Source organism: Pseudomonas sp. YL2 (genome assembly GCF_023063025.1).
GTDB lineage: Bacteria > Pseudomonadota > Gammaproteobacteria > Pseudomonadales > Pseudomonadaceae > Aquipseudomonas > Aquipseudomonas putida_A.
Genome location: NZ_JAJSLU010000002.1, coordinates 167667 through 224993, shown reverse-complemented (window position 1 = coordinate 224993; position 57327 = coordinate 167667). Strand labels below are relative to the sequence as shown.

Genomic DNA, 57327 nt, shown 5'->3' with positions numbered 1-57327 from the left:
TTTGAGCGCGTCGTCGTTTGCTGTAGCCATCACTTAACAGATCAGCCACGGCCACGCGCATGTGCAGCGGATCAGTGATGTAGTGCAGACCATCGCTGTAGGCGAGCTTCATCGCCTCCAGTTGCCGGTGCCAGGTCTGCTGGCTGTCACGGTGATCGAAGTCGAAGCCTTCAAGAATCTTCAGCGCCATCAACGCGACCAGCCCCTGCCCGCTCGGCGGGATTTCCCAGACATCCACGCCACGGTAATTGACGTGAATCGGCTCGACCCATTGCGCGCGGTAATGCTCAAGATCCGTGGCGCGCAGATAGCCGCCCGTTGCCCGCGAATGCGCATCCAGGCGTTGTGCCAGTGCGCCGCGATACAAACTCTCGCAACGAGTGCTGGCCAACTCCTCAAGGGTTCGCGCCTGCGCCGGGTTCCGGAACAGCTCCCCGGCCTGGGGCGCGCGACCGTCAATCAGGAACGTATCGAACCAGGCCTGCAGCACTTCATTGCGATGGGGACTGAACTCATCCAGTGTGATCTGCCATTGATGGGCAACCACCGGCGACAGCGGAAAACCGTCTCTGGCCAGACCGATCGCCGGTTGCAGTAAATCGGCGAACGGCAACACGCCAAAGCGTTGCGACAGCTCGGCCCAGGCCGATGGGCAACCGGGCACCGTCACTGGCGTCCAGCCATACAGCGGCATCTGTTCATGGCCGGTCGCCTTGACCGCTTCGATACTTAGCGACGCCGGGGCATGGCCGTTGGCATTGAGGCCATGCAGCTGATCCTTGAACCAAACCAGCGCAAACGCATCACCGCCCAGGCCGCAGCCCGTAGGCTCGACCACGGTCAGTGCCGCCGCCGTGGCGATGGCCGCGTCGATGGCGTTGCCGCCCTTCTGCAGCATCTCGATGCCGGCCTGCGCGGCGAGTGGCTGAGACGCAGCGACCATGCCACGACGGGCGAAGACGCTTTGGCGTTGCGATGGATAGGGATATTCGTGAGCAGAGAATTTCAACATGGCAAAGGCTCTTCAAATCAGCAATTCATTGGCCGGACTTGATCCTGTTCCATTCGCGGGTGATCAGGCGCTGGATGTTTTCCGGGGATCTTCTCGAAGTTCTTCAACGTGTCGGGGCTGCGGCGCCGCGAACAAGCTCGATAAACGCATCGTCAATATCCTTGTGAAATTCACAGCACGCGGCTGAGAAAGGCCTGGGTACGGGGATGGGTGGGCCGGCTGAAAATCTGTTCCGGCGGGCCTTGTTCGATCAGTTCGCCCTGATCGAGCACCACCACCCGATCGGCCACCTCGCGGGCAAAGCCCATTTCATGGGTGACCACGACCATGGTCATGCCCTCCTCGGCCAGCTCCTTCATGACCTGCAGAACCTCGCCGACAGTTTCCGGGTCGAGGGCGCTGGTGGGTTCGTCGAACAGCATCGCCTGGGGTTTCATCGCCAGTGCTCGGGCGATCGCCACCCGTTGCTGCTGGCCGCCGGAAAGCATCGACGGGTAATGAGCGGCCTTGTCCGCCAGCCCGACTCGCTTGAGCAAGGCTCGCGCCTGCTCCAGCGCAGCCTGGCGTGGCACACCCAACACCTGAATCGGTGCTTCGATGATGTTTTCCAGCGCAGTCATGTGCGGGAACAGGTTGAAGCGCTGGAACACCATGCCAATGTCCCGGCGTTGGCGAGCGATGTTGCGTTCCGAGTCGCGCACCAGACTGCCGTCCGCCCGGGTGCGATAACCCATGGGCCGGCCGTTGACCCGGATCTCTCCGCCCTGAATGTCTTCGAGCAGATTGATGCAGCGGATAAACGTGGTTTTGCCCGAACCCGAGGCGCCAATCAGCACCACCACTTCGCCGCGTCGCACTTGCAGGGAAATGCCCTTGAGAATCTGCAGATCGCCGAAGGACTTGTGAATGTTCAGCGCCTCGATGATCAGCTCGTCACTTTGCTGCACCATGATCAACGTCCCCTCAGCAGTTTCAAAGTGCTGCGACCGAACATCCGACTGGACGCCGGCGGTGGTGCAGAAGGTCGGTCGGACTGGCCGAAACGGTTTTCCAGCCAGCGCTGAAAGAAGCCCCACAGCGTGGTGAGCAACAGGAAATAGATCGCCACCACCAAGTACAACTCGAACACCCGAAAGGTCGCCGAGGTGACCATCTGCGTGCTGAGCAACAACTCCTGCACGCCGATCACGCTGACCAGCGTGGTGTTTTTCAGCATCACGTTGAACTCGTTGCCCAGCGGCGGCACGATCACCCGGAACGCTTGCGGCAGCACGATGCGACGCATCAGTTTGGCGAAGGTCATGCCCAGTGAACGGCCGGCCTCGTACTGGCCCTTGTCCACGGCGCCGATCCCGGCGCGAATGATCTCGGCCATGTACGCGCCTTCGTTGAGGCCCAGAGCAATGATCGCCGCCTGAATGTTGCCGGGCACCACCAGTCCGAACAGCTCGATGTCTTCGAAGCGAAAAATCCCGCCCGCCGCCAACGCGGTGTACAGAAAAACGATCTGCACCAACAGCGGTGTGCCGCGCATCAGCCACACATAAAAACGCACCGGCAGATGCAGTAAAGGGTTCTTCGACAAGCGCAACAATGCGGCGGCCAGCCCCAGCACACAGCCCAGCAACATCGCCAGCACGCTGATCAGGCACGTCAGCCACAGGCCGGTGAGGTACACGCCGCTGGGTTGCAGCAGGTATTGCCAGAACACATCCCAATTGAAGTTCATCAACGCTTACCTCAATCGAGTGTGTCGCTGGAGACGTGCCACTTGTTCAAGAGCCGGTTGTAGCTGCCATCGCTGCGCATGTCGGTGATGATTTGCTGCACGGCGGCGCTCAGTTGTGGATCGTCCTTGCGAATGCCCAGCCCGGTGAGTATCCGGCTGAAGGCCGGCACGCCTTCTTCGAACAGATCCGGCGCCATCGCCGCGTAATAACCGGCGGTTTCCACCGTGGTGCCGTAAGCGTCGACCTGATTGATGCGCAGGGCCTGGAACGCATCGGTATCGGTGTTGTAGATCACCAGTTTCATCGGCGGCTTGCCGGCCTTGCTCAGGCTTTCATTTTCCGCATCGAGCAAGGTCTTGATGGTCGAGCCATTAAGCACCGCGATCTTGTGCCCGCTCAGATCCGCCAGGGTTTTCAGCGCCTTCGGATTGCCCTTGGGCACCACCACCGCCTGGCTGGAATACATGTAGTTGACGATGTCGATCACCTCACGGCGCTCGGGCTTGTCGAACAACTGGTCGACGATCATGTCGCACTGTTTGGCGAGCAAGGCCGGGAGCAATCCGGAGAATGGAATCACCCGCCAATCGACCTTCTTGTCGCCTAGGCGTTTGGCGATTTCCAGGCCGAGGTCGACGGTCAGCCCTTTGGGCTTTTGCGCTTCATCAAAAGACACCAGCGGCGGTGAATCCATGCCCGAGCAATAGGTGAGTTTGTCGACCTTGACCAGACGCTCCGGCACCGTGGGTGCGGCAAGCGCCCACTGAGTACAGAGCCCGAGGGATATTGCAGCCAGTAACAGGCGAGACGTATGCATGACCAGACACTCCAGTTCGGTTAGTAACGGGGCAGTACTCAAAGTCAAAACATCGGCGGACTCGTGTTCCGCTCTGTGGTTATTTTTCCGATTGCAAAAATTTGATCAGTTCGGGGACGGTGCCTTCGATGTGCTCGCGCACCACGGCTTCGGCCCTGCTGGCGTCGCCGGCGCGAATCGCATCGAGGATCATCTGGTGTTCCTGGCGCGCACTCAGGGGCTTTTCGATGTGCTGCAGCCAAAGGCGCATGGGGGCTTCGATCAATGAGTAGAGGGCGCCGATCTGCTTGAGCAGCCGTGGGCGATCGCTGAGGCTGCACAGGTATTCATGGAACTTGCGATGTCGGCTGACCCATGCCGCACTCTCCTCGCGGTAGTCGTCCATTTCATCGAGCAGCCGCTCCAGCGCGGTCAACTGACGCTCGCTGATCTTGGGTACGGCGATGCGAATCGCCAGCCCTTCCAGGGCGCTGCGCATCTCGAACACTTCATGCATTTGCTCGACATCCAGACCGCTGACTACCGCGCCGCGGTTAGGCCGCAGCGTCACCAGGCCCTGCGCATCGAGGCGGCGAAAAGCTTCGCGCACCGGCATGCGGCTCATGCCGATTTCACTGGCGATGTCTTCGGCGATCAACCGGTCGCCCTTGCGATAACGACCACCGCAGATGCCTTCCAACAGAAAGTTGTAGGCCTCTTCCTCGGCGGTCATCGGTTGACGCTGGTCGTAGGCGGGAGCGAATTGCATGGCAGCACCTTTTGTCTTTTTGTATCCAATTATCCACGGATACAAAAAAAGCACGATGCATGCCAGATTTCACATGTGCAGCCCAAGCTTTTGATTTGCATGATTTAAGCGGCAAAACGGCGATAAGACCCTGCCGTGCAAGACTCGAGCGGTGCTACCCGATCGCCCAGGGCGAGCACCGCAAAGGTGCAGATTGGTAGCTGAGTAACACTCAACTGAATGGCAGCGCCGCTCCAGGAGCGACGCTTTTTTGTGGGCTGAAGGACAACTTCCTTTGCGGGCCTGCCTATAGAAATAGGCAATCCTCCCAGACAAACCGGCATACCCTTGCCACGCCGCGCTGCCTACCATGTGGTTTCACCTATCTGTCGGAGATTGCCATGCACAGCAGCAAAACCTTATTCATCACCGGTGTCAGCAGCGGCTTTGGCAGCGCGCTCGCGCAAGAAGCGATCAACGCCGGTCACCGGGTGATCGGTACCGTGCGCAAAGAGGCCGATCTGAAGTCGTTCGAGGCCTTGTCAGCGGATCGGGCACACGGGGTGTTGCTCGACGTCACCGATTTCGAACGCATCGACGAGGTGATCGCCGACGTCGAAGCCACACTGGGTCCGGTCGATGTGCTGGTGAACAACGCCGGTTACGGACATGAGGGCATTTTCGAGGAGTCACCGCTGGCGCAGATGCGGCGTCAGTTCGACGTTAACGTGTTCGGCGCGGCGGCGATCATCAAGGCGTTCGTGCCGTACTTCCGGCAACGGCGCGCCGGGCACATTCTGAATATCACCTCGATGGGCGGCACTATCACCATGCCCGGGATTGCCTATTACTGTTCGAGCAAGTTTGCCCTCGAAGGGCTCTCCGGTACGCTGAGCAAGGAATTGCAGCCGTTCAACATTTTTGTCACGGCGGTAGCCCCCGGTTCGTTTCGCACCGATTGGGCCGGGCGTTCGATGCAGCGCACGGCGCGCAGCATTGCCGACTATGACGCCAGCTTCGACCCCGTGCGCAAGGCCCGCGAAGAGAAAAGCGGCAAGCAGTTGGGCGATCCGCGCAAGGCTGCACAGGCCATGCTGCAACTGATCGCCAGCGCCGCACCGCCCGCACACTTGCTATTGGGCAGCGATGCGCTGAATCTGGTGCGCGATAAACTGCAACGCAGTCTCAGCGACATCGAGCAATGGGAAACCCTGACCCGCTCCACCGATGGCTGAGTCCCGGCACAGAGATCAATGCCCATGAGTCCATCCGATCCGTATACCGCGCGCATGGTGCAGTTGCTTGAACAGCTCGCGCCGCTGGAGGGTTACAACCTCAGTGCGCTGGAGGACGTGCGTTTTCTGCGCTCGAATCGGCCGCTGAGCAACACCCCGGTGCTGTATGAGCCGGGCATCGTGATTATCTGTCAGGGGCGCAAGCGCGGCTTTCTGGGCGATGACGTCTACGTCTATGACGCACAGCATTATCTGGTGGTGTCGGTGCCGGTGCCGTTCACCATGGAAACCGAGGCCAGTGCGGCTGAGCCGATGCTGGCGGTGTATATGCGCCTCGACCTGCAATTGGCCAGCGAGTTGATGCTGCAGGTCGACGAGGTGTTCGGCCCCAGCGACGCTTCGCCAAAGGGCATGTACGCCTCGCCGATGGATGATCCATTGCGCGCCTCGACCCTGCGTTTGCTCGAAGCGATGAGCGATCCGGGCGATGCGCAGATCCTCGGGCCGGCGCTGGTCCGGGAGATCTACTACCGGATTCTGACCGGTGCCCAGGGCGGTTCGATGCGTGCGGCGCTCCAGCAGCAAGGGCATTTCGGCAAGGTCAGCCGGGCGATCCGGCGGATTCACAGCAGCTATGAGCAGCGTCTGGACGTCGAGTCCCTCGCCGAGGAAGCCGGGATGAGCGTACCGAGCTTCCATGTGCATTTTCGCAACGTCACCGATTCATCGCCGATGCAATACCTCAAGGCCACGCGCCTGCATCAGGCGCGTTTGCTGATGCTGCGTGGCGCCATACCGGCCGCGACGGCGGCGTTCAACGTCGGTTATGAAAGCGCCTCGCAGTTCAGCCGCGAGTTCAAGCGTTTCTTCGGGCGCACGCCGCTGGCCGAGATCGCGTGGATGAAGGCCACGTATGCCCTGCCCCAGTCCGCCACGCCCTCCCCGTATGTTTCTTCGCACTGAGCACCGTTCCCGGCCATCGCATGCCCGTCTCAAGGCAAAATCCCCGCGTATTCACTACGCTTGAGAAATCCGCCTCGGTGCAAGCCCGACAAACACATTGAACATTGCACGCGGGCCGCTGTTCCAGATGATTCAGACAGAGAATCAAGGACGAACATATGGATGTCTTCGCTCCCGCTGCGCCGGTTCCGCCTCAGCAAAGCGCAATCACCCGCCGCCTGGCGTTTGCGGTCGGTACGCTGTTTATCGTCGGGGTGATTGCCGCTATCGGCACCCTGCTCGGCATTGCCGCTCGCCTGGATCGCGAGGATGTCGAGCAAAACCGTTTCTACACGGCCCGCGCCCTGGAAAACCGCATCAGCACCTCAAAAAGCTACATCACCAGTTACGCCGACTGGACCACCGCCTATGAGCACCTGCACACCCAAGTCGATACCGACTGGGCGTACACCCAACAGAACATCGGCAAGACCCTGTTCACCACTGACGGTTATGACGGCGTGTTCGTGCTGGACCGGCAGCGCACCAAATACGCCGTGGTGCAGGGACAGCAGGAAGACGCGGACATCGCGCACTGGCTCGCGGTGCCTGCCGCGTCGTTGATTGATCAGGTGCAAAACCAGTCCGAGCTGACTGTGCCTGTCAGCACCTACTCGCTGTTCGACGGCTGGCCGGCGCTGGTCACGGCGGCGGCCATTCTGCCCAACGATGAGCGTCCGGTGGGCGATCCGCAACAGACCTCGGTGCTGGTATTCGTCGACAAGCTGACACCGGCCAAACTGCAAGCGCTTGGCGTGGCCTATGGCCTGAACAACTTGACGCTGATTCCGGATGAACAGCTCAGCGGGGAGCAACCACGCGTGCCGCTGGACAGTACCGGTTTCAGCTTGACGGCAGATCTGAAGCGCCCCGGGCAGCAATTGTTGTGGTCATTGCTGCCAACGCTTGGCGGCGTGCTGGCCGTGCTGATGCTGTTGACCGCCTATTTCCTGCGTCACGCCGTGCGATCGTCGACCTACGTCGATCAGAGTTTCAGCACGTTGAAGAGCTCGAATCAGGCGCTGGAGGCGGCCAACCACGCGCTGGAAGCCAGTGAAGAACGCTTTCGCGCGGTGGCCGAAGCCGCATCGGACTGGATCTGGGAAGTCGACAATCAGCTGCGCCTGACCTATCTCTCGGCGCGCTTCAGCGAGGTGACCGGTTACCCGCAAACCGAGTGGCTGGGGCAAGGCATCGGGCAACTGGTGTCCTGCGATACTACGCCGCTGGAGCTGTGGCTGAAAAAACTCACCGAAGACAGCAATGCCAGCGACCTGCGCTGCACCTATCGCGATCACGCCGGGCAGCAACGCCACTGTCGGCTATCAGCGCGGCCGATCATCGAGAAACAAAGCGTGGTCGGCTATCGCGGCACCGCCAGTGACATCACCGACGAAGTCGCTGCCCATGCGCAGATCCAGCACCTGTCCATGCACGATGCCCTCACCGGCCTGCCCAATCGCAACCAGTTGTCGCGTTATCTGGATGACGCGCTGCTGCTCAAGGAGCATGCCCCGCCACTGTCGCTACTGGTGATCGATCTGGACAACTTCAAGCCGATCAACGATTCCCTCGGCCATCCGGCCGGTGATGCGGTGCTGCAGGAAGTCGCCAGTCGCCTGCGCGAATGCACCCGTGAGCACGACATCGTCGCGCGCCTGGGCGGTGACGAATTCGTCGTGGTGCTCAATGGCATGGACACTCGGCAGGAGGTCGACCGCTTTTGTAACCGGCTGGTCGAGAGCCTGCATCAACCGATGGTCTTCGAGCATCACCCGCTGCACGTCGGCGCCAGCATCGGCATCGCCCTGAGCCGCCGTCAGGGCTTCGTACCCAGCGAGTTGATCCGTTGCGCCGACATCGCGCTGTATCAGGCCAAGTCCGAAGGCAAAAACACCTGGTGCTATTTCGAAGCGCACATGAACGACCAGATCCAGACCCGCCGGCAAATGGAAAGCGATCTGCGTGGCGCGCTGAAAAACGACGAATTCATCCTGCATTACCAACCGCGCTACACCGTCGACGGCAAGCACATCGTCTCGGTCGAGGCATTGGTGCGCTGGCAGCATCCGACCAAGGGCCTGCTGGGGCCGGACGTGTTCATCGGCCTGGCGGAACAGACCGACCTGATCGTGGCGCTGGGGCGCTGGGTACTGCGCGAAGCCTGTGAAACCGCACTGAGCTGGCCGTCAGACATTCTGCTCTCGGTCAATCTGTCGCCGGCGCAGTTTGCCCTCAGCGATGTCGTCGAAGACGTGCGCGAAGCGCTGATCCAGACCCGTTTCCCGGCCAGTCGCCTGGAACTGGAAATCACCGAAAACGTGATGCTCGTCGACACCGACGGCGCGCTGGCCACGATGAATGCGCTGAAGCAACTCGGGGTGCGGCTGAACATGGACGACTTCGGCACCGGCTATTCGTCCCTCGGCTACCTGCGCGCCTACCCGTTTGACGGGATCAAGATCGACAAGCGCTTCATCGCCTCGATCAGCAACGGCGCCAACGATCGCGCCGTGGTTCAGGCGATCATCGGCCTGGGCAAAGCCATGGGCCTGACCGTCACCGCCGAAGGCGTGGAAACCGAAGAGCAACTGGAGATTCTCGGCAAGGATCAATGCAACGAGGTGCAGGGTTATTTCATGAGTCGACCGATCGACAAGAGCGCGTTTGCGCAGTTGTTGAAAAGCGCCAGGGCTGAACCGGCCGAGCATCCGTCGCCGAAGAAAGGGCGCGTCATTTAGCCGGCCTTGTATCACTGCCATTCAATCATTGAAATGCACAAAGCCCGTTTCGACACGCGTTGTTAATACGTTTTCCTGTTGACTTCAATTGGTTTTGTTCAGGGTGTGTTTAGGGCCGTCATGCTTGAATATTCCTCACCGCGGATCAGGCTCAACGTCAATCTCGCGCTACACACAAGTTCAATGCAGGCATCACCGGACTGTCAGGACTGCGGTCAAAAGAACAACGTCACCAAAGGGTTAACGATGGATCGATATGATGCCCCGCTTGTTGTAGGGCGCACTTCGCGGGCTGGAATGTTGACGGGGTTGATTACGAGAAATCCATGCCTGAGCATTTTTTTCATGACACTGGCCGTGTTCATGGCATTGCAGTACAAACCCGCTGTCCTGAACTACACAACACGTTTTGTCGACTTTGCCGAGTACATGTTGCTGCACGGCATCACACTGTTCCCGATTGCCGACGACCTCAAGCCTTATCCCGACTACACGGTCCTTAATACCTTGTTGGTCTATCTGGTTTCCCTGCCATTCGGCCGGATTTCCATTCTTTCCATGGGTATTCCGTCCTGCGTGGCCGCGTCGCTGATGCTGGTATTCATTTATCGGCTGGGCGCGCTGCACAGCAAAAAATGGGGCGCGTATGGCGTTCTTTTCAGCCTGCTCACCTGGGCTTTTCTTGACGGCGTCAACTCGCTGGCACTGGATGTCTATCCGGCGTTGATAACGGTGATGTGCTTCTACTTTGCCTATGCGGCCGATATAAAAAAGGACCCGCGTCGCCTTGCATTGCTGTACCTCGGGTTGGCACTGGGTTTCGCCTTTCGGGGGCCTATTGGCTTGATCGGGCCGGCGAGTGTCATTGGCGCTTATTACTTGCTGAGCCGGCAGTGGCGCATGTTGCTGCTGTTTTCATTGCTCTCGGGCGTAATTCTGACTGTTGGTGTTGCGCTGCTGGCATGGGCCGCCTACTTGCAAGGGGGGCAAGCGTTCCTTGAGGAAGTGCTGAACATGCAGGGCATCGGACGCTTCGGTTCCGACCACGCGCCACGCTATTACTTCTACTTCTCCGCAGGCTTGTTGACCTACGGCATCACGGTGTTTTACGCCATTAATGTAATTCTCAAGAAGTACAAACTGTTCTTCCGCTCGACCCGCGATAAAGACATCGACCTGCTGCTGTATCTGACCGGGTGGCTGTTGGTGCTGCTGGTGCTGTTCACTGTTCCCAGCTCGAAGAAAGCGCGCTACATCCTGGCAATCACCCCGGCCATTTCGCTGCTGGCCGCCTACCTTTTCGTCAGCAAGGAAGCCGCCTTGATCCGCGCCAAAGACGGCCTGCTGAACTTCTGCCTGAAGTTGCCCATGCTGGGGGTGGTGATGCTGGTGGCGGTGCTGGTCTACAACAACTTCGCCGATGTTCCGTTACAGCCCAACTACCTGGGCGTAGCCTTGGGATTGTCTGCGCTGCTGAGCTTCTACCATGGCAAACACCAGTACTTCGCCGAGCATCCCTATCGGGAGTTCATGACGCTGTCGATTGGCGTAGCGGCATTTCTGATACTGGATATGTTTTTCTTCAACCCGATCACCTACCACCTGGAACTCATGATCGAACCCACGCCGAAGTTTTTGCCGTATTGGTTTTGGTGAAGCTTCTTCCTGATTCATGAGTAAGCGACACGACTGTCCAGCATCCACATGTTGGTATCTGACAGGGTCATGACGCATTCAGGGTACTGAATCGGCGGCAGGGCCTGCACAAAAGCAGTCGTTTGCAGCAGGAAAAAAATAAAGGTGGCGCCCGCTTTCGCGAGCGACACCTTCATCCACTGCCCGCTAATCAAGCCTGCTTGTTCGCCTCTTCCAGCGCTTTTTCAGCGTTGAACCCGTCGAAGTTCTCGAATACGCCCAGAAAGCCCGGCACGGTCACTTCCCGCGCCCAGTCGCGCTGTAGTTCGCAGTACATTTGCACCCGACTGATGAGCTTCGCGCCCGCCTGTTCCATTCTGCGCAACGCCGCCTCGTGCGCGGCGAGCGATGTGCCGCCGACCGCATCGACAGGCACATAAACGTCATAACCTTCCTGGATCGCGTCGAGCACCGGGAATGTCAGGCACGCTTCGGTCCAGAGTGCAGTCATGATCAGCTTCTTGCGCCCGAGCGCCTTGACTGCCTGCTTGAATTGCGTGTCCTCCCAACTGTTTATCGATGTGCGGTCATAGGTCGGCAGATGGCCGAGCACCTTTTGCAGCTCCTGAATCGGCGGCTTGTTGCGGCCGGTCGCGACATTGACTGTCGAGTGGATGATCGGAAGGTTGTAGTTGACCGCCGCCTTCGCGACGCTGGTTATGTTGAAGACGAGTTCATCACGCGGCATCGAGCGGATCGAAGAAACCTGAACAGGTTGATAATCGATGATGATCAACGCCGAGTTTTCCGGGGTCAGTAGCTGATCGGTATGGGGGTTGCGGAGAGTCTCGCTTGCCATTGGTAAATCCTTTTCATGGGTGACGCACGTTTGTGAATCAGGCCGGAGCCTGTGCGGGTGATGGGTTCCGAGACACGTGCGAATGACGCCATGCCCGGAAAATCCATTGTGCTGTTCCCATGTTTGACGCAGTAGTAGCATTACGCGACGTGCTGTGTCGCGAAAAGAGGAACGCAAGCGTGGATATCGAAGAACTGCAGACCTTCGTGGAAGTGGCTGATGCCGGGGGCATTTCGCAGGCAGCCCTGCGGCTTGGCGTGTCGAAATCGATCGTCAGCCGCCGCCTGGCTCGGCTTGAAACCGAATTGGGTGTGCAACTGCTGGCACGCTCCACGCGCGGGGCGGCGCTTACCGAGGCCGGTGCGACGTTCCGGGACTACGCCGCCAGGGTTTGCACCGAGATCGACATCGCCAAGGAAACGATCCTGCCCGCCGGCGCGCTCCGCGGCCGCTTGCGTGTGGCCGTGCCGCTGTCATTCGGCCCGAGTCACTTCGCCCCGATGCTGGCGGAAATGGCGCGTAGGCATCCGCAGCTGCACATCCAGACCTGTTACAGCGATCGCTTCGTTGACCTGATTGCCGAGGGGTACGATTGCGCCATCCGGGTGGGCTATATGCAGGACTCCAATCTGATCGCCAGACGGATTGGTCCGGTCTACGGCAAGCTCGTCGCGAGCCCCGCCTACATCAACGCGCATGGAGAACCCCAGACGCCGGATGAACTGATTGCCCATCAGGCGCTCATGCAGGGCACCGAAGCCTGGCAATTCATGGATGGCGACAAAGTCATCACGGTTCGTCCGCAAGGCCGCTTCAAGGCCGACAGTGGCATCGCGCTGGTCGCCGCCGCGACCGCAGGCCTGGGTGTCGCCTACCTGCCCGACTGCCTCACCCATGAACACGTGGCATCCGGCGCACTGGTGCCGATCATGACAAACCATCCTCCCCCTCCGGCCGGTGCCTACATCATCCGCCCGCCGGGTCCGCACCCTGCACGCAAAATTCGTGTGCTCACTGAACTGCTGATCGAGTTCTTCGGCGAAACGCCACACCTGGCGGTGCAGCCGCTGTCACATCAGGATGATGCGCTGGTGTGAGGTTGGGCTAAACGAAAGAGACAGACATTCATCTTTATCCGCCGTTCGCGTCGGGCAGCGTCCGGTCAACGCGACTCGATAATTCCCAACCGAGCGTGCATCATCGCCACGATCCCGTCGTGGTATCGAAGCCATCAGTGCAGAACCTGCCCGTCCGCAAAACGAGCCATTTGAAACGGAAGTCATCTCATGTTCGAACGTAACAAACTGTTCCGGAGTTAATGGTCACCAACCTGGATAGCAGCCTGGCATTCTGGGTTTTCGTCTGGGGTTCAAAGTCGCTTATCAACGCCCGGAAGATGGATTTGCATATCTTGATTTGAATGGTGCTCAAGTAATGCTTGAGCAGATTGATTCCGACGCGGGTCAATGGCTCACTGCGCCGTTGGCCAAGCCGTTTGGAAGAGGCATCAACTTACAGATTGACGTTGAGGCTGTCGCACCCATCATCCAGAAACTTGATGAGTCTGGATGTCCACTCTATCGAGAATGCAAAGACACTTGGTATCGGGCTGACAATGTAGAAATAGGCCAGCGTGAATTCATCGTCCAGGATCCCGACGGTTATCTCGTAAGGTTGGTAGAGCGGTTGGGTGAGAAACCGGCTTGCCCGTTCTGAAACCGAGCCAAGCCGTCCGTCAGCTTCGGGCCGGTGCAGCCCTTCACGACAGGCAGCAATCGGCCAGAAGCGGGCATCGGCAAGCGACCGCTGTTGCCTAATAGCGGCCGTTGTGGAATGGCAGGAAACGACCGATAAATGTCTTCATATGCAACTTTCGCCCGACAGCGGCTCGATTGTAAGAATATGGCGGAGAGCTGCAAAACCGCCTACGCTTATAGAATGATTCCTCGAACACCTTGTCCATCTGGTGGTATAGAGCCGAGAGATCTGACTTCCTTTGACCGTCCACTTAACACCCACCCGGACCGACCCGCGCCTATAGCCAGCAACTGTCCCCTGAATCCGGTCCACACGACCAGCAGTACGGCGCAACGGGTAAAAGCCAGACCCAGTCCCCCCACCTGTCGTTCAAAAGCGACCGATGCCGCAGCACCTCTGGAAACGGGGGCGCTGTTCACGTTCTGCCATGAGGTCAATCCGTATGTATCGGCCGAGCACGATTCCTTACCAGCAGCATCTAGGGTTTAGCCGAACCTTCACTCAGGGGCATTTGAGCCTTGGATTATTCTTTCCCATGGAGGCGTTCGACGGGGACACTCCGAGCATGCTCAACCAGGTCACACTGGCTAAACAAGCCGAGGCGCTGGGCTTCTGCGCGCTCTGGTTTCGCGACGTGCCGCTTCGCGACCCTGGCTTCGGCGATGTCGGCCAAGTCTTCGACCCCTGGGTGTACCTGGGCTATATGGCTGCCCATACCTCGGAGATTGCGCTTGGCACCGCTTCCATTGCCATCCCTTTGCACCATCCCCTGCACACGGCCAAGGCGTCAGCCAGCGTCGATCAGTTGAGCACAGGTCGCTTGATTCTGGGGGTGGCTTCGGGAGATCGGCCGGTGGAGTTTTCGGCTTTTGGTGTCGATCCCGAAAGGCGTGGAGAAATCTTTCGAGAACACTACGAAGTGATTCGGCAAGCCCACAGCACCAGCTTTGAGCCCATCCACTGGAGCACTGGCGAAATGCACGGCGCAGACCTGATTCCGAAACCCACCACCCAATTCATTCCAATGCTGGTGACCGGCAACAGTCGCCAGTCACTGGATTGGATCGCGCGTGAGAGCAACGGATGGATCAACTATCCACGCATACCGAATATGCAGCGGCTGGTCGTGGAAGATTGGCGGCTTGAGGTCACCAGGCAATGTGGCTCTGTGTACAAGCCCTTTACTCAGTCGCTGTACATCGATCTCGATGAGAATCCGTCCACGCCACCCACACGTATCCATTTGGGGTTCAAACTTGGACGTTACCATCTACGGTTTTTGCTGGAGTCGCTTGAGGAAATCGGCGTGGACCACGTCATTCTCAATCTCAAATATGGCAAGCGCCCTGCGGCGGAGGTTATTGAGGAATTGGGTACGCACATCGTTGCGCAGTTCGGAGTGCAGCCGCGTCCGGCAGCGCATTGAATATCGGTCACTGCTACGCCGACGGATGCTCACTTGACGAAGCCATCGTGAGCCTCCCCGAACTGAATGGAACTTCCTGTTGGATTTGCTTAACCGGGCAGCTTGGCCGCAAGGACGTCAACCTTCTCGATTGATGGCGGTTCGGCAAACAGCTCGGCAGCGTTTGCCATAAGCGCCGCCGCGACCTTGCCCGAAAGATGAGCCTGCCGGCCCGCTTCATCCGGGAATGCGTCAAAGATGCCAAAGGTGGACGGCCCCAAGCGGATTCCAAACCAGACTGTAGTGGCTGGCTCCTCCTCCACTAAAGGAAGGCCGCTCAAGAGAAAGCGCTCCACCTCATTCTCTTTCCCAGGTTTTGCTTCCAGACGAACGAACAACGCTACTTTGACCATGACGTGGCTCCTGTTGTTACGGTGCGGCTGGTGCTATCTGGTCGCAATAGCTAAAAGGGGCATCCGGCAATTAACTATGGTCGACGACACCAGGATTACAACCCCAAAGAGACCAAGGGTAGCGTCGCATGTCGCTCGGACACTGAGAATGACGTAGTGGGCAACGTGCAAGCCGCAGACCGGCCGCTTGATCACTTTTCCCGAGCTGTGGCCTGATAATAAAGACTCAACGATATCTGAAATTCAGGAGAACATAACAGATCATGGTTACTGTCAGGCCGACCAATATGTACTCGACACGCGGTAGAAATATAACTAACCCACCTAAAGAAAGCACGATCAAGGTGTTTTGCAGTATGTATTTCCTTATTCGACTCACGGCTATGAAATAGCCATATTGCTTCCCCAGGAAAAACAATGCCATGCCGATGATCGACATGATCTGGAAATCGCGCATCGCAATGTCATTCAGGATCGCATGCCTGATCAAATTTGCCAGGAGTGCCAGCCCCATAAAAAGAAAAAGGTGCGAGTAGATCAAGGCGTGCCCACTCATACTGCTGTGATTTTTGCTCAGCAGGTAAAAGCTATCAAAATAGATCCACCAGATACTGCAAATCATGATGAATCCGGTGATGGCCGCCATCACATTGTAATAACCCCATTGAATGTTAGATAACCCTCCGGAAAGGCTAATAATTGACTCCCCCAATAAGATTAGGGTGAGCAGGCCTATGCGCTCAACCAAGTGTTCTGTGTGTGCTGGCAACGGCTTTAGTTTAGTCCAGAAAAATACAGGAAACAGAATATCAAGAACAATCCCAATATAAGCAACAAGGTAACGCAAGGGCGGGTCAAAAATAACCGATGAGAGACTAATGACTGCGCTAATTAAAAGGGCGAAGCCGAGCCTAGAGGAGAGCTCGCCGCGAGAATCGAATTTACTTATGGACGAAATGTACATGATGCTGATGATGGCACGTATGCCAAAATAGCAGGCAATAATAAGCGGGTAGTTTACTTCCAGATCTTCCCCGATCCGTGCCGATAGCACAATGAGAAGGAGCATTATGAATAATGTTGCCAAACGGTGAGGATTGCTGTCTGTATCAAACCTGTTGGAGTAAATCGTGTGACTGGACCAGATCCACCACAACGGTACAAAAAGCAGCAAGAATGTCCATAATTGCTTATGTTCAAAGTGCCCGTCATGAACATGTCCGAGAGTGTGCGTAACCTGGCCTATCGTCACAACGAAAGTCAGGTCAAAAAACAACTCCAACCATGTGGCGTGTCGATTTTTTTCATAATACTTCAAAGATTTCATTAGCTGCCGGCTCCGTGTACACCTCTTTAATGTAGAAGGAAGCTAACGCTGGTTTGCCCTCGGCTCTGGTGTGGGTGATGCCGGGCCGATGTCGCAATCTAGCGATTTCGTCCGCGCACTAACAGAAGCTCAATCATCTGACTCATCTCGTTGAACTCTGGGACCCCGTCATAGCGAAGCCCGTCAAAGTAAAACGCCGGAGTACCGTTCACGCCGCTGCGTACACCGCCATTGAAGTCGGATTGTATTTTGGGGATGTAAGTGTCCTCTCGCATGGCAACGTCGAGTTCCTCGCTGGAAAGGCCGTGTTTTAGAACAATGGCGCGATACAGCGGCAGGCCCAATCGATCCTGATTTTCGTACAATTCGTCGTGGGCCTCCCAGAAGAATCCTCGACTCCCGGCATACTCAGCGGTGACCGCTGCACCCAATGCATGGGGGTGAGCGGTGGTCAGAGGGAAGTTACGGAACACAAACAGCAAGTCATCGCGAAAATGCTGTTGCAGATTCTTGACCATCCAATAAGCTTCACCGCAATAGGGACATTCATAGTCGCCAAATTCGACCAAGGTGACCTTGGCATGCGCACTTCCCTGGCGATGGTCGTTGGCACTTACCGGGACTTTGAGAGTGGCCATGTAATCACCTGTTAATTTTTGGTTGGCGTGCTTTGTGGTGAATTCGCCAGAGCATCCAGCGCATCCAGAATGCCGTCCGCCCCAGGGTTGATTGCCATTGGTGAGATGTAGCTCCAGGCGACCACCCCCTCCTTGTCAATCACGAACAGTGCCCTCTTACAAACTCCGAGCTGGGACTCGTACGCTCCATACTGTCGTGCCACCGCCCCTTTGGGCTCGAAATCGGCCAGCAGGCTGAAGTGGAAATTTCGATCTTTGGCAAAGGCCTGATGACACCAGGCGCTGTCAACCGAGATACCCAATAGCACCGCACCGTATTCTCTGAAGGTGGGTAACAACTGGTTGTACAAGGTCAGTTGGTCACCACACACCGAAGTCCAGTCAGCGGGATAAAACGCCAATATCACGGGATTTCCCTTTAGCTCACGCAGCGACAACTGTTGATCAGGGGTTGCGTGAAGAGTGAAGTCGGGCGCGACAGTACCGGCCGGCAGCGGACCCTGAACCAGGTCGCCATTGGTTTTTTGTGCATCATCGAACTCTAAAATATTCATTGCTTGAACCTTGATAGATGGGTGGTTGGGACGTGCTCAGTGGGATGCGACGTGCCCGGCGGGATAACTCCATCCACCATCAAGGGGTTCAAAAAAAGACAACGCTGCCTCGATCTCAGCCTGAGCCTGAGTGATTTCGGCAGCGAAACGTTCACGTTCCGCATCAAGGAACACAAGAAGATCCGCCGTGTAATCGCGGAATTGGATTAGGCCAGGTTGGCAGGGGAATGGTCAGATTCGCTCTGGCTCACCAATGACTATAGTCGTTGATGACGCTTGCCGTAGTAGCTGAACGAATTTTCGGAACCCTCCAGTGCCAACAACACTCACGCGCTTATCTTGCTGCCATTTCAGGCGGCGTTTTAACACGATGATTTTGTCAGCTATTTCGCCACTTCAGACAAATCTACATCTGCTTTCTGGACGACAACTGCTGCCCGTTACGACAAGCAGAAATCGACCAGTGGCAGACAATGAACCGCCTTCAGGTCGACAGAATAAAGGTTGATATGAGAAATGCTCTGGGCAAACGAGTCGTTGTCATCAGTGCCGGCATCGTGGGCACTTCGCTGGCGTATCACCTAGCTGATAAAGGCGCGAATATCATCTTGGTTGAGGCTGAAGGTAATCAAAGATGCGGCTCGTGCAGCGATGGTGCTGTACCTAACGAATAGTCGAGATCGGTCTTCGGGAAGCTGAGCGGTAGCCTTTGCGAATATTGTCACTGACCGCTTTTGGCCGGAAGCAGACGATCGGCGCGCTGCATGTGTGAGGAACATTTCTTTAAGGGAAAACCCTCATTGTTGGGCCTACGTCACGCTACTAGCATGAACCTCGGCAATCGGCCCATTCGTAGGAGAAAACCCATGACTACCTTGCAGAGTGACGACAAGCGCCCCACTCCGGATCAGGCGGAGGACAATGCCTTTTTTCCCTCCCCATACTCGCTTAGCCAATTTACCTCGCCAAAATCTGATCTGAGTGATGCGGATTACGCTAATCCCTACCGAGGTGGCCGCTGGAAGATTTTGCTGATTGGCGCCGATGAGCGCTACTTACTGACCGACAACGGAACAATGTTTTCCACCGGTAATCACCCAGTCGAGACGTTGTTGCCCATGTATCACCTCGACAAAGCCGGTTTCGCGTTCGACGTTGCGACCCTGTCAGGCAATCCAGTGAAATTCGAGTTCTGGGCCATGCCTAGCGAAGATACCGAGGTCAAGGATTTCTACGCCAAATACCGTGAGCAGTTCAAAAAACCTTTGAAGCTGTGCGAAGTGGTTGAGAAGGCGCTGGGGCAGGATTCGGATTACATCGGCGTTTTCATACCTGGCGGGCACGGCGCGCTGATTGGATTGCCGGAGAGTGCCGACGTGAAAGCGGCTTTGCATTGGGCAATCACCAACGACAAATTTGTGATTTCCTTATGTCACGGCCCAGCAGCAATGCTCGCGGCGGGCATTGGTGAGTCAAGGAATTCCTACATATTCAATGGCTACAAGATCTGCGCATTTCCAGACAGTCTCGACGCAAAGACGCCCGACATAGGGTATATGCCTGGGCATCTGACGTGGAAATTTGGTGAGCAGTTGAAATCCTTGGGAGTTGAGATCATCAATCAGGATATTTCAGGTGCGACGCTCCAAGACCGCAAGTTGCTGACCGGCGACAGCCCATTGGCAGGCAACAATCTGGGCAAGTTAGCAGCTGAAGCATTGTTGAAAGAGGTCGCATCGGAGTGAGCGACGGGCCGGCCGAAACAGCGATGCGCGCTGCTCTGGAGATAGAGACGGCGCGCACGCTTGAATCAATCAAGAAATCCGTCAGGGGTTTCGCCACACCCTACGGTTATGATCGATTCGTGCTGTTTTCTGCATCGACGGCAAGTGAGGAAGTGGTTGAGCATATCTACTGGGTCGAAGGCGATTGGTTCGATAACGGTCAAGCGGTGGATGCCGAGACTTACGTTCGACATTGTCCGGTGACTCGTCACCTTTTGAATGCTCGGCAATCCTTCTTCTGGCAGAAAAAGCAGGTCAAGGGAGAAGAGCGTTACCGGATGATTCGTTCTCCAGGTGGACCAGGAATTCAGGGGTTGCAGGTGCCAGTTTTTGGCCCACAGGGGCTTGAGGGCGCAATGAGCTTGGGGGGGGAGCCGGTGGATGGGAGCGCGCGGGTGCGCTTGGGACTCAGCCTGGTTGCGACGGCCGCTTTTTTCGCGGCTCGGCGGTTGCTTGAGGCGCCATTGGACGAAGCGTTAAGAACCCTTTCCCCGCGAGAGCGCGAAGTCATGGAATGGACGGCTGCCGGAAGACGGCAAGCGGATATTGCAGCGACTCTCGGTTTGTCGGAGCGTACAGTTGAAAATCACCTGCGCTCAGCACGCCGACGTCTGGGCGTGACAACGACAGCACAAGCCATCAGGATGGCCATTCGTAACGGCGAGATCGATGGGTAAGGACGCGGCAAGATCGAGTGCTAGACGGTTTGGACTTCCAAGTAATTTCCTCATCAACTGATTGAGTGTCCACTGTTGGCCGCGAGACGCCACTCCCGAGCGCCTGCTTTTGGCCGATAGCTGCCAGCCAACGTCAACTATTTCCAACTCAGCGCAGACATTACACGGGATGGCGTTGGATTATCTCCAAACGTCATTCGAAGCCGTTCTTCCGCCATCCTCACGCCCCGTGTTCAAAATACCTCTTGGCACGCTCTTCAATTTTGATGAGCGATGGAATTCACCGGTACTGAACTCCATCCGGTCATCGCGGCCCCTGCACCCGATTCATGTGGTGTGCTGAACCAGTGATCACAAATACCAGCGATACTCCCGCGCACTGATCTCCTGCATGAATGCCAGGTGATCCTGACGTTTATTCTCGCAATACACGTCGACAAACTCGGCGCCCAGTCCCGCACGCAGTTGTGGCTGATGCTGCAAGGCGCGCACCGCGTCGAGGATTTCCGTCGGGAAATCGATGCCGCTGTTGCGATCGTCGTTGAGTGGCGGGATCGGTTCCTTGCCTGATGCCAGACCATGTTCCAGGCCCACCAGAATTGCCGCCAGCACCAGATACGGATTGGCGTCGGCGCCGGCCAGACGGTATTCGATGCGCAGGTTTTTCGTGTCCGATTCAGGAATGCGCAGGCAGGCGTCACGATCCTCGTAACCCCAGCTCGCCTTGGTCGCGGTGTTCACCGTGCCGCTCAGGCGGCGCATGGCGTTCTGGTTCGGCGCGAAGATCGGCATGCTGTGCGGCAGCAGATCCAGGCAGCCGGCCACCGCGTGGCGCAGTGCTTGCTGGTGATTGCCGGCCAGCAGGTTGTTGCCAGCCGCGTCATACAGGCTGACATGCACGTGCATGCCGCTGCCTGGATGTTCCACGTAGGGTTTGGCCATGAAGCTGGCGCGATAGCCATGCTTGAGCGCGACTCCACGGGTACTGCGACAGAACAGCGCCGCCCAGTCCGCAGCACGCAAGCCGTCGTCCAGATGGCCGAAATTGATTTCGAACTGCCCCGGTCCCAGTTCGGCGGTGATCACCGTGGCGTCGATGCCCTGAGCTCGCGTTGCTTCCACCATTTCGTCGAGCACTGGGGCGAAGCGCGACAGACGCTCGATGTGCATGTTCGGCTGATCATCGGCGTCGTCGGTCAGCTCGTCGCGAGGGAATTGTGGCAGGCCGTCGCGCAGTTTTTTGTCGAACAGATAGAACTCCAGTTCGAAGGCCACCACCGGGTGAATGCCTTTGCCCGCCAATCGATCCAGTACCTTCGCCAGCACTTCGCGGGGTTCGAACTCGATCGGTTTGGCGGTGCCGTCGGAGGTAATCAGCATCTGCCCCAGCGGTTGTGCTTCCCAAGTCACGGGCTTGAGTGTGCCGGGCACCAAGCGGCGCACGGCGTCCGGGTCGCCATCGTTGAAGCAGTATTCGCCAATCTTGAACAGTCCGCCCTGCACGCCGAGCAGCACGCAGTTCTGCGGCAGCTTCAGTGCGCTGCCCGCCGCGACTTTTTCGAGCATGTCCACCGGATAACGCTTGCCGTAAAAATGCCCCGGAATGTCCAGGGAAATCAGGTCGACATAACGCACCTCGGGATAACGTTGGCGAAACGCCCGCACTTCGGCGAGCAGGTCAGAGCAGACAGCGTCCATCGTGTTCATCCTTTGTTGTTATCAGGTGTAAACCCACAGCACGCGGGTGAGCTGCCCGGTGAGATTGCCGTAACGGCAATGGGTGTGACTGTCGAATTGAAAGCTGTCACCGGCCTTTAAGGTCACCGGCTCATCGTCGTTGCCCAGCCACAAGGTCAGTTCTCCTTCGAGCACGTAACCGCCCTGCTCCGAGCTGTCGCTCATGTGTCGGTCGCCGCTGCTCGCGCCCGGTTCCAGATGACTTTCGAGCATGGAGAACGAGGCACGCATCTGCGGCGACACCAGAATGTCGGTGATGCCGTTGGCGTAATACAGCGTGCGGCGTTCGTCCGGACGGGTGACCCACGGCACTTGTTTGGCTTTGGGCAGGCTGTAGAAATAGGTGGTCGGCACGCCGAGGGTTTCGCTGATCGCGGTGAGGTCGGCCACGGTCGGGCGCGACAGCCCACGTTCGACCTGCGAGAGAAAACCCACCGAACGGCCGATCTTGTCGGCCAGCTCTTTGAGGGTGTATTTCTTGTGCTTGCGCAGGTCGTGGATCAGGATCGCCAGCGCGGCGATTTCTTCTTGCTTGTTCATGATCAAAATCTCATCAAATGCTGTCGCGCAGGCGATACCAGGCCTTGCCGATAGCCTCCAGCGGTGCTGCGAAGTGCTTGCCGCCGGGGAAACGGCCATTGCTCAGGCCCTGGTACAACGCCAACTCATCGTCCTTCCCGAGAATCGCATCGGACACCGCACGGGCGGCGGCCAGCGTCGGCAACACGCCGTGCCCCGAATAACCCTGAAGCCAATAACGATTGCCCTCGCCGCCGACATCCGGCGTACGGTTCATGGTCAGATCGATATGCCCGCCCCAAGCGAATTCCACCTCTACACCTTTAAGCTGCGGAAACACGCGTTCGAGAAACGGCCGAGTCGCCGCCGCAATGTCCTTGGGCATGCCGCCCAGATAGGTGCAGCCACCGCCGAACAACAAGCGGTTGTCCGGCGTGCGACGGAAGTAATCGAGAACAAACTGGTTGTCGGTCACGCAGACGTTACTCGGCAGCAGCGCGGTGGCTTGCTCCGGTGTCAGCGGCGCGGTGGCGACTTGATAAGTGCCGACCGGCAGGATGCAGCTGGAGAGTTGCGGGTCGAGCTCATCGAGATAGGCGTTGCAGGCCAACACCAGCACGTCGGCCTTCACCGCACCGCGCTCGGTATTGACCCGGAAACCGCTGCCCTCCTGCTGATAACTCAACGCTTTGCTTTGCTCATGAATACGCCCGCCGGCCCGCTCGATGGCGGCGGCCAGCCCGAGGGCGAGTTTCAGCGGATTGAGGTGTGCGCCTTCGGCGTCAAAGAGCCCCGCCTGATAACGCTCGCTGGCGACCCACCGCGGCAAGTCTTCACGAGGAATGAACTGCAGACCGTCGTGGCCCCACTTGTGACTGGCTTCGTGTTGCCACTCAGTCAGCAGGCTGACCCGACGCGGCATCACCGACGTCCACAAATGGCCCGGGCGATAGTCGCAATCGAAACCATGCCGCCCGGGCAATTCACGCAGCTCCTGCGCAGCCCAACGCATGCCATCCCACAGACGCCTGGCGCGCTCATGGCCGAGCGCCGCTTCCAGTGGCGGCATGTCGCACGACCAGCCCAGAATCGCTTGCCCGCCATTACGCCCGGACGCGGCCCACGCCACGCGACTGGCTTCGAGTACGGTGACGCGCTTGCCGGCCAAGGCCAGACGCAACGCGGTGTGCAGTCCACTGAAACCGGCCCCGATGATCACCACCTCGGTGTCGTGCGCACCTTCCAGTGCCGGTCGTGTGCTGAGAATATCGGCGCAACTGTGGGCGTAATAACTGGCGACATGCTGCTGGGATTGCTGAAACATTCGGCGCCTCATGAAATTTATTTCTTATAATTTCATGAAAATCTACAGAACAAATTTCATATCGGCAACCGACAACTGTTTCACTCACACAGATCAATGCTCCAGCGCATAACGCCGGCAATGCTCCAGATAACCTTTCTCATGGCTGCCAACCAACTGCACAACACTGGACCACAGCCACGACGGTGCATCCAGCGTCTTCGAGCGACACGCCTGCAGTTCACGCATCCATGAAGCCCGGGTGCTCATGTCCATCTGCCGGGCATGGGCCAGCCCCACGACGCGGGCCAGATAGCCGGCGGCGAGCATCGCGTCGGTCTGGCTCAACTGATCCAGCTCCAGTTTCATGTCTTGAGGCAGCAGTTCGCGGATGAAGAAGCCATGGTCGAGCACCCGTGTGGCGATCATCCGATTGCCCAGGCCCGGCGAGAGAAAACGCGCGCCTTCAACCACACGTTTGCCGTTGTCGCGCGGCATCGCGGCTCGCGCCACCCGAGGTGCGGCGGCGGCAATCGCTTCCTTGATATCCAGCAGGCAATATTCCTGATCATCGCCCTCGCCCACACCGAGTAGCACCGCATAACGCTTGAGTCCCAGCGAGCTGCAGCCTTTGACCCAATAGGCCGAGTCGAGCATTTTCACCCGGTCGTCCTTTGAGCGGCCCTTCAGGGACGTCACCAGCGTATGGACGTCAGGCGTTGCGCAAAGCGATTTCAGCGCGCTGCGCTCTTCCCGTGACAGCGACCAGAAATGCTTGCCCAGTGGAATGGTCGGTTTGGTGCTTTCAATGCGTTCCTGCGCCAGATGCTTCCAGGTACGCTGCACCGCGCTGCGCATTCCGGCCTTCACTTGCGCAGGTCTTGGCGGCTCCTTGTCGACATCGTCTTCGAACGCCTGCTCATAGCCGCGCATCATTTCTTCGAGCATCCGTGCGGTGGCCACACCCGGTAGATCCGAGCCACGGGCGGCGGTGGCCAGGGACAGCGCCAGACGCACCAGATCATGCGCGGGGTTGCCGATAACGGTTTGGTCGAGGTCGCGGATGTGGATGTCGATGCGCCCCTTCAGATCGCCGGTCGGCCCGAGATTGCCGGCATGACAATCGCCACAGATCCACACCGCCGGCCCTTTCGGCAGGCTGCGCCCGGGTTGGCTGTGCAGCCACTCATAAAACTGCACCGTACTGCCACGGACATAGGCGTGGGCGGAGCGGGCCATTTTCAGATTGCGCAGTTGCGACAGGGGTTCAAGACGTGCGGAGGGCCGTGGGGTTTTCATGGACGCTTCTTGCAGAGAATGTGTCCTGTTGACCGCCCGTCACGAGCAAATGTTTCAAAGTATTACAAAGGCAACTCAACCCGCGCCAGCAAACCACCGCTGCTGCGATTGCTCAATGTCAGTTCACCGCCCTGCTCGCGCACAATCGCCCGCGCCGCCGACAGCCCGAGCCCGACACCACCGGTATCCCGGTTGCGCGAGGTTTCCAGGCGGAAAAACGGGTCGAACACCCGCTGCAACGACGCTTCGGGAATCCCCGGCCCGTTGTCACTGACGTCGATGCACACGCTGTAACCGTCGCTGCTCAGGGCGATTGCCGGCTGCTGCGCGTACTTTTCGGCGTTTTCCAGCAGATTGACGATCACCCGTTTGATCCCCAGCGGCCGGCCCTCGTAGACCAGATGCGCCGGGCCGGTGAAATCGATGGCAATGTTCTGGTCGCGGTAGTCGTCGATGATCGTCTGCAGCAATTCCGAGAGGTCGAACGCGGTGCTTTGCTCCGGCTGAGTGTCTTCCCGAAAGAACGCCAGTGCCGCGTTGATCATCGACTGCATTTCTTCGATGTCGCGGATCAGTTTGCCCTGATGATCAAAGTCCTCCATGAACTCGCTGCGCAGGCGCATGCGGGTCAGCGGTGCGCGCAAGTCGTGAGAAATCGACGCGAGCATGTGCGTGCGCTCGCTGATGTAGTGCTGAATCTGCGCCTGCATGGTGTTGAAGGCGATGATCGCCTGGCGGATTTCGTCCGGGCCTTCGACTTTGATCGGCGGCGCACGCAGATCACCGCCAAAACGCCGGGCGGCGCTGGCAAAGCGTTGCAGCGGTTTGGCCAGTTGCTGCGTGGCCAGCCAGGCCACCAGCACGGTGGCGATCAGGCCTAGAGCGATGATGATCGCGATGCGCGTGCCGATGTCCAGGCCCCAGGAGCGCTCGGGCGAAGAGAACAACAGCCAACTGGCATCCGGCAGTTGAATCAGCGCCGCATAGCACGCCAGCGGACTGCCGCTCGGCCAGTCAGCGGGATTAAACACCCGAATGTCTCGCTCATCGCCCAACAACTGATGCAACCCCGACGTCTTGTTGGCGATGAGCTGCGTACCACCCGCTGGCAATCCAAGTTCGTCGCGTTGCGCACTCCAGGTCACCTCCTGCGTCGGGCCGGTTGCCGCGTGCGCCAGTTTCGGGCGTAAAGGCGCTGGTGCAGCCTCGATCACTTTGACGGTCGCGGCAATCTGCTCCAGCAAACCGGTACGTTCAATCGGTGGCCGCGCCCAGGTCCCCGCAACCTCCACGAATAGGAAATTGAGTGCCAGCGAAGCCAGCATGGCCGCGACAATCGTCAGCGCGATCCGCCGACTCAGCGGATCACGGCGCAGGAATCGATGGATCATGAACGAGTGACCTTGGCGGTGAACATATAACCGCCGTTGCGCACGGTGCGGATCAGGTCCGGGCGTTTGCTGTCCGGCTCGATCTTGCGCCGCAGGCGGCTGACCTGCACGTCGATGCTGCGATCAAAGGCGTCGTGGCCCTGACCACGAGACAGGTCGATCAATTGTTCGCGGGTAAGAATGCGCTGCGGGTGTTCGAGAAACACCACCAGCAGATCGAACTCGCCGCCGGACAGCGGAATCATCACGTTTTCCGGGGAGCGCAACTCGCGACAGGTGATGTCCAGATGCCAACCGGCAAAGGCGATCACCGGCCGCGAAGGTTCACTCGCAGGGCTGACCTGCTCACCGGCGCGACGCTGCACGGCGCGCAGGCGGGCCAGCAGTTCACGTGGGGCGAACGGTTTGGTGACATAGTCGTCGGCGCCCAGTTCGAGGCCGACAATCCGGTCGCTCAATTCGCCCATGGCGGTCAGCATGATGATCGGAATGCCCATCTGCGCGCGCACTTTCTGGCACAGGCTCAGGCCACCCTCGCCGGGCAGCATCAGGTCGAGAATGATCGTGTCCGGGCGCTGCTGCGCAATTGCCGCCCACATCGCTGCGCCGTCGGCAGCGACATCGACCTCGTAGGCGTGCTGGACGAAGAACTTCTTCAGCAGGGCGAGAATTTCCACGTCATCGTCGACGATCAGCAGTCTGCTCACGGGCACAGGATCCTCAGGCCAAAAAAGAACGCATCTAAAACTATTCTGGCGGGCGGGTCATATATTTCAATCGAGCAACATTCCGTCGTCCCGGACATCAAGCGGACATTCTGCGGCAAAAACCCTCAGGCACCCTGCACGCCATCGACAACCGGGGGGCTTTCAATGAGCGCATTGCACAACCGTTATACCGCCGAGGGCCACGACGCCCGCTATCCGTTGATTCTCAGCCAGCGCACCAGCGCGCCCGAGCAGGATACGCCGCTGTTGTTCCAGGAGTTCTGCCTGGGCCTGTCAGATGATCAAAGCCGTATCGTCCTGCGCCGCTATTTCGAGCAGTACGGCCCCGGCGATTCGCAATGGGTCGAGTACGTGCATTCGATTCCGACCGCCGACCTGATCCAATGGATCATGAGCCACGGCCAGCTGCACATCGAATGCTCGGATAACACCCCGCCGCTCTCCTCCCCAATCACTGCCCGCGCTTGAACGACGCGGGGCAACAGCCCAAAACAAGGATTCGCATGATCAGAAGCCATTGCTTGATGTCGGTGCTGTGTACGGCGTCCCTCAGCCTTTCGGCCTGCAGCAACAAAACCGTCGAACCGCAGAAGTACACCGGATTCCTGCACGATTACAGCGTGCTCAGCGAGCGCCAGTCGCCATCTGGGCAGACGGTGCTGGGTTGGGTCAGCCCGGCGCTGGCCCGGGGGCGTTATACCCAGGCCTATCTGGCGCCCAGCCAGTTCTACCCCAGCGCCGCGCCGACCGAGCGGATCCCGCTGAGCACGCTGTCCGGCGTCACCGACTACTACGACGCCGCGCTCAGGCTGGAACTGGGCAAGGTCATGCACCTGGTGTCGCAACCCGGCCCGAATACCCTGACCGTCAGACCGGCGATCACCCGCGTCGCCGCCAGCACTCAGGGCCTGCGCTTTTATGAATGGCTACCGGTGACCCTGGTTGCCGCCGGCGTGAGCACCGCCACCGGCATCCGCGACCAGGACAGTGAAATCACCACCGAAGTCTCGTTCGAAGACGGCTCAACCGGCGAAGTGGTCGCCGAAGTCGTGCGCAAGGGCATCGGGCTGCCGCTGGAAAACGACCAACAGGTGCTGACCGCCGATGACGTCAAAGCGGTGCTGGACGGTTGGGCCAGTGATCTTGGACAGTCCTACCTGGCGACCCGTCGTTAGCCATATCTACTGATGAACAAGTCTGTTGTGGCGAGGGAGCTTGCTCTCGCTGGAGCGCGGAGCAGTCCCGCTTCTCAGAGATGGCTGCTGCGCACCCGGCGGGAGCAAGCTCCCTCGCCACAGATCATGTTTTGGACTCCAGGCATTCTTCAGTCGGTTGCAATCGCTGAATCCACTCATGCTCGGGATGCAACCGAGCCAGATGTTGCATCAGCCATCGCCGCTCATCACGAGACAAACCTGGCAATGCCTGACTGAAATCGGTTTGATCCTTGGCATGCGCTCTATTCCTTGTCACTTGGCTTTAGATTCCGCGCCGTTGCTCAAAATACCGTGGCAGATCAAACCCAACACACTGCGCATATGCCGGGCATGCGCTTGCCGATCCGGTGCCGCTTCCGTCGCCAGCCGAATAAACGCCATATTCGCGTACTGGTTGAACAACGTCGCCGCCACGTCCAGATCTACCGTCGCCCGCACCTTGCCCTGCGCTTGAAAATGCCCGAGCAGCGTCTTGGTCTCTTCGATCACCGCCGCATTCCACGGACTCAACGCCAGCGCCAGTTCACCCGTAAGCAGAAACGGCGCCAGTTCACGCCACAACGAGGCCGGCATCGCTTGCAGTTGATAGTCGGTCATCAAGCCTTCGAACTCGCACAACGCCTCCAGCGGATCGCTGTCGTCATCCAGATTGGCCCGCGCCTCGCGCATCGCCTGCTCGTCCGGCTGTTTGAGCAAGGCCAGCAGAATCTCCTGTTTGCCACCGAAATAATTGACCACCGTCGGCGCGGAAACCCCGGCCTGGACCGCGATCTGGTCCAGCGTGGTGGCCGCAAAACCGTTGGTCTTGAACAACTCCAGCGCTGCCTGCGCGATGACTTCCCTGCGCTGTTCCTTTTGCCGCTCTCTGAGCCCGCTCATGGTGCTGATGTCCTGTCTTGCTGATCGGCGTCAGCCTACGGATTTCTTTTTTATCCGACAAATATTTTCTTTACAAAAATTTTTTTAAATGACAAATATTGGCCGTGCACCGCTGGAATGAACGCGCACCCACTTGCCCCATTGCTCTGGAGAACCGCCATGTCCGCCGAATTCGATCCGACCCGCAGCACCCGCGATTACCAGGCCGCCGACGCCGCCCACCACATTCACGCGTTCGTCGATCAAAAGGCTCTCAACGAGGAAGGCCCACGCGTGATGGTCAGCGGTGATCGCCTGGCGCTGTGGGACAACGACGGCAATCGGTATCTGGACGGCATGTCCGGCCTGTGGTGCACCAACCTCGGTTACGGGCGCAAGGACCTGGCCGCTGCCGCCACGGCGCAGCTGCAACAACTGCCCTACTACAACATGTTCTTCCACACCACTCACCCGCAGGTGATCGAGCTCTCCGAGCTGCTGTTCAGCCTGCTACCCAAGCACTACAGCCACGCGATCTACACCAACTCCGGCTCGGAAGCCAACGAGGTGTTGATCCGCACGGTGCGCAAGTTCTGGCAGGTGATGGGCCAGCCCGAGAAGAAAATCATGATCGGCCGCTGGAACGGCTACCACGGCTCGACTCTCGCCGCGACGGCGCTGGGCGGCATGAAATTCATGCACGAAATGGGCGGCACCATCCCTGACGTGGCGCACATCGACGAGCCGTACTGGTTCGCCCACGAAGGCAACCTCAGCCCGGAAGAATTCGGCCTGCGCGCCGCACGGCAACTGGAAGACAAGATCCTCGAACTGGGCGCCGACAAGGTCGCCGCGTTCGTCGCCGAACCGTTTCAGGGTGCCGGCGGCATGATCATTCCGCCCGCCACCTATTGGCCGGAAATCCAACGCATCTGCCGTAAATACGATGTGCTGCTGTGCGCCGACGAAGTCATCGGCGGTTTCGGTCGCACCGGCGAATGGTTCGCGCACCAGGCGTTCGGTTTTGAACCGGACACCCTGTCGTTCGCCAAAGGCCTGACCTCCGGCTACATCCCCATGGGCGGGCTGATCCTGTCGCGACGTATGGCCGAAGCACTGGTGGAAAAAGGCGGCGTGTTCGCTCACGGCCTGACCTACTCCGGGCACCCGGTGGCGGCTGCGGTGGCGATTGCCAACCTCAAGGCGTTGCGCGATGAAGGCGTGGTCACCCAGGTGAAAAACGACACCGGCCCGTACCTGCAGAACTGTCTGCGCGAAGTGTTCGGCAACCATCCGCTGGTGGGTGAGGTTCAGGGCGTGGGGCTGGTGGCGGCATTACAGTTCGCCGAGGACAGAGTCACCCGCAAGCGTTTCGCCAACGAGAACGACATCGCCTGGCGCTGCCGCACCATTGGTTTTGAGGAAGGCCTGATCATTCGCTCGACACTGGGCCGGATGATCATGGCCCCGGCATTGATCGCTACGCGCGCGGAGCTGGATGAACTGGTCGACAAGACACGCATCGCCGTGGATCGCACGGCTCGCGAATACGGCGTGCTGTAACGCATACCCCTTGTAGGAGTGAGCCTGCTCGCGATAGCGGTGTGTCATTAACATCGATCTAAACTGATCGACCGCTATCGCGAGCAGGCTCACTCCTACAAGGGAATCAGGTATGCCTTGAACTCAGCACATCGGCTCAATCCAGCCCGGTTGATCCTGCCCATCATCAGCAGACCTTCCCTGATTGTCGGTCTCTCTCGATGGCTTCCTCAACATCACACTTTGCATTGTTGGCACTGCTTTGCGCAGCGAGCAACAGTGCTTTGGCCAATGACTTCTTCGACGACGCCAGAACCGAAGTGCTCAGCCGCAACTTCTTCCTGAGCAACGACTACCGCTCGCCCTCTCCCTCCGGCAAAAACTATAAACAGGAATGGGCCCAGGGCTTTATCGGCACGCTCACCTCTGGCTACACGCCAAGCACTGTCGGATTCGGCATCGATGCCCACGCCTTTCTCGGCCTGAAACTCGATGGCGGCAAAGGACATTCCGGCACGGGTCTGTTGCCGGTCGACAGCAATGGTCGCAGTGAACCGAACTACTCCAGCGCTGGCGGCGCGTTCAAGCTCAAGGTTTCGCGAACTACCCTCGCGTTCGGCGAGATGACCGTGGAAACGCCGGTGTTCGACACCTCGGACAAACGCCTGCAACCGGAATACGCCACAGGTTTGCTAGCGAACAGTCGTGAAATCGACAACGTTAACTTCACGGCCGGACACTTCACCGCATTCAAGAATCAGGACAGCTCTTCGAGCCACGGCGACTTTTCCGGTTACGGCGCCACTACCGAGGCTGGCGGAATCAGTTTTCTCGGCGCCGATCTGTTCGGCGACAGTCCGGTCGGTGGGTCGCTTTACGCCTCGGATCTGACTGACACCTGGCATCAGTACTACGCCAATCTGCACTTCAAACAGTCCGGCCTGTTGCTCGATGCCAACCTCTACCACACCCGCGATACCGGTCGCGCGCTGGCCGGCGCCATCGACACCACCGCGTTCAGCCTGTCCGGCAAGTACAGTTTCGGCCCGCACGCGGTCATGCTCGGCTGGCAACGTATCAATGGCGACACGCCGTTCGATTTCGTGGGCGGTGACTCGATCTACCTCGCCAACTCGATCAAATACGCCGACTTCAACGGCGCCGGCGAACGCTCCTGGCAAGCACGCTACGACCTTGACCTCGGTGCCTTCGGCATCCCTGGCCTGACCTTCATGACCCGCTACGTCTCAGGCAGCCACATCGACGGCACTCACGCGCCCAAGGGCGGCGCGTACAACCCGTTCGATGCCGAGACTGGCGACTATCAGCCGCAGCAAGGCGCTGGCGGCAAACATTGGGAACGGGATATCGATCTGAAATACATCGTGCAATCGGGTGCGGCGAAGGACCTGTCGGTGCAGCTGTCGCACGTCTCGCACCGGGCCAACGAGGCACAGGCCGGGGATGATATCGACCGGATTTATTTAGTGATTCAGTACCCGTTGGGGTTCTGATGGCTGGTGGTTAAACAATGATGTTTAGGCAACACTTGCAGACACTCTCGCAACCTACACATCCTTGCGTCGTTGCCTACGGCTACGCCAGAATCCGCCGGCTTGTGCGCTTTGGGGCGGGTCTCTATCGTTTCCGGGTCGCTGACTCATTCAGCGATCGGGTTTAGCGACTCGGGTTCAAATAGGTGCACTCAGCATTTCAAGCTTCGTTACAGATTCCATATCTGTGATTTCGCTATGGTGGCTGTATGCGGGAGACCTCCGGGTCTACCGGGTGCCTATTTCCGGTTCGCTAACCCGCGTACAGCCGCCACCCTTACCTGTTTAGCGACGGGTTATGGCGGCTCCATTGCTAATAGGAGCTTCACCATGTTCAAGGTAACGCCCAACCCACCAGACTCAAACTCGATTTCGCCTTACGAATCCCTCGACTCGAAAAAACTCCACGAAGCCGCCGACCGCGCCCTCGACCATTACCTCAAACCGCCCACACCAGATATCACCCGCCAATCCAGCAGCCTGTTCCACGTCGATCCCGCCGCCGACAACGAAACCCTGCTGGTACACGCCAGTGAATCGCTGGCCTCGGCCAGCGTCATGCTCAGCGATTTCGCCGGTTTGCTGGATGCGCCCTATCGCAACACCCTGCTGGGCATTCAACAAGTCGTGATGCTGGGCGAACTGACCGTCAACCGCGCCCTCGACAATCTCGACCCGCCCGCCTGAAAAACCGATCCCCTGTGGGAGCGAGCTTGCTCGCGAAAGCGGTCGATCAACCGACATTGATGTGAATGACTCACCACTATCGCCAGCAGGCTGGCTCCCACAAAGAATCGAGGTAAATCTGCAATGAAGAGGCGCGGTTTGATCCGTCGAAGGCAGATGCGCAATGCTGAAATGGAAACGATCCGAGCCGCCCTGCGTGAGGGTGAGTCCAGCGGAAAACCTCGGCCATTTGATCCTGACGCGTTCAAACATAGATTGTTAGCCATGCAAGGCTGACTACTGTCTTACGTCTGCCGGCCCTAAAGAATTCCGCGGAGAGGCATCTTTTGTTCCCTCCAAACAGCAGGGCGTTAATTACCGTTCGATTCAGTGCTAATTACGAAATCATCTTAAAAACTGTAATTTATGACAGGTTACATGTTCGTTTCTGAGCTTTAGGGTTAGACACGTAGATATCGGGTACGCAAGACAAAAACCCGGTACAGCGTAGTTATCATCTCTCTATAATTGAGGTTACTTGCATGAACTACAAAGACAATGAGTTCAACAGAGGCGTCATAATGCCGGGTCCACTGGGACAAAACCATTTTTGGTCAAAATCCAGAGATTATGGCCCATCGTCAGGATCTACCGAGGGCGGTGGTGCCGATAAGATGGGGGAACCCTATGATCCTAATAAAAACTGGTTTCTGCATGAGAGAGTTTGCAACTGTAGTGCGTGCAAAGATGCCTTCGCCACTTGCGCCACATGGAAAATTGGGCCTCCTGTTTATGATGGTCAAAAGAAGGTGATGTACAAAGAAGCGGAGACCACAACGGTAAATCGATCTACAGCGGCACGAATTATTGATGGGTTAATCAACGACTGCATTGTCACATTCAGCACTCAGCCTATTTATGGGAAACTCATCGTTTCCGACTTAAATAGTGAATGGGAATACGTCATGGATCCCGGAGGCGATGGCCGCCCCCATATTTTATCTCAGGATTTGGTGGAAGATATCTATACAGACAAACGAAAACTACCTCTTATAGAGGCAGTCAAATTGGAAAATAAAGGAACCACCCTCAACGTAGTTATGGTCTTGACTAAATTTATCAACAGGCAATCCTAAAACATTTCTTCCAGTAGTCCGCCCAAGTTCCCGTTGTTTTTCTTGGGGGCACCGTATTGCGTGCCCCCCCGCCCCCTAAGCATTAGAAACCATTTCATTTAAGAAGGATTTTCATCATGACAAACAAATCCCCCCCATCCTCCCAAGATACCGTTTCAGATAGCGAGGTGAAGAAACTTTTCGAAACCATAGGCACAGGAAACAAAGCAAGAGTTACTATTTACTCAAGCAATGGTCCATACGAGCGCTTAGGTATCTTAAAGAGCTATAACACAATAACCAGAAAATTCGTTATTACTGATGAAAAATCAATCAACGAAGAGTACGACATGAATGATCTTCTAGAAATTATAAAAATTTAAACACATATAACTTAAATTATATAAAGTATGGAAAACACTATCACAAAGAAATTAATGAGTGTCCTCTTTTCTGACCCCGACGAATACCTGAGGCGACTTGATCCCCTGCAGGTATGAGCCTGCAAGGGGATTTACGCGGAGTCGGGATAATTGGCGGAAGGCAGCCGGAGTCGAACCTGCCCGGGAACGGATGCCGTCCCCAACCGGGTTTGAAGCCCGGCCGCGCCACCGGGCGCGATTGCCTTCCTTTGAGCTCAGGGTGCGTCGGCACTGGCCAGCGCGTTGTCATGGCGGATCGCCCGGGATTCGCCGATGCGTCGGGTCAGGCCGAGGCGGTCGAAGTATTCCAGGTATTGAATACAGCGTTTGCGTCCCAAGCCTAGCGCATCACGGAAGGTTGTCACCTGGATCGACGGATTTTCCTGTTCCAGTTGCAACAGAATGTTGGCCATGCGCCGCAGTTGCCCGTCAGACAGAAACAGATCGCGCACCACTTGGTGCATCAATCCCAAGCGCGCCAGTTTGCGCAACAGCAGGCGCACCATCGCATCTTCCACGCCCAACACTTTGGCGACATCACGTACCCACGGCGGATCAAACCCGGCCTGCTCGAACAGCGGCTGCATGCGCTGCCACAGGGTTTCGTCTTCAGCACTCAAACGCACCTGATGATCCGGCAGATGCAACCACGGCCCGCTGGCGTTGATCGATCCGGCGGCGCGCAGTTCTTCCAGCAGGCTGACAAAGGTCGAGCGCTCCAGCGCCAGACCACTGAAGCGTCGCAGGCGGTCGCGATCCGGTCCCATCTGGTCCGGTTCCAGCTCGTGCAATTTCGCCAGTTGCTCCAGCAGGGTGAACTTCAACTGCCCCCAGCGCTGCACGTTGAACAGCACCGGCCCTTGGCGGGTGTCGATCAGGCGCACGTTGGCTGGTAGCGCCCAGTCTTCACGCTGACGATTGAATTGACGCTCCAGCCGTTGCGGATCGAGGCCGCCAGCGCTGTGGTCGAGCAACAGCGGCAGCGCTTGTTCAAGACTATCGCTGCCCACCAGCGCTTGCAGTTGTGCCAGCCGCTCCGGGCTGCGGCGTTGACGGGCCGGGGCGAACGGGTCGAGTACCTGACCGCCACCGAGGGTGCGTTGCGCGCTGTGGTCACGCAGGATCAGGCGATCGCCCTTCACCGCGTGCACCGGGGCGTTGATCAGCAATTGCGCGAACATGCGCTGACCGGGACTCAAGCGCGGGCCTTCGAGCAACGCCACGCGGGCGATGACGTCTTGCGTACCGAGGTGCACATGCACCGGGTGAAAGTGTTCGAAGGTGCGCTCACCGGGCAACAACTGAAACTCGATATCGACCCGTTGCGTCGGTGCGTGCAGCCATTCGGCCAACAGCCATTGGCCGCGATGGATCTGCTCCAGGGTCAATCGATCGCCACTGATGTTCAGCGCCACCCGTTGCCCGGCGAAGGCCTGCTCGGCGGCCTGATTTTGCGCGTGCAGTCCTCGCACCCGCACCGATTTCCCGGACGGCCCGAGGGCCAGTTTGTCCCCGACTGACACCGTTCCCGACAACGCCGTGCCGGTCACCACAATTCCGGCGCCCGCCACACTGAATGCGCGGTCGATGGCCAGGCGAAAAGCACCTTCGCGGCTGCGCTCATGCACTTCGCTCTGGATCTGCAGCAAGCCCTGGCGCAGTTCATCGACGCCCTGCCCGGTCACGCTCGACACCGCCAGCGTCGGTGCATCGGCGAATGGCCCAGCTTCGAGCAGATCGAGAACCTGGCGCTGCACCTCCTCCACCCTGCCCGCTTCAACCCGGTCGCATTTGGTGATCGCCACCAGCGCTCGGGGAATGCCCAGCAATTGGACAATCGCCAGATGCTCGCGGGTCTGCGGCATCACCCCGTCATCCGCCGCCACCACCAGCAACACCAGATCGATGCCCTGCGCGCCGGCGAGCATGTTGTGGGTGAATTTCTCGTGGCCCGGCACGTCGATGAACCCGGTCAGCCCGGCACCGGCTTCCAGTTCCGCGTAGAGATAACCGAGGTCGATGGTCATCCCACGCTCGCGTTCCTGCGGGCGGCGGTCGCCGGTTTGCCCGGTCAGGGCTTGCAGCAGCGAGGTCTTGCCGTGGTCGATGTGCCCGGCGGTGCCGACGATCACGACTCGACCTGCAACTGCGGCAACTGCGCCAGCCACGCCGGCTCGTCATCGAGTTGGCGTAGATCGAGCCATAGCGCGTCGTCGTCAATTCGACCCAGCACCGGAATCGGCAAATTACGCAACGCAGCTTCCAGATTCAGCAGACAACGCCCGCGCAAACGCTTGGACACTTGCGGGCGCAAGCACAGCGCCGCACTCGGCAACCGCGCCACCGGTTGGCTGCCGCTGCCGATCATGCCCAACGCCTGCACGGCGCTGACCTGCCACGGTTCGCCCAAGACTTCAGCCATCGCCGGTTGCAAACGAGAGGCCTGGGCGAGAATGTCGGCTTGCGGGCGAGTCAACAGCCGCAGGCTCGGCAGACGTTCAGCGAGGCAATCCGGATCGCGATACAGGCCAAGCACCGCTTCCAGCGCCGCCAGGGTCAACTTGTCGACACGCAAGGCGCGTTTCAACGGATTCTTCTTGATCTTCGCGATCAGTTCTTTGCGCCCGACAATCAACCCAGCCTGCGGCCCGCCGAGCAATTTGTCGCCGCTGAAGGTGACGATGTCCGCACCGTCGAGCAGCGCCTGGCGCACTGTGGGTTCCTCCGGCAGGCCCCAACGGGTCAAGTCCAGCAGACTGCCGCTGCCCAGATCCTCCAGCAGCGGCAAGCCGTGCCGATGGGCCAGCTCGGCCAGTTCGGCGGTGGGCACCCGGGCGGTAAAGCCTTCGATGCTGTAGTTGCTCGCGTGCACGCGCATGATCAAACCACTGCGCGGGCTGATCGCCGCTTCGTAGTCGCGGGCGTGGGTGCGGTTGGTGGTGCCGACTTCATGCAGGCGCACACCGGCGCGGGCCATGATGTCGGGGATGCGGAACGCGCCACCGATTTCGATCAGTTCGCCGCGCGAGATGATGCCTTCCTTGCGCGCGCCGAGGCTGTTCAGCGTCAGCAACACCGCAGCGGCATTGTTGTTGACCACGGTGACGGCTTCGGCGCCGGTCAGTTCGCGGATCAGGCCTTCGATCAGGTCATCACGATCACCGCGTTTGCCACTGGCCAGATCGAATTCCAGATTGAGCGGGTAACGTGCGGCCATCTGCACCGCGTCGATGGCTTCATCCGGCAACAGCGCCCGGCCAAGATTGGTGTGCAGCACCGTGCCGGTCAGGTTGAACACCCGCCGCACGTTGCTGCGCTGCTGCTGGGTCAGGCGCTCGCCGACGCGGCCGGCGAGCACTTCGGGGCTGATTTCAATGGCAGACAGTTGACCTTGCAACACGCTGAGCCGCAGCTCATCAAGCAACTGCCGCAAGCCGCTCAGCAACGCCTCACGACCATAACGCTCGGCCAACGGCGCACACGCCGGGTGACGCAACAAACCATCAATGGAAGGCAACCGCAGGGCAACGCTCGAAGACATCAGTCACTCCCGAAAACAAGACTCTCCGGCATGACCTGACGCAACGCGTCTAAATACAGCACACCGGCCCCCAATTGTGGGAGCGGGCTTGCTCGCGAATGCGGTGAGTCAGCCACAAATGATCTGACTGACACGGCCCCTTCGGGAGCAAGCCCCCTCCCACAGGTTTTTCAGGAGTGTAGACGCTCTGGTCATTCGTCTCCCGGCGCCAGCAACAGATTCGGTGCCAGACGCTGATAGCCGTCCTGCGCCAGACGCATGTCGAGCAGCAGGCTGGTGAGATCGGCGGACAACGCTTCGCCTTCGGCATCGTTCTCCAGATAAACCAGTTTCAAGTAGCTGTTGCAGCTAGGGCACACCTCCGCACGAATCGGCGCCTGATTGGCGGCGTGGCGATCGTCCTCCAGGCTCAGGTAATCCAGGCCCTTGCTCGACTCGCAATACACGCACTTGACCCGCACCACGTGCCATTCGCAGGCGCACAGCGAACACACCAGATAACGCAGACCATTGTGTTTGCCGCGATGACGAATGACTCCGGCCATCGCCGGTGAACCGCACCCCGGGCACTGGCTGAGGCTGTCGCCGGGTTTCAGTTGCAAATGGGGCACGCTGAGCAGCCAGTGGCTCCACGCCGCTTGCAACCCGGCGCCGAGAAACGGCACCAACTGTGCCGGCACCATCGAATATTGACCGCTGACCAACGCCACCGCCCACGCACGCAACTGGCCGGCACTGGCGCTGCGCAGTGTGGCGAGCGCGTCGACTACGGCGGGTTGATCGGGCGGCACATAGCGTTGCAACAGAGCATCCAGATAAACCTGCCAGCCCTCCTCGCGCACCAATGTGTCGGCAGCAAACGGCGGCAAACCATGCAACTGACAGGCTTCGATCCTTTGCTGATCAAACGGTACCGTCAGCGGTGGATCGTCGAAAACCTGCTGCTGAGCCCGGCACAATCCGGCGATCAGCCGCAGGTAATCAGCCAGCGGATGCCCCTGAGCCAATTGCTCAAGACGCTGGGCGCGCAGGGTGAACAGATTGTGCGGCGGCAGGTGCAGAAACGGCGGCGAACTGGCCGCCGCTTCGATTTCCCCGGGTTCAAGAATGGTTGCCAAAAGTCAGCCCTTTTTGGTGATCGGTCGCTCCGGCACGTCCGGATTGCGTTCATCGCGGGTGATGTCGCGATACCACAGTTCGTGGTGTTTCCTGGCCCAGGCGCGACTGACCCAGCCATGCAGCATCGCGTCCACCGAACCCTTGATCCACAGGCCGGCGTAGATGTGCACGATGATGCTGAGGATCAGCACAAACCCGGCCAGTGCATGCAGGAGCATGGCCCAGCGGATCACGGTGATGCCGAAGTACGCGCTGAAATACGCACGCCAGATCACCAGCCCGGTGAACAGCAACCCGAGCATGCACAGCAGTAAAGTCCAGAACAGCATCTTCTGCCCGGCGTTGTACTTGCCCACCGGCGGCACGCTTTCCTCGTCGTTAACCAATACCCGATCGATGCGGCGCATCCACTTCCAGTCGTTGTCGATGAAGAAGTTCGCGCGCCAGAAGCGGAACACCAGGCCGAGGAACAACACGAACATCAGCACGCCCATGAACGGGTGCAGAATTCGCGTCCACGGCCCGCCGCCGAACAGGTTAGTCAGCCAGAACATCGACGGATGAAACAACGCCAGCCCGGACAGCCCGGCCATGAAGAACAGAATCGCCACCAGCCAGTGATTGGTGCGCTGGTTGGCGGTGTAGCGCAGGATCGTCTTGTTGCTCATGGCCGGTCCTCCCCGCGTGGATCGAAGGTGTGCACCGCCGGATCGACAACGTGCACCGAAGTATCCGGTGGCGCCGGATGATCATCCTCTTCGGTGCGGTTCGGCCCGATGCGCACATAGTGGAAGAAACCGGCGAGCACCGCCGCACCCATCGCCAGCAGGCCCAGCGGTTTGCTGATGCCTTTCCACAAGCCCACCAGCGGGCTGATGGCCGGCGCCTCTGGCAACCCGGCGTAGATCTTCGGCGTATCGGCGTGGTGCAGCACATACATCACGTGAGTGCCGCCGACGCCTTCCGGGTCATACAGCCCGGCGTTGTCGAAGCCACGGCTTTTCAGATCGACGATGCGTTCGGCGGCGTGTTCCTTCATGTCTTCTTTGGTGCCGAAGACAATGGCGCCGGTCGGACAGGTTTTCACGCAGGCCGGTTCCAGCCCCACCGCGACGCGGTCGGAACACAAGGTGCATTTGTAGGCCTTGTGATCCTTCTGCGAGATCCGCGGAATGTTGAACGGGCAACCGGTGATGCAATAACCGCAGCCGATGCAGTGATCCTGATCGAAATCGACGATGCCGTTGGCGTGCTTGATGATCGCCCCGGGACTGGGGCAAGCCGCCAAGCACCCCGGCTCGGCGCAATGCATGCAGCCGTCCTTGCGGATCAGCCACTCGAGGTTGCCGGCGTCGGTTTCGTGTTCGGTGAAGCGCATCAAGGTCCAGGTTTCAGCGCTCAGGTCTTGCGGGTTATCGTAGGTGCCGTGGTTGTGGCCGACCTCGTCGCGCAGCTCGTTCCATTCCGAGCAGGCGACCTGGCAGGCCTTGCAACCGATGCATTTGGTGGTGTCGATCAGCTTGGCCACCGCCTCCTGATTCCTCACCGAGGGCGGCACCGTGGTGGTGGCCGAGCGGGCAATGATGTCTTGGCTGGCCATTTACAGTTTCTCCACGTTGACCAGGAATGACTTGGATTCCGGGGTCTGTGTGTTGCCATCGCCGAGGAACGGCACCAGGGTGTTGGTCAGGTAACCGTGACGCGTCTGACCGGTGAATCCCCAGTGCAGCGGGATGCCGATCTGATGCACCACCTGGCCGTTGACCTGCAGCGGCCGGATGCGTTTGGTCACCACCGCCACCGCCTCGATGAACCCGCGCTTGCAGCTGACCCGCACCCGATCCCCGGCCGCGATGCCCTTCTCCTTCGCCAGCACTTCGCCGATTTCGACGAACTGCTCCGGCTGGGCAATCGCATTCAACTTGCAATGCTTGCTCCAGAAGTGGAAGTGCTCGGTCAACCGGTAACTGGTGCCGGCGTACGGGAAGTCCTTGGCTTCGCCGAGGCTTTCCCAGACCGAATCGAAGATCCGCGCCGCCGGATTGCTGATGGCTTTCTTGTTTTGCGGGTGCAGCGGGTTGATGCCGATCGGCGTTTCGAATGGCTCGTAGTGCTCGGGGAAAGGCCCTTCGTTCATCTTGTCGACGGCGAAGAACCGCGCCACGCCTTCGGGGTTCATGATGAAGGGGTTCATTCCCGCTTCCGGCGGCACATCGGCCTTGTAGTCCGGCACATCGGTGCCGCCCCAGGCCTTGCCGTTCCACCATACGAGGCGCTTTTTCGGATCCCACGGTTTGCCGGCGACGTCCGCTGAAGCGCGGTTGTAGAGGATCCGCCGGTTGGCCGGCCACGCCCAGGCCCAGCCCTGATGCTGATGCATGCCATACGGATCGGCATTGTCACGCCGGGCCATCTGGTTACCGGCCTCGGTCCAGCTGCCGGCGAAGATCCAGCAACCGGACGCGGTGCTGCCGTCATCCTTGAGCAGACCGAACCCGGCCAGTTGCGAACCGGCTTTGACAACCACGCCGCTGGCATCGGTGAAGTCGGCCATGGCGCTACCGTTGATTTCCTTGGCCAGCTCCTCCGGCGATGGCTCGTCGGGGATCTTGTATGGCCACGACAGGTTCAGCAGCGGATCAGGGAATTTGCCGCCCTCGGCCTGATAACGTTTGCGCAGACGCAGGAACAGTTCGCTCATGATGCGGATGTCGGTCTGCGCTTCACCGGGGCCGTCGGCGCCTTTCCAGTGCCATTGCAGCCAGCGACTGCTGTTGACCAGCGAGCCGTCCTCCTCGGCAAAGCAGGTGGTCGGCAGGCGAATCACTTCGGTCTGGATCTCGGCGCTTTTCACATCGTTGTACGGCCCGACGTTTTGCCAGAACTCCGAGGTTTCGGTGGCCAGCGGATCCATCACTACCAGCCATTTGAGTTTGGCCAGCGCAGCCATCACCCGGTTCTTGTCCGGCAACGCAGCGATCGGGTTGAAGCCCTGGCACATGTAGCCGTTGACCTTGCCCTGGCTCATCAGGTCGAACATCTTCAGGACGTCGTAGTTCGGGATATCCAGTTTCGGCAGATAGTCATAATTCCAGTTGTTCTCCAGCGTGGCGTTGGCGCCGTACCAGGACTTCATCAGGCTGACGTGGAATTTGCTGTAGTTCTGCCAGTAGGACAACTGCCCCGGACGCAACGGCATTTGCGTACGTTTTTTGATAAAGGCGTTGTAGTCCTGCTCGCCATCGCCACCCAGAGTCAGATAGCCCGGCAGCGAGTTGGACAACAACCCGAGGTCGGTCAGGCCCTGAATGTTCGAGTGCCCACGCAAGGCATTGACCCCGCCGCCCGGCATGCCGACGTTGCCCAGCAGCAGTTGCACCATCGCCGCACTGCGGATGATCTGCGCGCCGATCGAATGTTGCGTCCAGCCGAGTGCATAGAGAATGGTCATGGTTTTGCCCGGCGTGGAGCACGTGGCAATCTCATCCCAGATTTTCTGCATCGCATCGACCGGCATGCCGCAGATCTGGCTCGCCAGCTCAATGTTGTAGCGGCTGTAATGCTGCTTCATCAATTGATAGACGCAGCGCGGGTCCTGCAGGGTCGGGTCGACCTTGACGAAGCCGTCCTCGCCCAGCTCGTAACCCCAGCCGGATTTGTCGGTGTAGCTGCGTTTGGCCGCGTCATAACCGCTGAAGATGCCGTCCTCAAAGCTGAACCCGGCTTTGACGATGAACGAGACGTCGGTGTAGTTGCGCACGTATTCGTGCTGGATCTTGTCCTGAGTCAGCAGGTAATTGATCAATCCGCCCATGAAGGCGATGTCGGTACCGGTACGGATCGGCGCGTAATAGTCGGCCACCGAAGCGGTCCGGGTAAAACGCGGGTCGACCACGATCAGCCGGGCGGCGTTATGCGCCTTGGCTTCGGTCACCCATTTGAAGCCGCATGGATGCGCTTCTGCTGCATTGCCACCCATCACCAGGATCAGATTCGCGTTGGCGATATCGGTCCAGGTGTTGGTCATGGCTCCACGGCCGTACGTCGGGGCAAGACTTGCCACCGTCGGGCCGTGTCAGACACGCGCCTGGTTATCGAACCCCAACATGCCGAGACTGCGAATCACCTTCTGGGTGATGTAACCGGCTTCGTTGGACGCAGCCGACGCGGCGAGGAACCCGGTGGTCAGCCAGCGATTCACCGTTTGCCCGGTGGAATTTTTCTCGATGAAGTTGGCGTCGCGGTCGGCCTTCATCAGGTCGGCGATGCGATCCAGCGCTTCATCCCAGCTGATCCGGGTCCATTCGCTGCTGCCGGGCTTGCGCATTTGCGGGTATTGCAGGCGGCCCGGGCTGTGAATGAAGTCCAGCAGGCCCGCGCCTTTTGGACACAGGGTGCCGCGGTTGACCGGGTGGTCGGCGTCGCCCTCGATGTGGATGATGTTTTGCGCGACGTTCTTCGCGGCATCGCCCTGGCTGTACATGATCAACCCGCAACCGACCGAGCAATACGGGCAGGTGTTGCGGGTTTCATGGGTGTGGGCAAGCTTGAAGTGACGCACCTGCTCGGCGAAGGCCAGCGTCGGGGCCATGCCCAACGCGCCCAGGCTAGAGCCTGCAAGGCCGATACCGGCGACCTTGAAGAATTGACGACGGCTGAGATCCATCGTGCACTCCTGATCAGGTGGAACCCGGTACTTGAGCCGGGCTTTTTCTGGACAAACACGGTTACGGCAGAATGCCTGCCGGCTTTTTCACTGTAGACAATGACCACACACTCTGTGTGAAAACCGACCGTCGGCGACAATCGGTCATGCCCTGGAAAACCTGTGGGAGCGAGCCTGCTCGCGAAGAGGCCCTGTCAGTTGAGACAAATATTGACTGACACACCGCCTTCGCGAGCAGGCTCGCTCCCACAGGTTTTGTGTATCCCCAAAGTGTCATGGGTTTATCATGGCGCCCATGAACAACCCGCCTTCACGAGACCGCGCATGACTTTCGATTTTGATCAGCTATTCGACCGCCACAACACCGGCAGCACCAAGTGGAGCCGCTACCCGGAGGATGTGTTGCCGATGTGGGTCGCTGATATGGATTTCGCCGCGCCACCGGTGATCATCGAGGCGTTGCAGCAGCGTCTGTTGCACCCACTGGTGGGTTACAGCGTGGCGCAGGACAACTTGCGTGAGGCGATCGTCGCCGACCTGTGGGACAAGTTCGCCTGGAAGGTCAAACCGCAGGAGCTGATCTTCCTGCCGGGTGTTGAATCGGGTTTCAACATGGCTTTGAAAGCGCTGGTGCAGCCGCAGCAGAATGTTGTGGTGCAGGTGCCGAACTACCCGCCGCTGCGGCATGCGCCGGGGCATTGGGGGCTGAACAAGGTCGAACTGGAATTCATCACTCAGGCCGATGGCACCTACGCCACGCCGCTGGAGACCCTGCGCGAATCGCTGAACGGCGGCGGCGCCCTGCTCCTGAGCAACCCGCACAACCCGATCGGCAAGGTGTTTGGCCGTGAAGAACTGCAAGCCGTGGCCGACATCTGTGCGGCACAGGACGCCTGGATCATCTCCGACGAGATCCACGCCGAGCTGTGCTTCGACGGCCGCGTGCACATTCCGACCGCGTCCCTCAGCCCGGAAATCGCCAAACGTACGATCACCCTTATGTCGGCGAGCAAGGCCTACAACATCGCCGGCCTCAAAACCTCGTTCATGATCATCCAGGACGCCGCCCTGCGCGAACGCGTCAACCACGCCCGTTGCGGCATGGTCGACAGCGTCAACCCGCTGGGCATGGAAGCCACCCGCGTCGCCTACAGCGAAGGTGCGCCGTGGCTGGCCGAACTGAAAACCTATCTGCAGGCCAACCGCGACTGGTTGGTGGACGCCGTGCGCAACCGCTTGCCGGGAGTGACGATCAATGTGCCGCAGGGAACCTATCTGGCGTGGCTCGATTGCTCGGCGCTGGACCTGGACCTGGACAATCCGCAGCAGTTCTTCCTTGAACAGGCCAGGGTCGGTCTGAGCGCCGGGCTGGATTTCGGCGATCAGCACCAACAGTTCGTGCGCCTGAACTTCGGCTGCCCGCGGTCGTTGCTCGAAGAGGGCATTAGCCGCATGGAGCGTGCCCTGACAAACCGCAATATCTGAAAACACCACCCATCTGTAGGAGTGAGCCTGCTCGCGATAGCTGACTGACATTCCACATTAATGTCGGCTGATACACCGCCATCGCGAGCAGGCTCACTCCTACAATGGTTTTGTGGTCATCCAAAATCCGATCGAACTCACGGCAAACCGTCCGGGTCAACCACCCATACCTGCCCTGAGAACCTCGGAGATCTGTGATGACCGACTATCCAAAACCACCCTTCCCCGCACAAGCCCAAGCCGTCCCCGGTGCGCAAAGCAAAATGCAGCCGTATCCCGACTGCGGCGAGCAAAGCTACGTTGGCTCCGGGCGGCTGGCTGGCAAGATTGCGCTGATTACCGGTGCCGACAGCGGCATTGGCCGCGCGGTGGCGATTGCCTTCGCCCGTGAAGGCGCTGACGTGGTCGTGGCCTATCTCAATGAACATGATGACGCCAAAGAGACCGCACGCTGGGTTGAACAGGCAGGCCGCCAATGCCTGCTGCTGTCCGGCGACCTCGCGCACAAGGCCCATTGTCAGGAACTGGTGGACAAGACCGTCGAACGCTTCGGGCGCATCGACCTTCTGGTCAACAACGCCGCGTTCCAGATGACCCACGAAACCTTCGAAGAAATCCCCGACGACGAATGGGTGATGACCTTCGACGTCAACATCACCGCGATTTTCCGGTTGTGCCAGGCGGCGATCAAACACATGCGCCCCGGCGCGTCGATCATCAACACCAGCTCGGTCAACTCGGACATGCCCAAACCGACCCTGCTGGCCTATGCCACCACCAAAGGCGCCATTGCCAACTTCACTGGCGGTCTGGCGCAGATCCTCGGGCCGAAACAGATCCGCGTGAACTGCGTGGCCCCCGGGCCGATCTGGACGCCGCTGATCGTCTCGACCATGCCCGATGAAGAGGTGCAGAACTTCGGCAGCGAAACCCCGCTCGGTCGCCCCGGGCAACCGGTGGAAGTGGCGCCAATTTACGTGCTGCTGGCTTCCGATGAAGCCAGTTACATCACCGGTCAGCGCTATGGCATCACCGGCGGCAAGCCGATGCTCTAAGCGGCGCGAGAAAAACTGAACCTGGCGGCATGACGTCCCTCCATACCTTTAAGAGCCCCAACCGGTCTGCAGGATCAGGAGGTCGTCATGTCCGCCCCTCTCATCAAACTCTTCACCCAGCCCAACTTCGCCTGGACCGATATCCGCCGCGAGGAAGAGGCCCATCCCCGTCACTACCTGGCGCATCTGTTGCTATTGGCGCTGATTCCCGCCGTGTGTCTGTTCCTCGGTACCACGTATGTCGGCTGGAGTCTGGCAGCCGGCGAGACCGTGCGCTTGAGCACGGCCAGTGCGCTGCAACTGAGCATTCTACTGTATGTGGCGATTGTCGCCGGGGTCGCGGTCATCGGCGGGTTCATTCGCTGGATGTCGCGTACGTTCGACGCGCGCCCCACGCTTAACCAGTGCATCGGTTTCGCTGCCTATACCGTGACGCCGTTCTTCGTCGCCGGGATCGCTGGCCTCTATCCGAGCCGCTGGCTGGCGATTCTGGTGCTGGGTGCCGCGTCGGTGTATTCGACGTTCCTGCTGTTCGTCGGCCTGCCGACGTTCATGCATGAACGCAAGGAACAGGGCCTGCTGTATTCGGCTTGCGTCTGGGGCGTCGGCCTGCTGGTGATGGTGACCATTCTGGTGTCGATGATTCTGCTGTGGTTCAACGTGCTCGCGCCCGAGTACTTGCGAACTACCGTTGGTTAACCCGGTGCCAACGCTGTCGTCGATGGACGGCCGAACATGAGCTTTGTCATCTGGGTCGCGGTGCTTGGCGCGGTGTTGCTGACCCTCGCGCTGACCTCGTCGTACCTGCGCTGGATGCCGGTCACCACTTCGGCCGTGTGCCTGCTGCTGGGGATCGGCATCGGCCCCAGCGGTCTGGATTTGCTGAAACTGTCACTGGAAAACGCTTCTGTATGGATGGAACACCTTACGGAAGTGGCGGTGCTGTTTTCGCTGTTTGTCTGCGGCCTCAAGCTGCGTTTGCCACTGCGCGACAAGCGCTGGCGGATTGCGTTCGGGCTGGCGGGCCCGGTGATGGTCGTGACCATCGCCGGGGTCAGCGTGTTGCTGCACTGGGGCCTGCAACTGTCGTGGGGGCCGTCGCTGCTGATCGGGGCGATGCTGGCACCGACCGACCCGGTGCTGGCCGCTCTGGTGCAGGTCAACGATGCGCGGGATGTCGACAGCGTGCGCTTCGGTCTGTCCGGTGAAGCCGGGCTCAACGACGGCATCGCTTTTCCGTTCGTGATTCTCGGCTTGCTGCTACTGCAGGCCGACGCGCAACCCGGCGCCTTGACCGATTGGGTGCTGCACGGCTTGCTCTGGGCGGTGCCGGTGGGTTTGCTCACCGGTTACTGGATGGGCCGCGGCATCGGTCGATTGACCCTGTCGCTGCGCATCCGTAACGACGACAGCACCCTGAGCCCGAATGATTATCTGGCGCTGTCGCTGATTGCCCTGGCTTACGTCGGCGCAGATGCGATTGGCGGTTATGGCTTTCTGTCGGTATTCGCCGCCGGCCTCGGATTGCGCCAGGAAGAAGTCAACTCCACCGGCGCCAGCCAGCCGCCGGCCGAACATCTGGTGCAACCGGTGGTCGGCCACCAGAACATCGAACCGCAGCACGCGGTGCACGGCGATACCGAACGACTGGAGAGCAGTCAGGTCGCCGCCGGCATCATGATGGGCGACATGCTCTCATTCGGCAGTCTGGTGGAACGCGCCATGGAAGTGTTTCTGGTGACCCTGCTCGGTGTGGTGCTGGTGCCGCATTGGGACTGGCGGGCACTGGTCATTGGCGCGGTGCTGTTCTGCGTGGTGCGTCCGGCCTGCGTCGCGTTGATGCCTTGGGGCACTTTGCTCGACGGTGGTCAGCGGCTGTTGATCGGTTGGTTCGGCATTCGCGGGATCGGCAGTCTGTTCTATCTGTTTTATGCCTTGAACCATGGCCTCAGTCCTTCAGTCGCGACGTTGTGCACCAACATCACCCTGTCCGTGGTAGCGCTGAGCATTTTACTGCATGGCATCAGCACCCAGCCGCTGCTGGCGCGCTACGAACAACGGCAAAAACGAAAAAACTGATTTTTCCGGCGGCAATATGTCGGGAAATCCATCGAAGTTTTTTCTGAAAATAAATGGATCCCTCGGCCAAAACCGACAGTCACAACCATAACCCCTCGCTGGATGCACTCGGCGAGGTCCGGCAGGTTCGGTTCCCCTGCGGCTTGCAGCCCATGAAGAGGAATCTTTGGATAACAAGGTCACGGTCATGAAAGAATGCTCGACTCCGGCACAAATCAAGGCTTGCAGGGCTTTGGCCCTGGAACGCAATCGTCAACTGTTCGAAGATGCCCACGCCCTCAACCGAGCGGCTTACGAGCTGCTGGAAGCGGACAATCTGGACCTCGAACAGTTTGAGCACTATCGAGCACTGCGCCGCAAAGCCGATGCGAAGTTCGAGGAAGCCATCGATCACTTGTGCGTCCTCAACGAAGACTTCCCGCCGATTCCAATGTCACCGCATCACTCGCAGGAATTGCGTCGGCAACTTGAAACCGTCGAATAAAGCACACAAGAAAAAGCCCGGCAGCGATGTCCGGGCTTTTTCTTTGGGCGGCGTTCAGCCCCCGGGGTTGGTCACCTGAATGAACACCGCGTAAGCCCCGAGCAGGATCCAGAACGTGGCGAAAATCCAGGGCGTGCGCACCGAAAACAACAGCGACTTGCGATAGCCCTTGTGGCTCGACTCCATTTCACTGAACAGCGGCGACTCGTCGTAAGCCATGCCCATGATCGGCTCGCTGCGCAACAACTCGCTCTGCTTGTAGTGCCAGTGATCGATGATGTCGTACGCCGCACGAATCCCCGGCCAGGCGTTGAGCGAACTGAGCAGCCCGAGCAGTGCGAGAAACGGCGGCACCACCAGCGTGAACAGCTTGCCCCACTCGGGGTTGAGGTTGGCCATGCACGAAGCGAAGGCAATCACCAGAAACGACTGCGCCGCCAGATAGGCATCGGTGCGATTGGCGAGGATGCTGGTTTCGTACTGGATTTCCTTGCGATAGAAGTCCAGCCGTTCCTTGGGTGAGCCGAACATCTTGGCGTCGTGTTCAGTCAGGTGCTCTTCAGCGCTGGGCTCAGTCAGTATGCGAGGCAAGGGACGCGCACTCCGTGGCGGGGAAACCTTTTAGAAGGCCCTCGCCACGGACAAGTTCAGGCGGATTCACTTCATCGACTGCGCGATTATTTCCACCAGATTGAGCTGGGTGAACGGCTTGGGCAGACGCGGCAATTGCGCGGCAAAGCCTTCCAGGCGTTCAGCGTAACCGGTGGCCAGAATGATCGGCAGATCCGGCTTGAGCAAACGCACCGCATGCGCCAGTTGCGCGCCGCTCATCTGCGGCATGGCCATGTCGGTGATCATCAGGTCGATGACTTCGCCCTGCTCGAACAACGCCAGCGCCTTGGCACCGGACGTGGCGCTGATCACGCGATGGCCAAGGTCTTCGAGCAGCAGCGTGGTGCTGGTCATCACCAGCGAATCGTCGTCCACCACCAGAACGCTGAGGCGCGGCACCAACACCGGTTTGACCGCCGGGTAGAGGTTTTTTGCCGTCTCCCCGGCCAGCGCCACCGGTATCCACATTTCAGCGCGGGTGCCATGGCCTTTTTCGCTCTTGAGAATGAAACGGCCGCCCAGTTGCTCGATAAAACCATGCACCATCGACAGGCCCAGCCCGGTGCCCTTGCCCACGCCCTTGGTGGTGAAAAACGGATCCCTGGCCGACCCCAGCGTGGCTTCGTCCATGCCCTCACCCGTGTCGATCACGCTCAGGCACACATAGTGCCCGGCCGCCATTGACGAATGGCTTTGCTCAAGCACGACTTCAGGCTGCGCGGTAATGCACAGGCTGCCACCGTCGACCATGGCGTCGCGGGCGTTGGTCGCCAGATTGAGCAAGGCCAGTTCCAGTTGGTTGCTGTCGGCCAGCACCGGTTGCAGATCCTCGGGAAAGCGTGTCTCGATGCGAATCCCGGGGCCTATCGAGCTGCGCAACAGTCCGGTGATGCCTTGCACCAGTTGCGGGATATCGACCGGCTCGGTCTTGAGTTCCTGACGGCGGGCGAACGCCAGCATGCGTTGGGTCAGCGATACGCCACGCAACGCACCCTGCGTGGCGTTTTCCAGCAGACGGCTGTTTTTCGGATCGTCACCGATGCGCTTTTGCAGAATCTCCAGATTGCCCAGAATCACCGTCAGCAAATTGTTGAAGTCATGGGCAATGCCGCCGCTGAGCTGACCGATGGCCTGCATCTTCTGCGCCTGGAACAGCGCTTCGCGGGTCTTTTCCAGCGCCACTTGCGACTCATGGGCTTCGGTGACATCGCGGGTGATCTTGGCAAACCCGAGCAGCGTGCCGGTTTCGCCGCGAATGGCATCGACCACCACGTGGGCCAGAAACCGCGTGCCATCCTTGCGCATGCGCCAGCTCTTGTTCTCGAAACGGCCCTCGCGGGTGGCAATCTCCAGCGCCCGTTGCGGTTCGCCGGCCACACGGTCTTCCGGGGTGTAGAAAATCGAAAAATGCTGGCCGATGATTTCTTCCGGCTGGTACCCCTTGATCCGCTGGGCGCCCTGATTCCAGTTGCTTACACGACCTTCGGGGCTGAGCATGTAGATCGCATAATCGGTGACACCCTGCACCAGCAGGCGAAACTGCTGTTCGCTTTGCTTGAGGGTTTCCTCGGCCATCTTGCGGTCGGTCAGGTCACGGGTGATCTTGGCATAGCCGAGCAGTTTGCCGTTGGGATCAATGATCGGATCGATGACCACATGGCACCAGAAGCTGGTGCCATCCTTGCGCACCCGCCAGCCTTCGCCTTCGAACCGTCCTTCGTGCAGCGCTGTGTCGAGCGCGCGTTGCGGCAGACCCGCCGCACGATCATCGGCGGTATAGAAGCGCGAGAAATGCTCGCCGAGAATCTCCGCCTCTTCGTAGCCCTTGAAGCGTTTGGCGCCGGAGTTCCAGCTGGTGATGATGCCGTCCGGGTCGATCATGTAAATCGCATAATCGACCACCGCATCGATCAGCAGACGAAAACGCATCTCCTCGATCGCGGCAGTTTTGCTCGGGTTGTCACTCATCAGGTTCACCGCTGGTTTTCATTAGCACAAGTATGCGGCAATCCGGCGCCATGGGGAGGTGCAAACGCGCTTCTGATTACCGCCACCGCAATGATGCTCAACGATTGGCGTATTTGATAATGCGTGAGTACAAAGCGTTGTAAACAAATGCCGGGATCTGGTCGGCGTACTGAGCGGTTTTTTGCAGGGCCAGATGACACTCCTTGATCATCTCGTCGCGCTCGGCAAGGCTATTGATGGTGTTGCTCGCAATGCTTTCGTAGCTGGCGTAGTCGTACCCTTGTCCGGTCGATGTCAACTCCAGCGTGCCTTGCGTGTTCCGCTTACAGGTACTGTGCCCGCGCAACGCCCTGTCTTTCAAGACGCCCAGCCCACGCTCGTAAAGGAATATCTGCGAACCCTCGACGGTTTTTGCAGCGGATTCAAGTTGAAAGATCACTGCGTGCGAGTTGTTCAAACTGGTTTTCAGATCAGAGGACCTGACAAACCGTTCCAGCTCCGATTTTTCCAGGCTTCTCAACCCGCGTTTGACGTTAGACAGAAAGGCGAAGGCATGACCACAGGCAACAATATGGATTTCCAGCTGGTAGCCGTTGGTCGCAGCCGCCGTTGGCAGCGCAGCAAAATCGATGCTATCGAAAGCGCACTCCATGATGATGTCGAGTTTGCGCCGGAATGCTTCCTCGAAAATCCTCGCACACACTGCTCTCACAAAGGCTTCGGTGTGTTCATAGGCGTGCAGTTTGCCGAGCTCGACCATTTGCCTGTATTGCGGATGCTCTTCGCGATACTCGGGTTTGTACAGGCGCACATAGTTATCGTATCGACCCGAAGTCAGCAGGCTTTTCTCCAAAAGATAGGTTTTGCCTGACGCTTGTACACCTGCGGTAATCAGCATCCGGGGAATGGTTTCGGCGGTTTTCCCGGCGAACAGAGTGGCGCTGATTTTGTTGAAGGCTGTGTTGATGTCGGCGGCGGTGTAGGTATAAGCGGTAGTCGCGTTCATGTCTTGATGTCCTTATCAAGTGTCGATGGCAGATACTCTGCCCTCTCAATAAAGCCTGATTGCAGACGATATGCAAAAAGCACTTCAAGACAGAATATGTCGCTGTTTTTTAAAGGATATTTTCCTACACCAGAACAGCAAACCGCTGACGTCTGGTGAGCGCCTGACGGACAGAAAAATGCCGCTTCACCCTGCCGATATCGGGACGTTTTCGCCCGCATTGAGCGACCACCAGCGCGGCAGCAGTTGCTGAATGCGCGGTTCGGCGAAGCGGTCATCGATCAGCATCACCACGCCACGATCTTCACGGGTGCGGATCACCCGCCCGGCGGCCTGCACCACTTTCTGCACGCCCGGATACAGGTAGGTGTAATCGTAGCCGGCGCCGAAAATCGCTGCCATGCGCCGTTTCAACTGTTCGTTGACCGGGTTGAGCTGGGCCAGCCCCAGGGTCGCAATGAACGCGCCGATCAGCCGTGCTCCGGGCAGGTCGATGCCCTCGCCGAACGCTCCGCCCAACACGGCGAAGCCGATGCCCTGGCTGTCGGCGGTGAACTGATCGAGAAAGGCCTGCCGCTGCCCTTCGGCCATGCCCCGGGACTGCTGCCACAGATTGATCTGCGGATGGCGTTCGGCGAGCAGCGTCAGCACTTGCTGCAGGTAATCGAAGCTGCTGAAGAACGCCAGGTAATTGCCCGGGCGCTCGCTGAACTGGCGGGCGATCAGCTCGACGATCGGCTCCAGCGACGCCTGGCGATGATTGAAGCGCGTGGAGATACGGCTGACGATCTGCACTTGCAGCTGTTCGGCGCTGAAGGGTGATTCGACGTCTATGCATACCGTGTCGGCGGGCGTGCCGAGCAGATCGGCGTAGTAGCGCTGCGGGCTCAGCGTCGCCGAGAACAACACGCTGCTGCGCGCCGCTTTCAGGCGCGGGCCGATGAACGCCGCCGGCACCACGTTGCGCAGGCACAACTGCGACAGCGGCCGCTTGCGCTCAAGGTCGCGCTTGCTGATGTCGAACAGGTAATGCTCGTCGAACAGCTCCGCCACCCGGCCGAACTGCAGCATGTCGAAATAGAAGGTTTGCAGCGCGCTGTCGAGTCCCTGCGGATGGTCGTTGAGGTAATCACCAATCGCCGCGCTGCACAGGGACACCGCTTGCAGCAGTTTTTCCGGGGCCTTGTCGTAGGCCTGATACGGCGCCAGTTGCGGCTGGTGCAGCGCGTTCCACTCGCGATTGACCCTTTGCAGGGATTTTTTCAGCACTTCGGGGGCCGTCTTGCGCACACTGGCCAGCGCGGCCTGATCGAGACTGGCGCTGTACATCGAGCGCCCGCGTTCGACCAGGTTGTGCGCTTCATCGGCCAGCACCGCAACCTTCCACTGATTGAGCTGGGCCAGACCGAACAGCAGCGCGCTGAAATCGAAGTAATAGTTGTAGTCCGCCACCACCACGTCGGCCCAGCGGGCCATTTCCTGGCTCAAGTAATACGGGCACACCGTGTGCTCACGGGCCACTTCGCGCATCGCCGCCTGATCCAGCAGATTGATCCGGCTGGCCGCTTGCCGGGCGGCGGGCAGGCGATCATAAAAGCCCTGGGCCAACGGGCAGGATTCACCGTGACAGGCTTTGTCCAAGTGTTCGCAAGCCTTGTCGCGGGCGACCATCTCCAGCACCCGCAGCGGCAAGCGTTCAGACTGATCGAACAACACCTGACTGGCATCCAGCGCCAGTTTGCGCCCCGGGGTCTTGGCGGTCAGGAAGAACACCTTGTCCAGTTGCTGCGGCGCCAGCGCCTTGAGCATGGGGAACAGCGTGCCGAGGGTTTTGCCGATGCCGGTGGGCGCCTGGGCCATCAGGCAACGGCCGGTGCTGACCGCTTTGAACACCGATTCGGCCAGATGTCGCTGGCCGGGGCGAAAGTCGGCGTGAGGAAAGCTCAATTGCTGCGCGGCCAGATTGCGCGCCTCGCGGTGGGCCATTTCCTGCTCGGCCCAGTTCAGGAACAACCGGCATTGCTGTTCGAAAAAATCCTGCAAGGCTGGAGCATTGAAGGACTCGACCAGACAGGTTTCCTTTTCGCTGACGATGTCGAAATACACCAGCGCCAGATTGATCTGCGCAAGCTCCAGCTTGCGGCACATCAGCCAGCCGTAGATTTTCGCCTGCGCCCAATGCAGCTGCCGATGGTTGGCCGGTTGCCTGCTCAGGTCGCCGCGATAGGTTTTGACTTCTTCCAGACAGTTCTGCGCCGGGTCGTAGCCGTCCGCCCTGCCCCTGACTTTCAATTGCAGAAACTCGCCTTCCAGTGCCACTTCGCTTTGGTATTTGTCGCTGCGCCGCGAGGCCACGGTGCGGTGCCCGAGCATGCCTTCGAGGGCTGTCGGCGAAGGGGTAAAACGCAGGTCGAGGTCGCCGGTCTTGGCGGTGAACTCGCATAGGGCACGGACGGCAATGCTGTAGCTCAAGCGCTCTGCTCCGCCCATTGCACGTAGCACACGGCGACCGGCATCTGGTGTTGGTGGCAAAATTCCAGCCAGCGCAGTTGGTTGTCCTGCAAGCGGTCACCGGGGCCTTTGACTTCGATCATCCGGTAGGTCTTGTGCTGCGGCCAGAACTGGATCAGATCCGGCATGCCGGCGCGATTGGCCTTGATGTCGAGCAGCAGACGATTGAACCAGTGCTTGAGGTGTTCCGCCGGCAAACACGCCAGCGCCTGCTCCAGCAGTTGCTCATTCAACGCGCCCCAGAACACGAACGGCGACTGCACGCCCCATTTGGCGGCGAAGCGCTCACGAATGGTCGCCGCATAACGGCCGTCGTCGAGTTGGTCGAGGCAAGCCTGAAACAGTTCGGCGCGGCGTTGCTGAAAGTCTTCGTTGAGCAGATCCACCGGCCCGCGCTGGAACGGATGAAAGAACGCCCCCGGCAGCGGCGCAAAAATCGCCGGCCAGCACAACAGGCCGAACAGCGAGTTGATCAGGCTGTTCTCGACGTAGTGCACCGGGCCGCTGTCTTCGTGCAAATGCGCCTGCACGTAAAACTCCACAGACAATCCCGGATCAGTGCGCGGCAGTTGCAGATCGAGGCGCTCGACCGGGCGTGGCGTTGCCCGTTTGAGCGGCGGCCCGCCGAGTTTGCGCCGCAGCCGTGGCAGCATCCGTTGCAGGCTCTGCTGCTCCGCAGCGCTTTCCGGCGCCTGTTCGGCGAGGCTGGCGAGCTCCAGCGCCAGTGCGTATTCGCCGCAGCGCTCCAGCACGCGGATCATTCGCTGACGGGCGCCGGGGTAGGTGCAATCGCGGTAAATGCTCAACGCCAGGGCGAACTCGGCGACGCGCTCGCAATACTGGCCGATCTGGAACAGCACCTTGCCGCGCCGCCGCTGCAGCCACGGATTGTCGAACTGCAGCGCGCTGACCTGCTCGACAATGGGCTCCAACGGTTCACCGGCTTCGAAACGCAGTTGGCACTGATGCAGGAACAGACAGGCGTCAACGTCCTCTCGACTGCGCAGACCACGGGAGTCGGCGCAGAACTCGACTTTTTCGTAGGTAAAGATCCCGAGGTCGGCGAGGACGAATTCCGACCAGTCCTGATACAGGTTGCCGAAGAACATCAGACGCAGACGGTCGCACAGGTTCATGATGGTCAGGCTGAGCAAGCGCTCGCCGAGCATCGGTGCCCAATCGCAGAGGCTGCGCGACTCGCTGAACTGCTCGGCGAGCGCCGGCAGCCAGTCGTCCTTGCGGCCCTTGGGTTGCTCGATAAAGCTGCCGAACGTCTGCAGCAGTTCAGCCTTGAGCAACACGTCGAACACTTCGGGCATGCTCAATAAAGCCTGATCGTCGAGCCAGCCGTGACGCAACAACGGCTGCGCGGCGTTGCTGATGTCCCCGATTTCCGGGTAGTTGAGTTTGCCGAGGCGGAAATGCACGCCCTTGCGCATTATCATGCGCACCAGCAAACCCTGCGAAGCACGTGGCAAGGCCTTGAAGTCGCGGATAAAGCCGTGCTCGGATTCGCTCATCACATCGGCATAGCGAAGCTCAAGCCAATCAAGCACTTGCCGGAAGTTGTTGAGGTAATAGAACGGATCGTCGAGCGGGTTGGCAGTCACGGGAATTCAGGGCCATGGCGAGCGAATACTGGTTATGCGTACAGATACCAGCTCTGCCCCGTCACGTGCAAACGGAAAAGGATCAGTGGCAGCGGCAATCGGGATTTTTTCAGGGTGCCATCGAACTTTTCCCGGTTCGACGGCACCAACCGCGTTAGAGACCGGATACGGTCAATTGATATGGAATGAGGTATTTGAGGTGGGTATGAACATCAAGACTCTGGGTCTTCCCCTGGCGGTAGCAGCCTTCCTGGCATTGGGCGGCTGCTCGACACCGACCGTGGTGACCTTGCAGAACGGCACTCAGTATTTGACCAAGGACATGCCGAAAACCAAGAACAAGGATGGGTTCTATGAGTTCGAGGATATTTCCGGGACCAAGGTGAAAGTCCGCTCCGATGAGGTAGCGACCGTACGCAAAGAAGACTGACACCCCGTTTTACCTGTAGGTGCTGGAGGAGGGGGGGGGGGTTTGTGGTTTTTTTTTTTTAAAAAATACTAAAAAAATGTGTGGAGGCGCGGCGCAC

Annotated in this window: 52 protein-coding genes, 1 tRNA gene and 2 pseudogenes (1 of these 55 cut by a window edge); 25 read left to right on the top strand and 30 right to left on the bottom strand. The window is 59.2% G+C overall.

All coding sequences use genetic code 11. From position 1 onward, the window contains the following. Positions 1 to 1012, bottom strand: the 5' portion of a protein-coding gene (locus tag LVD08_RS04020) for a gamma-glutamyltransferase family protein (RefSeq protein WP_247267474.1). Its footprint begins 599 nt before the window's first position; only the first 1012 of its 1611 coding nucleotides appear in the window; its start codon is at positions 1010 to 1012; its stop codon lies beyond the left edge, outside the window. On the opposite strand from LVD08_RS04020, the gene LVD08_RS04015 reads away from it, so the two are divergent. Further along, a complete protein-coding gene (locus LVD08_RS04015; RefSeq protein WP_247267473.1) occupies positions 1011 to 1199 on the top strand; it encodes a hypothetical protein in 189 nt (62 codons plus the stop codon). The two genes, LVD08_RS04020 and LVD08_RS04015, sit on opposite strands and share 2 nt — an antisense overlap. Here LVD08_RS04015 and LVD08_RS04010 read toward each other — a convergent pair. From LVD08_RS04010 to LVD08_RS03995, 4 genes are all read right to left on the bottom strand, one after another. Then, positions 1183 to 1962: an amino acid ABC transporter ATP-binding protein gene (locus LVD08_RS04010; protein WP_247267472.1), complete on the bottom strand. Its 780-nt coding sequence runs from the start codon at positions 1960 to 1962 to the stop codon at positions 1183 to 1185. The genes LVD08_RS04015 and LVD08_RS04010 overlap by 17 nt on opposite strands. 2 nt (positions 1963 to 1964) lie before the next feature. After that, positions 1965 to 2741 (bottom strand): amino acid ABC transporter permease, encoded by a 777-nt coding sequence (locus tag LVD08_RS04005; protein WP_007967116.1) that lies wholly within the window; start codon positions 2739 to 2741, stop codon positions 1965 to 1967. A gap of 11 nt (positions 2742 to 2752) precedes the next feature. Beyond that, positions 2753 to 3559, bottom strand: coding sequence for an ABC transporter substrate-binding protein (locus LVD08_RS04000; RefSeq protein ID WP_247267471.1), 807 nt, complete (start codon positions 3557 to 3559; stop codon positions 2753 to 2755). Positions 3560 to 3638: 79 nt separating this feature from the next. Then, positions 3639 to 4307: a GntR family transcriptional regulator gene (locus tag LVD08_RS03995; protein WP_096795990.1), complete on the bottom strand. Its 669-nt coding sequence runs from the start codon at positions 4305 to 4307 to the stop codon at positions 3639 to 3641. Between the two features lie 380 nt (positions 4308 to 4687). Between LVD08_RS03995 and LVD08_RS03990 the strand changes: the two genes are divergently transcribed. The 4 genes from LVD08_RS03990 to LVD08_RS03975 all read left to right on the top strand — a co-directional run bounded on the left by LVD08_RS03990 (position 4688) and on the right by LVD08_RS03975 (position 10920). Further along, on the top strand, positions 4688 to 5521 hold the full coding sequence (locus tag LVD08_RS03990; RefSeq protein ID WP_247267470.1) for an oxidoreductase: 834 nt from the start codon (positions 4688 to 4690) through the stop codon (positions 5519 to 5521). Positions 5522 to 5545: 24 nt separating this feature from the next. Then, positions 5546 to 6484, top strand: coding sequence for an AraC family transcriptional regulator (locus tag LVD08_RS03985; protein ID WP_247267469.1), 939 nt, complete (start codon positions 5546 to 5548; stop codon positions 6482 to 6484). A gap of 158 nt (positions 6485 to 6642) precedes the next feature. Further along, complete coding sequence (locus tag LVD08_RS03980) at positions 6643 to 9264, top strand: bifunctional diguanylate cyclase/phosphodiesterase (protein WP_247267468.1); 2622 nt, start codon at positions 6643 to 6645, stop codon at positions 9262 to 9264. 345 nt (positions 9265 to 9609) lie between these two features. Beyond that, positions 9610 to 10920, top strand: a complete 1311-nt coding sequence (locus tag LVD08_RS03975) for an ArnT family glycosyltransferase (RefSeq protein WP_330206254.1) — start codon at positions 9610 to 9612, stop codon at positions 10918 to 10920. Between the two features lie 14 nt (positions 10921 to 10934). Here LVD08_RS03975 and LVD08_RS03970 read toward each other — a convergent pair whose 3' ends face one another. Together LVD08_RS03970 and LVD08_RS03965 are read right to left on the bottom strand one after the other, a co-directional pair. Then, positions 10935 to 11096: a hypothetical protein gene (locus LVD08_RS03970; protein WP_247267466.1), complete on the bottom strand. Its 162-nt coding sequence runs from the start codon at positions 11094 to 11096 to the stop codon at positions 10935 to 10937. Between the two features lie 14 nt (positions 11097 to 11110). Continuing rightward, complete coding sequence (locus LVD08_RS03965; protein WP_247267465.1) at positions 11111 to 11758, bottom strand: hydrolase; 648 nt, start codon at positions 11756 to 11758, stop codon at positions 11111 to 11113. Positions 11759 to 11937: 179 nt separating this feature from the next. Here LVD08_RS03965 and LVD08_RS03960 point away from each other — a divergent pair, with 179 nt between their 5' ends. The 3 genes and pseudogenes from LVD08_RS03960 to LVD08_RS03950 all read left to right on the top strand — a co-directional run bounded on the left by LVD08_RS03960 (position 11938) and on the right by LVD08_RS03950 (position 14942). After that, complete coding sequence (locus LVD08_RS03960; RefSeq protein ID WP_247267464.1) at positions 11938 to 12855, top strand: LysR family transcriptional regulator; 918 nt, start codon at positions 11938 to 11940, stop codon at positions 12853 to 12855. A 189-nt stretch (positions 12856 to 13044) separates the two neighbouring features. After that, positions 13045 to 13474: pseudogene (locus LVD08_RS03955) on the top strand (bleomycin resistance protein). Positions 13475 to 13958: 484 nt separating this feature from the next. Further along, on the top strand, positions 13959 to 14942 hold the full coding sequence (locus tag LVD08_RS03950) for an LLM class oxidoreductase (RefSeq protein WP_096795983.1): 984 nt from the start codon (positions 13959 to 13961) through the stop codon (positions 14940 to 14942). Between the two features lie 89 nt (positions 14943 to 15031). On the opposite strand, the gene LVD08_RS03945 is transcribed toward LVD08_RS03950, so the two are convergent. From LVD08_RS03945 to LVD08_RS03930, 4 genes are all read right to left on the bottom strand, one after another. Next, the gene (locus LVD08_RS03945; protein WP_007967049.1) at positions 15032 to 15334 is read right to left on the bottom strand and encodes a putative quinol monooxygenase; all 303 of its coding nucleotides are present in this window, start codon (positions 15332 to 15334) and stop codon (positions 15032 to 15034) included. Positions 15335 to 15560: 226 nt separating this feature from the next. Next, entirely contained in the window at positions 15561 to 16661 is a 1101-nt protein-coding gene (locus LVD08_RS03940) for a low temperature requirement protein A (protein ID WP_247267463.1), read from the bottom strand. 98 nt (positions 16662 to 16759) lie between these two features. Beyond that, the gene (locus LVD08_RS03935) at positions 16760 to 17299 is read right to left on the bottom strand and encodes a DsbA family protein (protein ID WP_150370647.1); all 540 of its coding nucleotides are present in this window, start codon (positions 17297 to 17299) and stop codon (positions 16760 to 16762) included. A gap of 11 nt (positions 17300 to 17310) precedes the next feature. Further along, on the bottom strand, positions 17311 to 17853 hold the full coding sequence (locus LVD08_RS03930; protein WP_150370648.1) for a redoxin domain-containing protein: 543 nt from the start codon (positions 17851 to 17853) through the stop codon (positions 17311 to 17313). Between the two features lie 509 nt (positions 17854 to 18362). On the opposite strand from LVD08_RS03930, the pseudogene LVD08_RS03920 reads away from it, so the two are divergent. From LVD08_RS03920 to LVD08_RS03910, 3 genes and pseudogenes are all read left to right on the top strand, one after another. Beyond that, positions 18363 to 18476: pseudogene (locus LVD08_RS03920) on the top strand (FAD-dependent oxidoreductase); the annotation flags it as partial. 243 nt (positions 18477 to 18719) lie between these two features. Beyond that, positions 18720 to 19598 carry a glyoxalase III HchA gene (hchA, locus tag LVD08_RS03915; RefSeq protein ID WP_096797810.1) on the top strand — a complete coding sequence of 293 codons (879 nt, stop codon included), beginning with the start codon at positions 18720 to 18722 and terminating at the stop codon, positions 19596 to 19598. Between the two features lie 23 nt (positions 19599 to 19621). Beyond that, positions 19622 to 20314 (top strand): PA1136 family autoinducer-binding transcriptional regulator, encoded by a 693-nt coding sequence (locus LVD08_RS03910; RefSeq protein ID WP_247267462.1) that lies wholly within the window; start codon positions 19622 to 19624, stop codon positions 20312 to 20314. 351 nt (positions 20315 to 20665) lie between these two features. Here LVD08_RS03910 and LVD08_RS03905 read toward each other — a convergent pair whose 3' ends face one another. The 6 genes from LVD08_RS03905 to LVD08_RS03880 all read right to left on the bottom strand — a co-directional run bounded on the left by LVD08_RS03905 (position 20666) and on the right by LVD08_RS03880 (position 27270). Next, positions 20666 to 22012, bottom strand: a complete 1347-nt coding sequence (locus LVD08_RS03905; protein ID WP_247267461.1) for a glutamine synthetase family protein — start codon at positions 22010 to 22012, stop codon at positions 20666 to 20668. Between the two features lie 21 nt (positions 22013 to 22033). Then, positions 22034 to 22591, bottom strand: coding sequence for a helix-turn-helix domain-containing protein (locus LVD08_RS03900; protein ID WP_007967041.1), 558 nt, complete (start codon positions 22589 to 22591; stop codon positions 22034 to 22036). A gap of 13 nt (positions 22592 to 22604) precedes the next feature. Next, entirely contained in the window at positions 22605 to 23894 is a 1290-nt protein-coding gene (locus LVD08_RS03895) for an NAD(P)/FAD-dependent oxidoreductase (protein WP_247267460.1), read from the bottom strand. Between the two features lie 93 nt (positions 23895 to 23987). Further along, complete coding sequence (locus LVD08_RS03890) at positions 23988 to 25172, bottom strand: DUF2252 family protein (RefSeq protein WP_247267459.1); 1185 nt, start codon at positions 25170 to 25172, stop codon at positions 23988 to 23990. A 62-nt stretch (positions 25173 to 25234) separates the two neighbouring features. Beyond that, complete coding sequence (locus tag LVD08_RS03885; RefSeq protein WP_247267458.1) at positions 25235 to 26563, bottom strand: ATP-binding protein; 1329 nt, start codon at positions 26561 to 26563, stop codon at positions 25235 to 25237. Next, positions 26560 to 27270, bottom strand: coding sequence for a response regulator (locus LVD08_RS03880; RefSeq protein WP_027614282.1), 711 nt, complete (start codon positions 27268 to 27270; stop codon positions 26560 to 26562). Before LVD08_RS03880 ends, LVD08_RS03885 begins: the two co-directional genes overlap by 4 nt. Before the next feature lie 165 nt (positions 27271 to 27435). Between LVD08_RS03880 and LVD08_RS03875 the strand changes: the two genes are divergently transcribed. Both LVD08_RS03875 and LVD08_RS03870 read left to right on the top strand, forming a co-directional pair. After that, positions 27436 to 27759, top strand: a complete 324-nt coding sequence (locus tag LVD08_RS03875; RefSeq protein WP_097089845.1) for a hypothetical protein — start codon at positions 27436 to 27438, stop codon at positions 27757 to 27759. Positions 27760 to 27794: 35 nt separating this feature from the next. Then, positions 27795 to 28466 carry a DUF3313 domain-containing protein gene (locus tag LVD08_RS03870; RefSeq protein ID WP_247267457.1) on the top strand — a complete coding sequence of 224 codons (672 nt, stop codon included), beginning with the start codon at positions 27795 to 27797 and terminating at the stop codon, positions 28464 to 28466. Between the two features lie 294 nt (positions 28467 to 28760). Here the strand turns inward: LVD08_RS03870 and LVD08_RS03865 are convergent, their stop codons facing one another. Continuing rightward, positions 28761 to 29387 carry a TetR/AcrR family transcriptional regulator gene (locus LVD08_RS03865; protein ID WP_247267456.1) on the bottom strand — a complete coding sequence of 209 codons (627 nt, stop codon included), beginning with the start codon at positions 29385 to 29387 and terminating at the stop codon, positions 28761 to 28763. Positions 29388 to 29546: 159 nt separating this feature from the next. On the opposite strand from LVD08_RS03865, the gene LVD08_RS03860 reads away from it, so the two are divergent. The 6 genes from LVD08_RS03860 to LVD08_RS03835 all read left to right on the top strand — a co-directional run bounded on the left by LVD08_RS03860 (position 29547) and on the right by LVD08_RS03835 (position 34625). Further along, complete coding sequence (locus LVD08_RS03860; protein ID WP_247267455.1) at positions 29547 to 30929, top strand: aspartate aminotransferase family protein; 1383 nt, start codon at positions 29547 to 29549, stop codon at positions 30927 to 30929. Between the two features lie 200 nt (positions 30930 to 31129). After that, positions 31130 to 32422, top strand: coding sequence for an OprD family porin (locus LVD08_RS03855; protein WP_247267454.1), 1293 nt, complete (start codon positions 31130 to 31132; stop codon positions 32420 to 32422). A gap of 369 nt (positions 32423 to 32791) precedes the next feature. Then, positions 32792 to 33148, top strand: a complete 357-nt coding sequence (locus LVD08_RS03850; protein ID WP_247267453.1) for a DUF6124 family protein — start codon at positions 32792 to 32794, stop codon at positions 33146 to 33148. Positions 33149 to 33226: 78 nt separating this feature from the next. Then, positions 33227 to 33424, top strand: a complete 198-nt coding sequence (locus LVD08_RS03845; RefSeq protein WP_342453837.1) for a type II toxin-antitoxin system ParD family antitoxin — start codon at positions 33227 to 33229, stop codon at positions 33422 to 33424. Between the two features lie 245 nt (positions 33425 to 33669). After that, positions 33670 to 34263, top strand: a complete 594-nt coding sequence (locus tag LVD08_RS03840) for a hypothetical protein (protein WP_247267452.1) — start codon at positions 33670 to 33672, stop codon at positions 34261 to 34263. A gap of 116 nt (positions 34264 to 34379) precedes the next feature. Then, on the top strand, positions 34380 to 34625 hold the full coding sequence (locus LVD08_RS03835) for a hypothetical protein (protein ID WP_247267451.1): 246 nt from the start codon (positions 34380 to 34382) through the stop codon (positions 34623 to 34625). 151 nt (positions 34626 to 34776) lie between these two features. On the opposite strand, the gene LVD08_RS03830 is transcribed toward LVD08_RS03835, so the two are convergent. From LVD08_RS03830 to fdnG, 7 genes are all read right to left on the bottom strand, one after another. After that, positions 34777 to 34872 (bottom strand) — tRNA-Sec (locus tag LVD08_RS03830). A 7-nt stretch (positions 34873 to 34879) separates the two neighbouring features. Next, entirely contained in the window at positions 34880 to 36796 is a 1917-nt protein-coding gene (gene selB / locus LVD08_RS03825; protein ID WP_247267649.1) for a selenocysteine-specific translation elongation factor, read from the bottom strand. After that, positions 36793 to 38205, bottom strand: a complete 1413-nt coding sequence (gene selA, locus LVD08_RS03820) for an L-seryl-tRNA(Sec) selenium transferase (protein WP_247267450.1) — start codon at positions 38203 to 38205, stop codon at positions 36793 to 36795. Before selA ends, selB begins: the two co-directional genes overlap by 4 nt. Positions 38206 to 38396: 191 nt before the next feature. After that, on the bottom strand, positions 38397 to 39323 hold the full coding sequence (gene fdhE, locus LVD08_RS03815; protein ID WP_247267449.1) for a formate dehydrogenase accessory protein FdhE: 927 nt from the start codon (positions 39321 to 39323) through the stop codon (positions 38397 to 38399). A gap of 3 nt (positions 39324 to 39326) precedes the next feature. Then, the gene (locus LVD08_RS03810) at positions 39327 to 39992 is read right to left on the bottom strand and encodes a formate dehydrogenase subunit gamma (protein ID WP_202368235.1); all 666 of its coding nucleotides are present in this window, start codon (positions 39990 to 39992) and stop codon (positions 39327 to 39329) included. Beyond that, positions 39989 to 40924, bottom strand: a complete 936-nt coding sequence (gene fdxH, locus LVD08_RS03805) for a formate dehydrogenase subunit beta (protein ID WP_247267448.1) — start codon at positions 40922 to 40924, stop codon at positions 39989 to 39991. Before fdxH ends, LVD08_RS03810 begins: the two co-directional genes overlap by 4 nt. After that, on the bottom strand, positions 40925 to 43990 hold the full coding sequence (gene fdnG, locus LVD08_RS03800; protein WP_247267447.1) for a formate dehydrogenase-N subunit alpha: 3066 nt from the start codon (positions 43988 to 43990) through the stop codon (positions 40925 to 40927). A gap of 324 nt (positions 43991 to 44314) precedes the next feature. Between fdnG and LVD08_RS03795 the strand changes: the two genes are divergently transcribed. The 5 genes from LVD08_RS03795 (at position 44315) to LVD08_RS03775 (ending at position 49093) form a co-directional block, all read left to right on the top strand. Continuing rightward, the gene (locus LVD08_RS03795; protein WP_247267446.1) at positions 44315 to 45475 is read left to right on the top strand and encodes a MalY/PatB family protein; all 1161 of its coding nucleotides are present in this window, start codon (positions 44315 to 44317) and stop codon (positions 45473 to 45475) included. A 197-nt stretch (positions 45476 to 45672) separates the two neighbouring features. Beyond that, the gene (locus tag LVD08_RS03790) at positions 45673 to 46530 is read left to right on the top strand and encodes a glucose 1-dehydrogenase (RefSeq protein ID WP_247267445.1); all 858 of its coding nucleotides are present in this window, start codon (positions 45673 to 45675) and stop codon (positions 46528 to 46530) included. Between the two features lie 87 nt (positions 46531 to 46617). Then, positions 46618 to 47229, top strand: a complete 612-nt coding sequence (locus LVD08_RS03785; RefSeq protein ID WP_247267444.1) for a Yip1 family protein — start codon at positions 46618 to 46620, stop codon at positions 47227 to 47229. Positions 47230 to 47265: 36 nt separating this feature from the next. Further along, positions 47266 to 48609, top strand: coding sequence for a cation:proton antiporter (locus tag LVD08_RS03780; protein WP_247267443.1), 1344 nt, complete (start codon positions 47266 to 47268; stop codon positions 48607 to 48609). Positions 48610 to 48796: 187 nt separating this feature from the next. Next, positions 48797 to 49093, top strand: coding sequence for a hypothetical protein (locus LVD08_RS03775; RefSeq protein ID WP_007967009.1), 297 nt, complete (start codon positions 48797 to 48799; stop codon positions 49091 to 49093). A gap of 54 nt (positions 49094 to 49147) precedes the next feature. Here LVD08_RS03775 and LVD08_RS03770 read toward each other — a convergent pair whose 3' ends face one another. From LVD08_RS03770 to LVD08_RS03750, 5 genes are all read right to left on the bottom strand, one after another. Next, positions 49148 to 49684 carry a hypothetical protein gene (locus tag LVD08_RS03770; protein WP_007967008.1) on the bottom strand — a complete coding sequence of 179 codons (537 nt, stop codon included), beginning with the start codon at positions 49682 to 49684 and terminating at the stop codon, positions 49148 to 49150. A 66-nt stretch (positions 49685 to 49750) separates the two neighbouring features. Next, a complete protein-coding gene (locus tag LVD08_RS03765) occupies positions 49751 to 51673 on the bottom strand; it encodes a hybrid sensor histidine kinase/response regulator (protein ID WP_115990567.1) in 1923 nt (640 codons plus the stop codon). A 97-nt stretch (positions 51674 to 51770) separates the two neighbouring features. After that, entirely contained in the window at positions 51771 to 52679 is a 909-nt protein-coding gene (locus tag LVD08_RS03760; protein ID WP_027612793.1) for a zeta toxin family protein, read from the bottom strand. Between the two features lie 186 nt (positions 52680 to 52865). Then, positions 52866 to 55151 carry an ATP-dependent DNA helicase gene (locus LVD08_RS03755; protein WP_247267442.1) on the bottom strand — a complete coding sequence of 762 codons (2286 nt, stop codon included), beginning with the start codon at positions 55149 to 55151 and terminating at the stop codon, positions 52866 to 52868. After that, entirely contained in the window at positions 55148 to 56800 is a 1653-nt protein-coding gene (locus LVD08_RS03750) for a VRR-NUC domain-containing protein (protein ID WP_247267441.1), read from the bottom strand. Before LVD08_RS03750 ends, LVD08_RS03755 begins: the two co-directional genes overlap by 4 nt. Positions 56801 to 57005: 205 nt before the next feature. Between LVD08_RS03750 and LVD08_RS03745 the strand changes: the two genes are divergently transcribed. Continuing rightward, positions 57006 to 57230, top strand: coding sequence for a YgdI/YgdR family lipoprotein (locus LVD08_RS03745; protein ID WP_041064149.1), 225 nt, complete (start codon positions 57006 to 57008; stop codon positions 57228 to 57230). Positions 57231 to 57327 lie beyond the last annotated feature (97 nt).

What these genes read in the sequence shown, in the direction of transcription:
- LVD08_RS04015 (WP_247267473.1), top strand. Translation starts at nt 1,011, where the DNA reads ATGGCAAAGGCTCTTCAAATCAGCAATTCATTGGCCGGACTTGATCCT.
- LVD08_RS04010 (WP_247267472.1), bottom strand. Translation starts at nt 1,962, where the DNA reads ATGGTGCAGCAAAGTGACGAGCTGATCATCGAGGCGCTGAACATTCAC.
- LVD08_RS04005 (WP_007967116.1), bottom strand. Translation starts at nt 2,741, where the DNA reads ATGAACTTCAATTGGGATGTGTTCTGGCAATACCTGCTGCAACCCAGC.
- LVD08_RS04000 (WP_247267471.1), bottom strand. Translation starts at nt 3,559, where the DNA reads ATGCATACGTCTCGCCTGTTACTGGCTGCAATATCCCTCGGGCTCTGT.
- LVD08_RS03995 (WP_096795990.1), bottom strand. Translation starts at nt 4,307, where the DNA reads ATGCAATTCGCTCCCGCCTACGACCAGCGTCAACCGATGACCGCCGAG.
- LVD08_RS03990 (WP_247267470.1), top strand. Translation starts at nt 4,688, where the DNA reads ATGCACAGCAGCAAAACCTTATTCATCACCGGTGTCAGCAGCGGCTTT.
- LVD08_RS03985 (WP_247267469.1), top strand. Translation starts at nt 5,546, where the DNA reads ATGAGTCCATCCGATCCGTATACCGCGCGCATGGTGCAGTTGCTTGAA.
- LVD08_RS03980 (WP_247267468.1), top strand. Translation starts at nt 6,643, where the DNA reads ATGGATGTCTTCGCTCCCGCTGCGCCGGTTCCGCCTCAGCAAAGCGCA.
- LVD08_RS03975 (WP_330206254.1), top strand. Translation starts at nt 9,610, where the DNA reads ATGACACTGGCCGTGTTCATGGCATTGCAGTACAAACCCGCTGTCCTG.
- LVD08_RS03970 (WP_247267466.1), bottom strand. Translation starts at nt 11,096, where the DNA reads ATGAAGGTGTCGCTCGCGAAAGCGGGCGCCACCTTTATTTTTTTCCTG.
- LVD08_RS03965 (WP_247267465.1), bottom strand. Translation starts at nt 11,758, where the DNA reads ATGGCAAGCGAGACTCTCCGCAACCCCCATACCGATCAGCTACTGACC.
- LVD08_RS03950 (WP_096795983.1), top strand. Translation starts at nt 13,959, where the DNA reads ATGTATCGGCCGAGCACGATTCCTTACCAGCAGCATCTAGGGTTTAGC.
- LVD08_RS03945 (WP_007967049.1), bottom strand. Translation starts at nt 15,334, where the DNA reads ATGGTCAAAGTAGCGTTGTTCGTTCGTCTGGAAGCAAAACCTGGGAAA.
- LVD08_RS03940 (WP_247267463.1), bottom strand. Translation starts at nt 16,661, where the DNA reads ATGAAATCTTTGAAGTATTATGAAAAAAATCGACACGCCACATGGTTG.
- LVD08_RS03935 (WP_150370647.1), bottom strand. Translation starts at nt 17,299, where the DNA reads ATGGCCACTCTCAAAGTCCCGGTAAGTGCCAACGACCATCGCCAGGGA.
- LVD08_RS03930 (WP_150370648.1), bottom strand. Translation starts at nt 17,853, where the DNA reads ATGAATATTTTAGAGTTCGATGATGCACAAAAAACCAATGGCGACCTG.
- hchA (WP_096797810.1), top strand. Translation starts at nt 18,720, where the DNA reads ATGACTACCTTGCAGAGTGACGACAAGCGCCCCACTCCGGATCAGGCG.
- LVD08_RS03910 (WP_247267462.1), top strand. Translation starts at nt 19,622, where the DNA reads ATGCGCGCTGCTCTGGAGATAGAGACGGCGCGCACGCTTGAATCAATC.
- LVD08_RS03905 (WP_247267461.1), bottom strand. Translation starts at nt 22,012, where the DNA reads ATGGACGCTGTCTGCTCTGACCTGCTCGCCGAAGTGCGGGCGTTTCGC.
- LVD08_RS03900 (WP_007967041.1), bottom strand. Translation starts at nt 22,591, where the DNA reads ATGAACAAGCAAGAAGAAATCGCCGCGCTGGCGATCCTGATCCACGAC.
- LVD08_RS03895 (WP_247267460.1), bottom strand. Translation starts at nt 23,894, where the DNA reads ATGTTTCAGCAATCCCAGCAGCATGTCGCCAGTTATTACGCCCACAGT.
- LVD08_RS03890 (WP_247267459.1), bottom strand. Translation starts at nt 25,172, where the DNA reads ATGAAAACCCCACGGCCCTCCGCACGTCTTGAACCCCTGTCGCAACTG.
- LVD08_RS03885 (WP_247267458.1), bottom strand. Translation starts at nt 26,563, where the DNA reads ATGATCCATCGATTCCTGCGCCGTGATCCGCTGAGTCGGCGGATCGCG.
- LVD08_RS03875 (WP_097089845.1), top strand. Translation starts at nt 27,436, where the DNA reads ATGAGCGCATTGCACAACCGTTATACCGCCGAGGGCCACGACGCCCGC.
- LVD08_RS03870 (WP_247267457.1), top strand. Translation starts at nt 27,795, where the DNA reads ATGATCAGAAGCCATTGCTTGATGTCGGTGCTGTGTACGGCGTCCCTC.
- LVD08_RS03865 (WP_247267456.1), bottom strand. Translation starts at nt 29,387, where the DNA reads ATGAGCGGGCTCAGAGAGCGGCAAAAGGAACAGCGCAGGGAAGTCATC.
- LVD08_RS03860 (WP_247267455.1), top strand. Translation starts at nt 29,547, where the DNA reads ATGTCCGCCGAATTCGATCCGACCCGCAGCACCCGCGATTACCAGGCC.
- LVD08_RS03855 (WP_247267454.1), top strand. Translation starts at nt 31,130, where the DNA reads ATGGCTTCCTCAACATCACACTTTGCATTGTTGGCACTGCTTTGCGCA.
- LVD08_RS03850 (WP_247267453.1), top strand. Translation starts at nt 32,792, where the DNA reads ATGTTCAAGGTAACGCCCAACCCACCAGACTCAAACTCGATTTCGCCT.
- LVD08_RS03840 (WP_247267452.1), top strand. Translation starts at nt 33,670, where the DNA reads ATGAACTACAAAGACAATGAGTTCAACAGAGGCGTCATAATGCCGGGT.
- LVD08_RS03835 (WP_247267451.1), top strand. Translation starts at nt 34,380, where the DNA reads ATGACAAACAAATCCCCCCCATCCTCCCAAGATACCGTTTCAGATAGC.
- selA (WP_247267450.1), bottom strand. Translation starts at nt 38,205, where the DNA reads ATGTCTTCGAGCGTTGCCCTGCGGTTGCCTTCCATTGATGGTTTGTTG.
- LVD08_RS03810 (WP_202368235.1), bottom strand. Translation starts at nt 39,992, where the DNA reads ATGAGCAACAAGACGATCCTGCGCTACACCGCCAACCAGCGCACCAAT.
- fdxH (WP_247267448.1), bottom strand. Translation starts at nt 40,924, where the DNA reads ATGGCCAGCCAAGACATCATTGCCCGCTCGGCCACCACCACGGTGCCG.
- LVD08_RS03795 (WP_247267446.1), top strand. Translation starts at nt 44,315, where the DNA reads ATGACTTTCGATTTTGATCAGCTATTCGACCGCCACAACACCGGCAGC.
- LVD08_RS03790 (WP_247267445.1), top strand. Translation starts at nt 45,673, where the DNA reads ATGACCGACTATCCAAAACCACCCTTCCCCGCACAAGCCCAAGCCGTC.
- LVD08_RS03785 (WP_247267444.1), top strand. Translation starts at nt 46,618, where the DNA reads ATGTCCGCCCCTCTCATCAAACTCTTCACCCAGCCCAACTTCGCCTGG.
- LVD08_RS03780 (WP_247267443.1), top strand. Translation starts at nt 47,266, where the DNA reads ATGAGCTTTGTCATCTGGGTCGCGGTGCTTGGCGCGGTGTTGCTGACC.
- LVD08_RS03775 (WP_007967009.1), top strand. Translation starts at nt 48,797, where the DNA reads ATGAAAGAATGCTCGACTCCGGCACAAATCAAGGCTTGCAGGGCTTTG.
- LVD08_RS03765 (WP_115990567.1), bottom strand. Translation starts at nt 51,673, where the DNA reads ATGAGTGACAACCCGAGCAAAACTGCCGCGATCGAGGAGATGCGTTTT.
- LVD08_RS03760 (WP_027612793.1), bottom strand. Translation starts at nt 52,679, where the DNA reads ATGAACGCGACTACCGCTTATACCTACACCGCCGCCGACATCAACACA.
- LVD08_RS03745 (WP_041064149.1), top strand. Translation starts at nt 57,006, where the DNA reads ATGAACATCAAGACTCTGGGTCTTCCCCTGGCGGTAGCAGCCTTCCTG.